Origin of the sequence: Filobacillus milosensis (genome assembly GCF_004402015.1) — a bacterium.
GTDB lineage: Bacteria > Bacillota > Bacilli > Bacillales > Alkalibacillaceae > Filobacillus > Filobacillus milosensis.
In genome coordinates this window covers 57,672-114,059 of the sequence record NZ_SOPW01000011.1, presented here as the reverse complement: position 1 = coordinate 114,059, position 56,388 = coordinate 57,672, and the positions used below count along the sequence as shown (strand labels likewise).

Sequence of the window (56,388 nt, the reverse complement as noted above, 5' to 3'; positions counted from 1 at the left end):
GCATCACCCTTGTATTCATCAATGGCAATCACTTCAGGCAATTCCTTTGTTTCCTCTAACATAGAAGAACTAATATCATCAAAACGACGCATAACAGTTGTTGACGAGGTATTAAAGCGATTAGCGACATCTTTAAAATTCTTCCCATGTATTAATTCAATGGCTAGAGCTTGGTTAAACTCCGTGGACTGCCTTTGGTAACGTTCAACAACCTTATTATTTTCATAGAAACGTTTACCACACGTTGCATTCACGCAAGAATAACGTCGTTTTTTATAAAATAAAGCCGTATTTCTACCAAAAGCTTGAACGTGTTGAATTTTTTGTACTCTATAATCATGTACTCGATTTGTGACTGTGTAACACTCTGGGCAGCAATGAGGTTGTCTCTCCAACTCCATATGGAGTTGGTAAAGTCCATCCGCTTCAACTGTTTTTGTAATAATAAACTCTTCTAATCCAGGCAATGAAATGTTAAAATTCATAATACACGCATCTCCTTTTTGTACTTGTTTATTGGTCTAAACAAAGTTTAACAAAATTAGGAGATTGCGTGTTTTTTATTTGTCAGAAAATTATCTGTACCCCAACATATATTTTAGAGCCATTAAAAAAGACCTTGCCATAAATCTGACAAGGTCTTCCAAATAAAGCTATTCTACTGATGAATTCTTCCAATAAGCTCTTATAAATACAATGAACACACTTACCATCAACCCTAATACAAAACCTATCGCTATATTTAATAGCTTATTAGGACTTACTGGATCGATTCCTGCATACGCACTCGATAATGTACCAATTCTCTCTTCTACTATATTTAATGTATTAGCTGTTTTTGCATCTTCGTATTTTATAGAGTAATTCTTGTAATTTTCGTTGGCATGGTCAATCTTAGCATTAATCTGCTCGTATTCTACTTGAGTGATTTTCTCTAAGTCTCTTAACTCTTGTAATAATTCTTCATTGGCTTCTAAAACGTATTGCGTGCCACTTGCGTTTTGTTGAAAGAGTACAAGTAAAGGTAACCCATTTGCTTCTTCTAATGCATTATATTCTTCTAAGTATTGAGTTAACGCTTCTTCTTCTTCTTGCATTTTTTCTTGATAAAGTTTCTCATAGGATGTGAAATAATCCTTTAGGTCTTCTTTAATGACGGATTCCGTATTTGCTATAACCTCTTTAATGATTGTCGATATTAATTCCCTGTCAGCACCTTCTTGAGAAATGTGTATCAGAGTTTCATTCTCTTTTGGCACACTCACATTGATATTATTCTGTAAAGAGGCAACTGTTTTCTCTTCTAAGTTTAAATTCTTCTTAGTACGCTGCATAACCTCAGGAGACTGCATAACTTGTACAACTACATCACGTGAAGTCGCATTATCTGTGTATTCCGTTAAAGATCCTGTAGGTAAATCTGTTTTATTTATGACGACTGTTGCTTTTGATTCATATGTAGGAGTTGCAATAACGAAACTATAAATAGCTGCTAGTGCCACTATAATAGCTGTCACTCCAGCTATAATCCATTTCCCTTCCCATAATGTTTCAATAATTTCTCTAAGGCTTATTTCTTCTTCCATATGATCGTTCATCGAATTACCCCTATCTAAAACTTACTTATTAGCAAATTTTCTCAAACTCTACTGAATTATATCATAAATATTACAGGATTTTAACAGAATATTAGACGTAATTCGACATATTTATTTATAAATTGCACGCTTATATGCTTTAATATACTGATCAAATTGCTTTTGATTCTCTTGACCGTTATATAGTTCTTCTTGTTGTTTAGTTTTGTTAAGCCTGCCCAAACTTAGATATTTCAAAGCTTTCGCTCGTAAGTCAATATCTTCTTTCCCTTTAAATCTATTAGTAACTTGTATAACATCTTCGTCTTGTTCATTTATAGCAAATGCTTGAGCTGTTAAAAATAATGAACTTTTGCTTAACTTCGTGTCTCTTAAGTTACTTTTTGGTTCGATCGAATTTTTCATTTCTTGATGTTGATTATAGTATTGAACTGTTTTCTCGGCCATATCCTGGGCTTTTTTCAAAACCCCTAATTGCATCCAGTTAACAGCTTCACTAGATGTTAAGCGGATTGCTCTACTGTACACATCTATATTATACTCATCTAATTTTAGTGACTTATTATAGTATTTAAGAGCATTTTCAATCTCACCATATGATGCATATGCATTCCCAACTTGCATGACTGCTCTTGGGTTTTTAGGTTCAGTTTCATAAATAGAGTTTGCTATTTCATATACTTTTTCTTCTTTATCTTGCTCTACGTATATTGCAGCTAATTGAATCATTGTATCAATATCGTAGGGGTTATAATTATGTGCTTTTTCATAAACTTCCATAGTTTTCTCAACGTTTAGATCTTGACCTCTAACATCATTGATTGCTTTTTCTGCGAGTAAGAATCTAGTTGAGTAGAGCGTACTGAAAGCTACAACTGCTAGTATTGGTATTGTGATAAGCAACTTTTTCTTCGTATTAGTTATAATAAATTTGTTAGAAGACACACCTGAATTATTTAGACCCAGTACGAATAGCAAGATTAAAATAAACCAAGCCGTACCAAATGATAAATCAAAATCCACTGATGCGTGTGCAATTAACATTACTGCCCCCATTAAACTGCCAAAGACCGCCTTATTATTTACATTCTTGAGCAACTTAATAAATATAAATACCAATGTAGCTAGAAGTACTAATATTCCAATTCCACCTACATTTAATAACTGTTCAAATAAATAACTATGAACATCATTCCCTATATAAGGAAAGCTTTGATAGACATAATAGAGTGTTGGCCAACTATCTCCACCCCAACCTATTAAAGGAGAATCACTGAACATTTTAAGTGCATCAGAATAGAAGTCGAACCTTCGATCTGAAGTTAAGTCTTGTTTTTCTAGACGGCTAATACGAGAGAAACTAGATTGTAGATTCTCAGGTAATGAGCTATATATTTTACCTTTAAATAATATATCGATTAGGAACGCTGCACCTAATGCTGTAATTCCGGTTGGTATTATGAAATTATATATTTTTTTATCAGATTTTATATGAATGAATTTGTTAATCAAGGTGACTAACGTAATTACTATGATTAGGCTAATTAATGAATATACAATTAACTGATCCCAAAAACCAGTCATTATTTCATTTCTAGGAATTGGTGACATTTTAATATAAAGTAATCCAGCAAAACCAAAACTCGTCAAACTGACCAGTATATATTTGAACTGATCATGCAGCTTAATTAAAAACAATCCTAGCATCCATATCATTGGAAATAGTAAAAAGGCTGCTCTTGATTGAGATAAAAATAGAGACGATGCGAATAGAACCAATGGTAAAGAGTAAATAACTATATTGATCCATGAAGTTCTTTTAAGTATTAAACTTGTACTAAACAAGAAGAAAGACATTCCAACCGCACCATACACATTTGGGTACTGAAAGAAACCAGAGAACCTATTTCCTAATACAGCATCTCTAAATTCAAGATTTCCGGAAAGACTTAAGAATGGAACTATCATTAAATAAATACCAAACAATATAAATAAGTACGGTAATGATAATTTTATAGATTTATTACTTGTCTGTAAATCTAATAATAATGCAAACAACGCTGCGTAAGTAATGTATCGGAAAAACTCAGTAAAGTTCCCTTCCGGTGAAGCAGCAGTTATAAAAGATAATAGATATATTAATGATATTGAAAACATTAAAATAGTAATCACATTAAATTCAGTTGATACTATTATTCTATAAGATAAATAAGCTATAAAAATAACACCAAAATATATATGCCATTTATAGAACTCTGAATCAGAGAATAGCCCATAATCAGTAGCCGAAATAAATATTGCACCGATTACTACAATATATGTTAACCATGTAATAGACTTATGTAACATTCTTATTCCAACCTTCATTATGTATTTACACTATTTACAATTTTAGTCTATCAAACAAAAAAAGTGAACCATATTAGTTCACTTTTTTACTACTCTTCATATATAAATTCACCTTTTACTACAGTTCCATCAATATTGACTTCTAATTGATAGGCTCCGGCACCAAGTTGTTCAAATAAACTTGCTGGTAAACCGTTCATTATTTGATCAGCTTCAGGATTTGTTGGCATAGAATTACTTGTAACCTCTTCATAATCACCCTTGGGATTAAGAATATTCAATGTAACATTTACTTCTTCTACACCAATCTTTTGATTTGTTTCTATTAGAAAATTCATTTTTTCACCAATAGTAAAAACGTTAATTGCTTGTATTTCATTGTTACCTTTTAATTTACCGAATACAATATCGCCTTCTAATTCATTATTATCTGAACAAGCACTGATGAATAAAATTATGATTAATAATATTATAGATTTTTTCACTTCTATTAACACCCTTATGTATTAAAAAGAGTGAGCCTGAGGCTCACTCTTTTAATGGTTAATATTAGTTGCCGTATACTTCAACTGTTACAGAGAAGTCTTCAACTTCATTAGCTGGAGTAGCTTCATCTGTGAAGTAGTTAGCATCTGAGAAATCAATGTAAAGCTCTTTAGTCTTCACATCTTTACCGTAAACATAAACTGTAACTGTGTTAGAACTGTCACTAGTTGATGGAATATGAACAGTAAATGTGTTCTCTTCAGATGGAGTACCAGTCGTACCTGCAAATGTGTACTCTTGACCATCTTCGTCAGTTACTACAAAGTTGTCACCAGTAGCACCAGCAATAGATGATTCTACATTTTCAGTGAAGTTTAGTGTAACGTTTGAATGGTTAGCATCTGTATCAACACGAGTTTCAGCGTCAGTAACTACAGTTGGTGAGATACCATCTGTTACTAGTGCTGAGTTAATATCTAAGTGATCACCAAATTGGTTAACTGCAACTACATCTTGAGTACTAGTTTCAGTAGTATTAACATTTATTTGCTCTAATGAACCATTATTATTATAAAGAGCATCTGTAGTTAATGCTGAATCTGGATGTAGTGTAAATGTTAATACTTTGCCACCAGATGATAGTTCAACGTTTAAAATTTCTGAGTCTTTTAATGTGTAACCACCAGTAGTAACTAAAGCAAAGTCATCGCGATCATAGTCTACTAATGCTTCTTCTAAAGTAACATCTAATGTTGTTTTAGAAGTAGCAACTTGCTTAACAGCACCAAAGTCAGACTGTAGTGTGATGTCAAATGTTGTTGTTAAGTTATCTGTAGTGTTTCCGCTATTATCAGCTACTCTAGCAACTTTAATGTTGTTTGTACCAGTAGCAAATAGGTTTGCATTTGCTGAGCTTGAATCGTCCTCATTGTGAGAAGCGTAATCATAAACGATTTCTACTTTGCTATCACCATCAATAGCATTTAGACTCACGTAACCGCTGTAATCTACTAGGTCTTCACTGTTCACAAGATATTTTTCAATATCCAATACAGAGTATCCGCCTTCAGTCATCATAGCTTCACCGTAATCTACGATTAAGCTATGAACTCCTGCACCATTTTTGTCTGGATAGTAAGTAGCGCTAAATCCAGATGGAGCTGTAACATCTTCAGCGTAGAAATCTGTTTCAAATTCATCTAGTGAATTTCCAACTAAGTCTTCAATGCCATCAGCTTTTAATGTAGCATCTCCACTTAAGTTACTAGCTAATGTAAGTGTAACTTTGTTACCGTCAGGGTTGATACCTGTTCCAGCAATTACAACTTCATCACCATCTGCATTTAAAACTGCATAGTTATCTTTGTCTAAAGCTGTTGTTTGATCTACAACTTCATCATAAGTAACAACTAATTCATTTTGTGCATCACCAAGTTTAACTTCTGATACTTGTGGTGCTTCTTCATCAGTATCAACTTCTACTACTATGTCAAGTTGATTTTCGTTTTCATTACCCCATAAGTCTGTAACTGCTTCTCCATCAACATATACATAAGCAGTACCAGCAGGTAAGTGGTTGTTATCAAACTCTACAACTAATTCATTATCTTTTTCACCAGCTTTTACTAATGAAGCAGAGTTCTTTGAGTTAGTGTGATAGAAAGCTGATTCATCCCAGTCTTCAACAGCAATTGGCTCATCGAAAACTAAAGTAACTGTACGTTGGTTTGCATCTTTGTAGTCAACTAAAGCTGGAGCTTCAGTGTCTGCTTCTACAGTGACATCAAGACTTGTCTCAGTTACTGTATAACCAGCATAATCAACTAAGATTCCGCCGTTAACCTTAAGCTCATAATCTCCATCTTCTAAATCTGAGAAGAATGAAACTACCGCTTCTTTATTATTGTTTGAGAATGTCACATCGTCAACGTAAATATTTTCACCAACTAATTCAAAAATATCACGTTGATCTGAAGTTGATAATTGACTAAATGCACTAGCATCAATTGGTTCACTGAAGTGAACTTTAACTTGTTTAGCACCAACGTTTTCTGCTGAATCAGCAGTTGGTACAGTTGTATCAAAGAATGATACATCAAAAGTTCCTTCTTCAGCTAAAATATCTTCAGAAACAGTTAGAGTTTCTTCAGTTTGTTGAGATACTGCACTATCTAATGCGATTGTTACCATATTTCCATCTACAGAAACACTAGCAATTGCAGTGTTCTCAAATGAATAGTTAGCTTTGTCAGCTACATCTTCGTTACCTTCAACGTTTGTGTTGAATTCAACTGTAACCTCTTTAAGGTTTGTAGCACTTACTTCTTCAACCATAGCCATTTCTGGTGCAGGTTTTTCTAGTTTGCTACCTAAAGCAAAGTCAGTTTGTGCAGTTAGATACGCGAAGTCACCGCGTTTCATGTCTGCATCTGGACCGAAAGTAGTTTCAGTTTGACCTGAAATTAGTCCATTAGCATAAAGAGCTTTAAGAGCTTCTTCGTACCAAACACCTTCTTCAACATCAGTGAAAGGTAACTCAGTTTCTGGAGATGCATCTAGCTCATATGCAGCATAAATCATTTGTGCTAACTCTTTACGAGTCATTTGTGCATCTGGTGCAAATTCGTCGTCTTCTTGACCAACCATTACACCTGCTTCGTATACTGCTTTAACAGCGTTTGTATACCAAGCATCTGCTTCCACATCTGTGAATGGAAGCTCAGTGTCGGCGCTAGCTTCTAAATCTAGCATTCCTGCCATTACTACAGCAGCTTCTTTACGAGCTACTTGTTCACCTAATTTAAATGTACCATCAGGATAACCTGTTACTACACCAGCTTCTACCATTGCCTTAATCTCATCATGATAAGGGTGGTCTGATGAAACATCAGTGAACTGGTGATCTGCTGATACCACTGCAGGTGCTACTGCAGATGCTACCATAGCAGCTGATACAGACGTCGCAAATACTTTACGACCGTTCTTTCGTAGATTAGCCATTAATCATTTCCTCCTTGAAACTAAAATATTTAATATATTGAAAACTATAATTCCTAACACAATTATGATTATGTAAAATTATAGCCTTCATTATTAACTCGGGTGATGCTTATGAGCCTCTCACATATGTAAATTTCTTGCTGCCTATGAAACTCATATTAAAAATATAACACTATGATTACTGAAAATCAACGTGTTTTTACAAGTAGATTATAAATATATTACATTTTTCCTACTTGTAACTCTAATTTTTTAGAAAATTTATTTTTCTTTAATCATTATTAACAATCATCTATTAAATGTCAATAGTTTTATCAGAATTTTACAGATATAATAGAATATTTTCATTAATTATGTTTTATTTCGGGTTAGTTAAGCTTTATTTAAACTATTATTATAAAATCCTACTATTTTATCTGTCCTTCTTCGACAATTTTTGATAGATTATAACTATCAGAAAATTCTACAAGGAGGAATACATAATTAATATGAAGCGTTCTATCATACTTACTGTTGCTTTTGCTTTATTGTTTTCATCGGCAACGACTGTTTTTGCCGATAGTCATGATGACATTTCCGGTCATTATTTTGAATCTAGTATGCGTGATTTAATCGATCAAGGCATACTTGGTGGTTACGGTGATGGTGAATATCTACCAGACCGTGATGTTACTCGTGCAGAGTTTACTAGTTTTCTAGTACGCTCTTTGAATCTTTCATTAAATACAAGTAATGTTAAATCGTTTACTGATGTGAAAGAAGGACAATGGTATTACCATTCCGCGCGTGTCGCAAGCAGCCACGATTTAGTTGGTGGTTACCCAAGTGGTGAATTTAAACCAAATAATCGAATTTCAAGAGAAGAAATGGCTGTCATGATTAAGCGTGCATTAGAGAATAAAGACATTCACGCTGAACAGGCTGAACTTAATTTTGTAGACGAGGATCAGATTCAATCTTGGTTTATTCCAGCTGTTCAAGAATTAGTTACACTTGAAATTATTAGTGGTAAAGCTGATAGTAAAGGAAATCTTTACTTTGCTCCTAAAGACAATACCACTCGTGGAGAAACGTCAGCGATTTTGTCTCGAATGTTGACTGTCATAGAACAATCCAATGTTCCAGATCCAGATACTGATACAAAATACACAACTTCATCTTATGATTACACATTTTCAAATATGATAAATGTTCAAATGAATAAGACACCTAAATTGGATGGAGCGGGTCAATTTATTGCTAGTCAGGGTGTTGTTGAGTATTATGCTAACCCTGCTAACTTTGAAAATGATTCAAGCGATATCTATCAATTCCTAGTTCTTTCCGGTCAATCTGGATTAACAGCACAACAGATTAATTCTAATATATTAAAAGGAAAAGGAATTTTAGATGGAGAGGCTGCTGCTTTTATTGAAGCAAGCAAGACCTATAATGTAAATGAAGTCTATCTAATTGCACACGCCTTCCATGAAACAGGAAATGGAACATCTACCTTAGCTAAAGGGGTCGGTGTTGACTCCAATGGACAAGTTCCTACTGAGAAAAATAGTGAAGGTAAAGAGGAACCTATCATTATTAGAGATACGGATGACCCACGTGTTGACCATATCGTGTACAACATGTATGGGTACGGCGCTGTAGACAACTCTCCTACAAAAGGTGGCGCTAAGTACGCCTTTGATCAAGGTTGGTTCACTCCAGCTGATGCGATCATTGGTGGCGCTAAAAAGATTAGCGGTAACTATATTAGCCAGGGCCAGGATACGCTATATAAAATGCGTTGGAATCCAGACTCATTAGGCTACCATCAATATGCAACTCATACTGCTTGGGCTACGATTCAAGCTGAGAAGATTAAAGAAATGTTTGAAAGTGCGAATCTTGATGATTCATTCAGCATGAAGTTTGATATTCCAGAATATCTAGACATGCCTGGCGAAACGTCACTACCAGCTATTGAAGATCGTTATCATGTTTCAGAGAAGTATCAAGGAGTGATGATGAATTCAATTGCTGAACCGCATTTGAATTTACGTTCTTACCCTAATACTTGGGCAAATAACATCGTTGGTGAAATTGTTACTGGCGCATCTGTTGAAGTTATCGGTTATAACGGTGGTTGGTATAAAGTTGACTACGATGGCACAATTGGGTGGGCTCATGGTGACTTCTTAGAATTTGCTGCACCACTTCGAGTGAATACTCCTGGTTCTACATTAAATGTACGTAGTGCACCAGCTATGAATGCCAGCAAAGTCGGTTCACTAAGTCATGATGAAATAGTTCCTGGTATTCCAGGTAAAGGTGATGTACCTGCTACAGATGGTGACTGGTACTTAATCACTTATAATGGTGATACTGCTTATATCCATAAAGACTATGTGGTGGATGTGAAAGCTGAAGAAGCAAAACAAACTACTGAAGATGAACAAACTAAATAATCATATATAGGCTCGCTGCTAATTGCGGCGAGCTTTTTTAATTGGGTTTGTTTTCGGGTATCATGTAATAGAAATGTTATTTTTCCTACATATTAAATATGGTATTATTTAGAATATGCATTACTATAGAAGGAGTTTGGATATGAAGCGAGTTAACATTATGGGAGTTCCATTTACTCATATAGATCAAGATGGTTTTGTGAACCTATTAGATAAACGAATTCAAGAACGAAAGAAAACGTTTGTAGTGACTGCGAATCCTGAGATTGTGATGAATGCTCAGGAAAGTGATGAATTTATGCAACTGGTTCATGAGGCTGATTATGTAACAGCTGATGGCATTGGTGTTGTGAAGGGTGCGCAGATTTTAGGAGAACCATTGCCGGGGCGTGTGACAGGGTTTGATACGATGATGGCGATGCTTGAGCGTTCGGCTAGGCATGGTTATCGTGTGTATTTGCTTGGGGCGTCGATTGAGACGATTGAGTTGGCACATTCGAAGATTAAGGAACAGTTTCCTAACATTCAGATTGTCGGGTATCGAGATGGGTTTTTCGATTGGGATGACCCGGCGATTTTACAGGAGATTAAAGATGCGAATCCTGATTTAGTATTTGTTGGACTCGGAGCACCGCGTCAGGAAAAGTGGATCAGTCAGCATTTGGATGAATTTGACCATGGCGTGTTTATGGGAATCGGTGGCAGCTTTGATGCGGTTGCTGGCACGATGCCTCGTGCGCCTGAGTTTTTCGTGAAAATGAATTTAGAGTGGTTTTATCGCTTATTAAAGCAACCGAGTCGTTGGCGCCGGATGCTTGCTCTCCCCCACTTTGGACTTAAGGTCATTGGAAAACGGTTGAAGGGTAAGCGATGAGTGCCTCAATTTTTATAAAAAGTACGGTTATATTATCTGTTGCGACATTGGTATCGAAAGTATTGGGGAGTATCTTCCGTATACCGCTTCAGAATATCGCCGGGGATGAAGTGCTCGGGATTTTCAGTTTAGTTTATCCTGTTTATATGGTCGCGATGATTTTATCTGTGGCTGGGATTCCGATTGCGATATCGAAGTTAATTGCGGAGGCCCGGACGCGTGATGATCAAGGTGCAATTCGAGAGGTTTATATTACGGCAAGTATTTTGGGTGTTTTATTTGGGTTAACGAGTTTTCTTCTTATATATACGTTCTCAGATCAGCTCGCTTATATGCTCGGTGGTCCTGAGACGGAGTTGGCGTTAGTTGTTGTGGCTTCGACGTTAATCGTTGTACCATATATGGCGGTTTATCGAGGTTATTTTCAAGGGTTTGAGGATATGACGCCGACTGCTTTATCGCAGGTGTTGGAACAATTCGTGCGTGTCGGGATTATTTTAGTTGCGGCCTATTGGTTTGTTCAGCAAGGTGCTTCGGATGAAGTGGTTGCTGGTGGCGTGATGTCCGGTTCGATTATTGGGGCATTTATGTCGCTTGTGTTTTTACGCGTGAAATATATGCGTTCTGATGTGAAGATTGATTCGAGCGTGGCGAGTTATTCGTTTGCTACGTTTAAGCATTGGGCGAAGAAGATTTTGAAAGTATCGATTCCGATTGCGGTTGGTACGATTACGATGGCCTTAGTGAATGTGGTCGATTCGTTTACCGTGCCGCTTGGCTTGCGTACGGCTGGAACAGAAACTGAAGACATTAATTACTTATACGGGATTTATGGACGTGGATTGGCACTTGTTCAAATTGCAACGGTGTTTGCGACGTCGGTCATCCTCCCTCTTGTTCCGCTCATTACGAAGAAGTTAGCTGAGCGAAAGTTTGATGAGACACGTTCAGTGGTTGAACGGACATTTTATATGACGCACTTAGTGTCTTGGCCAGCTGCGACAGGGTTGTTTGCATTGACGTTGCCGTTGAATCTAGCGTTGTTTACCGATTTACAAGGTAACTCGGTATTGGCGATTTTAGGATTAAGTTCAGCTTTTACATCGTTTACGGTAGTAGCGATTGGAATTATGCAGGGTATTAACTGGGCTGGACGTGGCGCGTTAATCGTGCTCGGTGCGATTGTTGTAAAAACGGTATTGAATGTTGTTTTAATTCAGCTTTATGGACTCGACGGTGCGGCCATTTCAACGTTAATCGTTTATATCCTATTAATTGGCGCGACTGTTGCCTTTATCTATCGCGCGGTGCCGTTTAAAGTGATGGATGTTCGAGGGATCAAAATCATTTTTTCTTCTATTATAATGGGAGCTGTGATTGGTGTTCCTACTTTATACATGAATATTGTTTCTTGGACAAGACTAGAAGCGATGGGCTATGTGGCAGGTGCAGTCGTTGTTGGAGGCGTTGTGTTTGTCGCTCAACTTTTCTTATATAAAGCAATGGATCGAGATGTGTTAGCGAAGTTGCCTGTGGTTGGGAAGTTTTTTAGAGATTAAGGTCATTTATTATTAACTTAATATCATACATAAAGGAGAGAAATGCATTGTCAAAACGATTGGTATTATGGGGGATTGTTGTTTTATTATTACTGGCGTCTCTGCCAGGTATTTATACACGTTGGCAGGTTGAGGAGTCAAATACGACTTATGAGACGGTATTGCCTTATTTTGAGCTTGCTGAATTGACTGAAGAAAGTGGCCTCACAATGGAGGATGCGTTGCAGGAATTGAAGGATGCCGGGCTGACAACCATTAGTGTTGAACCACTTTCGTTAGAGTCTATGGATGAGAAGGATAAGATTGATATATATTCACCGACGGATCTAAAAGAGTCATTGCGTTTTAGTCCTTATGATTACCCTTTTAGTGATGATTTAGAAGGGATATTTATTTCCGTTCCGAACGAAGAGTATTATGCGAATATTATTGAAGAGCATTTTGTGACGGATAGAGTGATGATTGGTGATGAGCGATTACTTTACCTTTCAATGGATAAGGAATTGGCGCTTGATACCGTGCTGGGTTATGACCGTGAAGTGATTGAGGAAATTCAATCTTATGGTTTCGAATATATTGTACGTGCTGAAAATACCAATCAGTATGGGAATGAAACTACGGTAGAAGCATTGTTAGATATGAAAAATGAAAACCTAAATGGCATCCTTTTCTCCGGGCAAGAGGCCATTGGTTACCCAGAACTAGCAGCCGTTCGTTCATATTCGAAGGCACTAAATGATGCCGGTTATCATTTTTATTCGATTGAGTTTACCGGTCAAAAAGGAAATACGTTGATTGCACGTGAGACGAATTATGATCATGTTCGTTTGCATAGTTTGAGTCTTGAGGTTATGGAGCTTCAGGAAAATGTCGATCGAGCAGTCCGTGCTGTGAAAGAGCGTAATATGCGTTCGTTATTTTTACATGTGCCTGAGACAGAACCGAATGAGAGCTTAGATGCGACAGTCTTGTTCTTGGAGCAGCTAGAGCAACAGATGCCAGCGAAGTTTGAAACTGGACCTGCAAAGCCTTTTCAGGATTATCAGGTGCCTGTATGGAGTATGATTGCTGCTTTAGCGGAGGGGATTATGTTTATTTATATCGCCTCTGAGATTGTGCCTGTGCGCTTGGCTCGGTTAGGTGTCACGGCTGTGATGGCATTGTTGGCGTTAGCTTATTTAGCGACTGATAAGTTGTTGTTTGCGCAGGTGTTTGCGCTTGGTATCGCAGTTGCCGCACCGAGTTATGCGGTGGTGAAGACGTCTGAGCATGGTATGGCGTCGGTTGCGCAGGTGATTAAACAGTACTTATTAGCTGCATTATATACGTTTGTGGGAATTATTATTGTTGTGGCGGTGCTGAATGGTAAAGGATTCATTACCGGATTTGAAATGTTCCGTGGCGTGAAGCTGGTTTATGTATTGCCTATAGCGTTTGTGGCTGGTTATTTCTTCTGGCAGATTGCCCTACGTATGTTAAACATGGACATCAAATATTGGCACGCACTTGTGATGGTGTTTATTGGCGGTGCTGGTGTGTATTACGTGTTGCGTACGGGTAATACAAGTAGCGTGAGCTCGATTGAGATGACTGCGCGTCATTTATTAGAAGAGTATTTATATGTACGACCACGAACGAAGGAATTTTTACTGGGCTTCCCTGCTTTTGTGTTCGGATTGTATGTGATGGGAATCAGCAAGCTGTGGGGCCGACTATTTATGATTCCTGGTGTGATTGGATTTTTATCAATTGTGAATACATTTACGCACTATCATATACCGCTTGAGATTTCGATGTTGCGTACTGCATATGGATTATTGTTCGGTTTAATTATTGGGTTAATTGCGGTTGTGGTCTTCGGGTTCATTTTCAAGAGAGCATACAAGTATATCCCTGAGAGGTGGATCCGATGAGAGTCGTCATTTCTGGTTATTATGGTTTTGACAATGTAGGCGATGAAGCGATTTTGTTTTCGATTGTGAACACATTACGTGGGTTGCGTGATGATATCGAGTTTGTTGTGCTGTCGAATAATCCTCAGCAGACAGCTGAATTGTATGAGGTTGAGTCGGTTAATCGTTTTGATTTGAAGGCAGTACGTGCGGCGCTTCACGAAAGTGATGGCTTGATTAGTGGTGGCGGTAGCTTGATGCAAGATGCGACTGGGATGAAGTCGATCCCTTATTATTCTGGCGTCATCCGCATGGCCAAGTGGATGGACAAGCCTGTGTTTGTTTATGCGCAAGGTGTTGGGCCTGTTAATCGCGCGTTGTCTAAGTGGGTATTGAAATCTACGTTTAATAGAGTCGATAGCATTACGGTGCGAGATGAGGAATCGAAGGCTTTAGTTGAGAGTATGCGCGTGCGGCCTGAGGTCACGCTAGTGCCAGACCCGGTGTTAGGGCTTGATGGGACGAAGTTTTCGAGTGACTGGTTGGATGGTGCCGATGTAGACAAGCCGGTGGTGACTGTCAGCGTGCGCGATTGGCAGACGCAGGTGCCTTATTTGATAAGAATTGCGGATAGCCTGGACCAATTAGCTCGTGACGGGTACAGAATAGTCTTTGTGCCGATGCACGGTGAGCATGACCTGAAAACGTCTAAGGACACCGCTAAAATGATGCGAGAAGATAGTTTGGTGGCACCGCATGATTTATCAATGGAAGAAAAAATTGCGTTGATTGGCGAGTCGAAGTTGCTTGTAGGCATGCGCCTTCATGCGTTAATTTTTGCGGCGATTAGTGAAACGCCTTTTGTTGCGTTATCGTATGATCCAAAAATTGATTCGTTTGCATCGATGGTCGAGCAACCTGTTGCCGGGCATGTTCGGGAGGATAACTGGGAAGCTGAAGATATCATGACACACTCGAAGGAAATTTTTGACCGTTATGAATCTGTTGTGCAGCGTCTTAATGAGCAAGTGACTGTTAAGAGGCAGCAAGCTGTTGATACAGCAAGGCAAGCCATTAAAATATTTAGTTAGATAAAAAATAAGCAGCTAATGTCAGCTGCTTATTTTTTGTCTCTAATATATTTAGTTAATGGTTTAAATTGTTGTGGATCTAACTTACCGAAAATGATCCAGTAGCTTGGTATAAAGTAGTACACGAACCGTACTGCCAACCAGCTGAGAAGCGTAATCATGACAAATGTGAAGACTTGCCATCCATTATAAACGAGCGGGCTTCCTGTATCTAAAAAACGTCTAAAGTAAATCAATATTAACGGGTGGATGAGATAGACCCCAAATGAAGTCGCACCAATTTCCATAAATAGCATTTTCGTACGAGCTTTAAACTTTTTCTCTGCAACGTGTGCGAAATAGAAAATCACAAGGCCTGCAAATAACGCGTGCGTCGCCCAAGTGAACTCAGCCAGATAAGAGATCACTATATTGGGGAGAGTTTCATAGATGATACCTAGCCCATTTGTTCTTGCTAGATACATATATCCAGTATATAAAATTACAAGAATTCCATACCCCATGAAAATAGGAATCAGCCTCTTGAAGCGATAATTTGGCTCGCGCATCTTTTCCCTAATTTCATTATAATAAATGCCAAGAAACGCCCCAACAAAGTAGAATGAAAAATAGGATAAAGAGATTGACCCTTTTATTTCAATTCCAAAATAGTTTTTGTTCAGATATACCCATACCCATTGGACCAGTAACCCGATCCAAATAGCGTTTTTTCTAAGGAACCCCAACTTTTTAAACATTTTAAGTAAAAGTGGGAACAGCAAGTAGAATTGAACACTAATAAACACAAAGTATAGATGTGGATGTGCTTTACCAATTGATAACTGCGTTAGAAATTTATCTGCTACAAATCCCCAGCTTGGATAATCATAATATAGATACCATTTCACGACGAAGTAAATCGCAGAAAATAGAATATATGGGACTAGGATATATTTAATCCGCTTCACATAGAACCTTTTCATTAAAGACCAGTTCGTTTCGCGTGGATAATAATTATAAAAAAGGACAAACGCACTCAACATAATAAATGTCGGTGTCCCTAATTTTCCAGCTATATTTAAAAAGTTATATATCGGAAACAGAATTGAATCTGTTGGTATTGTCGTTATCCCACTCGATGTTGAGTGGACAATCAGAACTGTGAAAATCGCAAATGCTCTTGCTAATTGGATTTCATCTAAGTTTCTACGTTTGTTTGCCTTGTTCATGTTTATCACCTTTCTTGTATTTACCCCATTCATACTAACATTAATCTGCAAAATAATTACAGATGTTTACAAAATGTTATAATCTTTTAATTTATTGTAATTTTTATAGAATGAGATTTTTGATAATAGGATAGACTGGGGATATTTGGGCATAACTAAGGCGGAATTTGTCGTCTTAGGGGGTTTGTTATTGAAACATATTTATGTCTTGGTGTTGTCAGTCATTGTTATTGGTTCTATTGTTTTTCTTATGGCCTCGACAAGCGAGGGAAAGTTACATACCGATTATCAGGCACCCACAAATGAAGAGTTGGCAGGACAAACATATGGTGTGGTAGTCATTGGTGGTGAACCTGAAGGAGTAGCTGCTGCGGTTGCCGCAGCTCGTAATGGGGCCAACACTCTTTTAATTGAAAAACGTGATGGTCTTGGTGGGCTTATGACTTATGGGATGTTGAATTATATCGATTTAGTTAATGGCATTGGCGGGGATTCAGCTGTTGCCGGTATTTTTAAAGAATGGCATGACTTAGTTGGTGGGGATGTAGCGTTTGATATTGAACGGGGTAAGGATGCTTTTATGCACTTGGTGTTGAGTGAGCCTAACTTAACTTTAACTTTGGACACGACTGTTGAGGATGCTGTTATGGAGGGTAGCACGGTAGTAGGTGCAAAAGTAGAGCGACATGGTGATGTACTAGAGTTGAAAGGCAAGCGCTTTATTGACGCTACGCAGGATGGCGACTTAGCTGTGATGGCTGGTGCCCCCTATTATCAAGGCGGTGCCGATCATAACCTTGGTGATCGACAAATGGCAGTAACGTTAATGATGCATTTTAAAAATGTCAATTGGAGCGGGATTAAACAAGCAGCACGTGATGGGCTGTTTAGAGGTGGTGAAACAACGCCTACTGTTGCCTGGGGGTTTAACGATTTAGCTTATGAGTATAATGCGGTTGAGGAGAATACTCGATTGCGTGGGTTAAACATCGTTCGAACGACTGAGGATGATGGCACTGAAGGCGTTATTATTAATGCATTACAAATTTTTGGGGTTGATGGGACAAATCCTGCAGATCTAAAAGCTGCAATAGAAAAAGGAAAGCGTGAAACGGAGCATGTTTTAACCTTTTTACGAAAGGAATTTCCAGGTTTTGAAGAAGCGGAAATTGCCAGTTACCCTGATGAGCTCTACGTCCGTGAGACTCGCCACATAGAATCTGAGTATATGCTGAAAATGAAAGATATTTGGACGCACACTGATTTTTGGGACGGCATTGCTTTTGGTGGGTATCCTGTCGATGTTCAAGCAACCGACTTATCAAATTATGGCTACATCATTTCAGCACCTACACAGTATGCGATTCCATTTAGATCGACCGTGCCACTTAAGGTTGAAAACTTGTTAGTTGTAAGTCGGTCTGCAGGGTATACTTCGCTTGCGGCGGGTAGTGCGCGCATTATTCCAACGGGTATGGCTGTCGGGGAAGCTGGAGGCACAGCTGCTCCGTTGTCGATAGAACGAGGCATGACGTTCAGGGAGATGTCGAAGTCTGAAGTTGTGATTGAGAGCTTGCGTGAGACATTGGCTAAGCAAGGTGCGAAGGTTGAGCATTTTGATATCGGTTATCCTTACGAAGGTGAATGGTTCGATGAGGCCGTTCAGTATTTGATTAATTTTGGTGTAGTTACTGGCGGTTATAAGAATGATTTGGAGATCGAATCGGACTTAAATCGACTGCATATGGCTAATATTTTATCGAATGGGTTAGAGCGTAGTAATAAAGAGGCTTATAATAAGTACGCGAGTGAGATTCAGGTTGCAAACATGGAAGATCCTACGTTTAAAGAAGGGTCGTTTACACGTGATGAGTTCGCTTCGTACTTGGTTGAGGTTTTTGGTGACGGTGCTAATGTGAGTGCCACGCCATGGGATCAAGCGCTTGAATTAGGCTTGATTGATGAAGAGATTTATGAGCGTTTGGGTGAGAATGTGACGCTTAAGCGTAAGCATGGGTATTATATTGCTGCGCAGTTGCTGCAGAAGTATAGTGAGTAGGGTGTGTTTGGTGTCGCTCCTAGCCTTTTGGGTTGGGAGCATTTTTATTTCGAACTTTGGTTTGAATTAAGCGAATTTTTTTGAGGTTATTGCGAACAATTTTTAGGGTTAAGAGAATTTTTATTGGTTTTCCCTTAAAAATTAGCACTGTTATTCTAAGTTTAGATAGGTTTTTTCTAATTTGATGGTTTTCGGCTTCAGCCGAAAACCTTCTTCTTTTAAATATTTGAAGTTGAAGATGAGATTAATGGAGTTGGTTGAGTTTTTAATGGAGTTCGTGTTTCGAATAATGGAGTTTGGCTTCAGATTAACGTAGTTCTTTTCGATTTTAATGTAGTTTAGAACTGGTTTATTGAAATTTTGTTGGTTTTCGACCAATGTCGAAAACCTTCTTTCTCTTTTTAGTGGATGCGTATCCGGTCTAGACCGGATACTTTTTAATATAGTTGAAGATGAGATTAATGGAGTTGGTGGAGTTTTTAATGGAGTTCGTGTTTCGAATAATGGAGTTTGGCTTCAGATTAACGTAGTTCTTTTCGGTTTTAATGTAGTTTAGAACTGGTTTATTGAAATTTGTTGGTTTTCGACCAATGTCGAAAACCTCCCACATATAAAAAAGGCACAGGAATTATTCCTGTGCCTTAAATTTTTCTATTAAGTTATGGTTGAGGACGGCGTCAGACATGCGGAGGATTTCTCTTGTTCGTTTTGCTTCTTCCACGCACTCTTCTACTCCTATTTCTGTTTTCTCTGAGACATCATAACATGAGCCGTTCTCGATTTCACCATCGAGCGAGGCATCATAATAGATGTCGCCTTTTTTATAACCACCATACCTAAATGGTACTAAGTGGTCTTCCATATCAAACATGTTGTTACCGAAATGATAGGCGTTTTTCTCTTTGCCTAGTACATGCAATAGAGTCGGAGCCACATCAATCATGCCGACACTTTGGTCGAATGTTCGGCCCTGGTCTTCCATGCCCGGAATTCGGATAATGAATGGTACTTTATCCTGAACATTTTTCAATGATACGGGATCAGTATCCATGCCTAGTGCTTTAGCGTGTTTTTCTGTAAACTCGATGCCACTGTCATGGTCGCCGTACACGACTAACACAGTGTTCTCCCATAGTCCTTCTTTTTTCATCTTATCAACCAGTTGTCCGACGGCGTAATCCACATAGTGAGCCGAGTGGAGGTAATGGGCAAAGATTGTACCATCAAATGGTTTTGTATCTAAGTCATAATATTTTGATGGGATATTATAATACGGATGGTGACTCGTTAGCGCGACCACAAATGAATAAAATGGTTGCTGGGCCACATTGTCGTTCACCATGCGTCTAAAGACACCTTCATCCCCTAACGTTTCAAAAGGTCCTGCTATCTCGCCGGGTTCAAAGTCACCTTTCCCTACGAATTCATCAAAGCCGTAGTTCGGATAAATGACTGAGCGGTTCCAGAAGTTTTCCTCATACGAATGATAGACAGTTGTGGAATAGTCATAATCCTTGAAATAGCTTGGCAGACTATCATAAGTGTTTGTCGGGTAACGCACATAAACCGAACCCGTCGGTAATGGATATAGCGATGTTTGAGTTAAGAACTCTGCATCTGATGTACGTCCCTGAGCCACTTGGTGATAGAAATTCGTGAATCGGTAGGCATTATCTGCTAAGTCATTAAGGTTAGGCGTGATTTCTTTACCGTTAATTGATTGTCCAAGCAAATAATCTTGATACGACTCTAGCTGAATCATCATTACGTTTTTTCCTTCACCCGTGCCGAAGTACTCTGTTTTTTCATCGAGTTTTTCATGATGTTCATCAAACCACTCACGAATCTTTTCTGCCTCCCCTTCTGCCAATGTTGGAGAGTTAATGATGTTGTCTCTTACATACTTTTGCGTTTCAAAAACGTGGAAGCCTAAGTGGCCAATAACATTGTAAACTGATACGTTCGACCATGTGTTTACAAATAGGTTTGTACCATATTCTTCTGTGTAGTTGTTAATAGGTGTGATCGTCATATACAGCCCTGCGATTAACCCAACCGCTAATAAAGCTAAGCGTTCTTTCCACATTAAATACTGCTTCACTTTTTTTATCTTAAGAATGATGTATGCGACCAGAACTAAGATGATATCAATAAAGAACCTGAAATCTCTAATATACATTAGCTCTGTAATACTGCTTGAGATATCTCCCATCTGACTCGAATGACTCAAGACTGGTGTGGTAATTAAGTCACCAAAATAACGGAAGTATACGAGATCCGCGTAAATGATAAAAGATCCTATAAATCCAATAAAAAATAAGACAAGCAGTCGACTTACCCTGGAAAATAAAAGAACAATAGAGAATAGCAAGATGACTTCTCCTATATTAACCATGATTCGGTCTTTTGTTAAAAAGTAAATCCCGGTCTCTTGGGCAAACCATACCATTTTAATGAATAATAGTGATGATAAGATTGGGATTTCTATATGTCTAAATATAAATTTTGCAATTTGTTTTAATGCATTCAAGGCTCACATCCCCCCTGTTTTAATTGTGGGCATCTTTTAATAAATACATACTTTAGATCTTACTGGAAAGTTAATATTAAGCGCGAGATATTGTCTAGTTGTGAGTTTTGTCGTATTATGAGAATGGTATTCTATTACAATTTTAGGGGAATCACCATGTTATTTAACTCGTTCGAATTTATATTTGTATTTCTACCAGTCATGTTTATTGGTTACTATATTTTAAATAGATTCAATTTCTCGATTGCTAAAGTGTGGCTCTTATGCGGGTCGCTTTTTTTCTATAGTTGGTGGAATCCAATCTATCTGCCGCTTCTTTTGGCTTCTATTTTTGTGAACTTTTTTATTGGAATCTGGTTAACGAAAATTCAGGTTGGGATTCAGAAAAAAGCATTCTTGACTTTAGGGATTTTGTTCAATGTTTCGCTATTAGGATTTTTTAAATACTATGATTTTTTAGTAGAAAACTTAAACTATGCGTTTGGGGCGAATTTTAACGTATTACATTTGATCCTGCCTTTAGCGATTAGCTTTTTCACCTTTCAACAAATTGCATATTTAGTAGATTCTTATCGTGGTGTTGCTAAGGAGCGTAATTTCTTAAACTATGCGTTGTTCGTTTCTTTTTTCCCACAGTTAATTGCGGGTCCAATTGTGCACCACAGCATTGTGATGCCGCAATATATGGATTCTAATAATCGAAAAATACATGCGGAGAACATTGCTAAGGGGTTGTTTATTTTTTCTATAGGTTTGTTTAAAAAGGTGGCCATCGCAGATACGTTCGCGATTTGGGCGACTACTGGATTTGGCTCAGCTGAGACCCTTACTTTCTTTGATGGTTGGGTGACGTCTCTGTCGTATACCTTCCAGTTGTATTTCGACTTCAGTGGTTATACGGATATGGCGATTGGTGCGGCATTGCTATTTAATATAAAATTGCCAACTAATTTTTATTCTCCTTATAAAGCAGTAAGTATACAGGATTTTTGGCGTCGCTGGCATATTACGTTGACGAATTTTTTGACGCATTATATTTATATCCCGCTTGGCGGAAGTCGCGTCCATGCTGCTCGTATTTATGGAAATATATTAATCGTATTTTTTATCAGCGGTTTGTGGCACGGTGCAGGGTGGACATTCGTGGTTTGGGGTATGTTACACGGCATTGCGAGTGTGATTCACCGTTTTTGGAGTAAGGCTGGATTTAGATTACCTACTCTACTTGCCTGGTTCGTGACGTTTCAGTTCATTAACGCGACTTGGGTATTGTTCCGCGCACCAGATTTTACAACTGCGATGCAGGTTTTATCTGCGATGGTTGGTTTAAATGGTGTACAGATTCCAAGTATTATGAATGCTCGGTTGGGGTTAGGTTTATCTGATGAATGGCTTTACACATTTACATTAATGGATGATTTAATAAAGTTAGGACTATTTTTAATCGGCGCGTTTATCATTACAGTTTTCTTAAGGAACTCAAATCAGTTGACGGAAAAATTGAAACCCACACCTCTTCACGCATTATTCGCGGTCGGATTATTTATATACGCTGCCTTACAACTTCAGAAAATCTCTGAGTTTTTATACTTTAATTTCTAAGGAGTATCCTTATGGTCTCTTATAAAAGTTTTATCGTGACATTTTTATTAGTAGCTGGCCTTGGCCTTGGGTCTTTTGCTGGATTTAATTATTGGATCGACCCCATGTGGACGTTCGGTCATGCGCACGAATACAATGATGTTCAGGCTGAGATTGATGAACGCCAGCAGAAAGTGAATCACATCTACTATTCAGATTTTGATTATGACACTCTTCTAATTGGAAGTAGTCGATCGACGTACATTAATCAACATAGTTTTACAGGGATGGATGTCTACAACTTCTCGGTTAGTGATTTGTCTTTTAAAGAATATAAAAGTTTAATCGATTATGCGGTGCGTGAAAAAGGTAGCGAATTTGAGCGGATTATAATCGGCGTCGACTTTTTTAAAAGCAGTTTGTCGCAGAGTAAAGAAGATCTAAATATTGATGAGTATATCGAGACGGTTGAAGAACCTTTTTACAGGTGGAAAATTTTATTGTCTCAAGATATTTATGAGTATGCAAAGCGAAACTATGAACTATCAAAGGCGGATGAAATTGTTGATTTAAGAAATTACAATCGTGAGAATGTCGCGCTAGCTAAAGAATTTCCTCGGGAAGTTAAGATTAAGCAAACTGAGGCAAAAATCGCTAAATTTAAAAGGATGTTCTATGGGGACAAGTATGAATATAACCCGGAATTTAAAAAGGTTTTACAGGACATAGAGGCGGCGTATCCTGAGACTGAGATCTTAGTTTATACAACACCGACTTATGAAGGACTGTTTAATGCTCTAGTCGAAGAAGGTAACTTCGGAGACTATGAAAAATGGTTAGAAGATATTGTTGAATCGACTGATACTGTTTATAACTTTATGTACCCAAATTCAGTAACGGAGAACATTTCAAATTATTTTGATGGGCATCATTTCTACCCTCATGTTGGGGATGATATTGCGAAAAAGATTAGTGGTGCAGGTGGTGTGCCAGAAGATTTTGGGCGGAAAGTCACTGAAGATAATTTCAAAGAGCATATAGATTGGGTGAGGTCTAAGATTGATTTGAAAACAGAAGGTGTTACTCAATAAAAAAGTAAGCAAGGATGAGTCGCGCACTCACCCTTGCCTCTTTTGTGTAGGGGGAAGTTTTCCGAATATTACCCAGTTACCTGGGGTGTTTCTGTATGCAAACCGGACGGCTGCCCAGCTTAACAAAGTGATCATGAATTTTTATGCTTGATAGGTCAGCGGATCACCAAAGATTAGCAGGCGTCGAGTTTTCAATCAGTACGGCAAAAATCGCATTTTATCTAGCTTCCATGTGCTGCGTTAACTTATCTCGAAGACGGATGATTTCTGAGTCAGGTACGACATAATACCATACACCACCCATCATTTTTCCGCTTCCTTCGATGAATTCTTTTTCCTGGTTGTTGCGTGTGCTTCGGTAGTCTTTGAATAGTGCTCTGATTGTCGCCATATCGACGTTGGACTCTGCGTTCTCACCTGCTGCATCAAGAATCGGGTCAACTTTTGTGACAGAGCTGACTGATGATGCTTTTTCGATAAAGGCATTAATCACTTTTTGCTGACGATCATTACGGCCAAGGTCACCGCGGGGGTCTTCTTTACGAATGCGTGTATAGATCAGTGCCTCTTGCCCACTTAGCGTCAGCTCACCTTTCGGAAAGTCATACTCTTTACGCGTTAGGTGTATATCGTTTTGCACGGTAATTCCACCCATCGCATCGACCACATCAACAAGACCTTCCATGTTAATTTTCGCGTAATAGTGCACCGTCGTGTCGAGGAAGTTTTCTACCGTGCGAACGGAAAGATCTGAGCCGCCAAAGGCGTACGCATGGTTGATTTTATCCATACCTACTCCCGGGATTTCGACATACGTGTCACGCGGGATGTTAAACTTCAGCATCTCGTTCGTGTGCGGGTTGAGTGACAAGAGCATCATGGTATCTGAGCGTCCCTTGTCCCCTTCGCGCTTATCGACTCCGAGTAATAATATATTAATAGATTCCTCATTCTCTAGGGCTGAAGCGACATCACGGTTCTTGTCTGATTCAAGCGGCGTGTACATCGCTTCCACTGTGTCGCCAACCTTCAAGTAGAGGTAGGCTCCGAATGCTAAAAGTGCGACTAGGAGTACGCCTGCTGTTGTCATTATGATTTTCTTTTTGTTGGATTTATTTTGTTTTTCAGTGCGACGTTCTTTTCTTGTCGTCATTTTCATTATCCTTTCAATTGAAAGCTTACAAGGTTATTATACCCTCTTGAAAATGAATTTAACTTTAAAAGAAAATTAGAATTTAGTGAGAAAGGTGTGGATTGGTTGGGGAGGATGGGGTAAAGCAAGAAAAACCAGCAATGTTGCAATCGCCCGAAGCAACAAATACTGGTTTTCCCCCACCCAATAATATAGACGTTAATATAGTTAATTGGTTTCAATTTATTTAAAAGTTTTTTAGTGCGTCAAGATTAGAGAAGTGTGAAAGGACATGATAAATGATTATTTGATAGAAAAAATCACGAAATTCCCTTATGACTACTCTTCGTTGACCTTCCCCATTTTAGCCAACAGCTCGTTTCATCCACCTACTAATTAATTTTATATTTTGTTACCTATAATCAATTAAATTGTAATGTTACCTCGCTCGACCGGTCGAAGTGTGATGCAACTTCTACTAATCTTGACACTTATAGTTATACCAAGGATTTGCGATGTTGTAAAAGGCATGAAAATGCTTGTTTGGAGGGTGGGAAATGAGGTTTTCTTGATGGTTTGCTTAGATTTTTGATTGGATTGATTGAGAAAATGGAAATAGGATAGAATTTTAGTTTTTTAATGGAGTTAGGTTTGCGATTAATTGAGTTTGGATCTCGATTAATTGAGTTGAGTTTGATATTAATGGAGTTACTCCAGTGATTAATGGAGTTCATATTTGGATTAATGGATTTCTGCCAAAAAAAGCTTCCGTGCTAATCACGGAAGCTTTCATCTAATTTTCTTTTATACAATTGATCACTGTAATCTAGCAGAAATTGAAAAGCTGTTGAGTGGTCAAATTCCATATTGTATTTTGTTCCTTTTTTCTTTCCGACTTTTGTAAAACCATAGTTTCTCAGCATAAATCCAGCAGTCGGAACAGGCACTTGAAGCCATTCACTTGCTTGTCTGGCTGTTATTTCAGGTCCAAATAGTAAATAACGTTCTTTTAACCGGTTGAGCGGTGCTTGTCTATCAATAAAATTACAAGGCGAACACTTCCAAGCGTAGCCCATGCGATGTATCGTTTTCTGCCCACATTTTTCACATAGATAACCTGGCAGAAAATCTTCTTCCTTTAAATTATACTTTTCTAAAAAATCAGGATTGTGTCGTTCATGTGAGTTGATTAGCATTTGGGAAAGTTCTTGCGTTGGGATAGAAGGCAGGTATTGAAGTTTTTCTTTAAACTCATAGTATTTATGGCTTAAGCGAAATGGATAAATCACGCGTTCGTGGTGATTATCTTTAAGGTGAACATTTTTATTAACAAAAACTACGAGGGTTTCTATGGGAATGGTATAACCTCTCTGGGTTAGCCAATAATCGAGCTGGCGTGCTTGCTTCTCCACTTGGAGTATAGGATCTTGATAAGTCCTTATTTCACCGTTTGTGTGCTGAGTCATGATCCCTTTTTCATGATCAATCATGATGATATCTTTTAAATTTTTTATTTCTAGGATTAAGAAAAAGTTCTTCAAGATTAAAAGGGTATCGATTTCAAAATGCCAATCATTAATGGGGAGCCTTAAATTATGGAGACGGAAATGATCATCTAATATGTAATTCAAGTCATGGTCGATGGATAGTTCTCCTTTGTATCCTGAGCTGAAACTCGCTATGTCATCGTTAAAATCAGGAATTTTTGTCAGGTCTGCAATATTTCTATTGAGGGTTAACATTTTAAGCAGTTTAGTTGGAGGCTCGTGTGGTTTATTCATACTGAAGCCTTCTTTCATAAAGGGAGTAGTCAAGATTAGAAGTTGGTGTGAGCACGTTCAGGTTTTGGTAGTGGGAGAATATTTAATGGGAAAAACAGCTAATCTTGACAATATATTTATACCAAGTTAGATCATAGCTGTAAATTTCACGAACTTTTGATTTTTAAATGAGCTGTGAGTTTTTTGGATGGATTTTGATGAAAAAAAGTTGCTATTTGGCGAAAAATTGTAAGTTAGGTATTAATGTAGTTTTTATTTGGATTAATAGAGTTGGTTGAGTGATTAATGGAGTTGGAGTGCTTTTTAATGGAGTTGATTCACTTATTAATGAAGTTCCCACCTTGATTAATGGAGTTCATTCTAGTTTTTCTAAAATATGAGCTTGTTTCTATGAGGGAAATTATGTAGACGACTGATTAATGGAGTTCAACTTGGGATTAGTGAAGTTTGTTTTCTGATTAATGGAGTTGATCCTTCGATTAATGGAGTTCTCCTCTCGATTAACGCAGTATCTAATCTTTTAACCAAAAAAAGCTCCCGCACCAGGCGGGAGCCTCCATATTTCAATTAAGATTTTCTTAAGATTTTTCGTGATAGGTCGTCGAATAGTGTGTAGACGACTGGGATTAGCACGAGTGTGATCAGCATCGAGAATAAGAGTCCGAAGATGATCACGACGGCTAATGGTTGCTGGGCTTCTCCACCTTGACCTAGTCCTATTGACAGTGGGATCATCCCTAAGATGGTCGTAAGTGATGTCATTAGAATCGGGCGGAGACGGTTCGCTCCAGCCTCGAGTATTGCTTCAAATCTTTCAACGCCTTTTCGTCTCAGGATGTTAATGTAGTCGACCAGCACGATGGCGTTGTTCACGACAATTCCAGCGAGCATGATGACCCCGATAAAAGCCGGAATCGATAACGGCAAGCCTGTGACAAACAGGCCGAGTATGACCCCGATGATCATGGTCGGTAGTGAGAACATGATGATGAACGGGTGTAAGAAGTTTTCGAATTGCACGGCCATCACGGCGTACACTAGGAAAATTGAGAACACGAGCGCGAGTGCTAAGTCTTCAAATGCGTTCTGCATGTCTTCTGCCTGCCCACCGATGGAGTAGCTGTAGCCATCTGGGAAAGTCATGCCGCTTAAGCGCTCGTCAATTTCAGATGTCACGCTTCCTAAGTCACTTCCGACTAAACCACTCGTTACGTTGACACGGCGCTGCTGGTTTTGGCGCGTTAACGATGTCGGGCCTTGGACTTGTTCTAAGGAAGCGATTGTCGACAGTCGAATTTGTTCACCAGCTGGTGTGGTGATTTTCAAGTCTTCAACCTCTTCAATCGTGTCGCGTTCTTCTTTTGGTGTCATTACGCGAACACTTAGTTCTTCGCCTTCAGATCTAAATTGAGACGCGACTTGGCCGTTCAACTGCGAGCTAACTTGCCTCATCACTTGCTGGTAGGTCATGCCGTATTCTTGAGCTGCTTCACGGTCCACCTGAATCTGCATTTCAGGTCGCCCTTCATCCGCAGAAGTTCCAGGGTTGTGCACACCCTCAATGTCTTCAATGACGGTCACGACTTGCTCAGCTAATTCTGTTAAAACGTCATGGTCTGGGCCAGACAGTTGAATTTGGATTGGGTCTCCACTACTGATTCCCGCTCCGAGCACGCCAACTGAAATGTCAGCACCTGCGATTTGTTGGATTTGCTCATCCCATTTTTGCATGACTTCTTCTGTTGATAAGTCTCGCTCATCTTTTGGCACGAGCTGTATCATGTAAGATGCGTTGTTCGATTGCTGACCCATCGCCATTTGGCCACCGCCACCAACAGTCACAAAGCTCGACTCTACCAATTCTTCATCTTTTTCCATGATTTCATTAACTTGATCAACAACATCAGATGTTTCCTCCAGGTTCGTGCCTGATGGTGTCTGAACATCAATTTGAATCTGGCCTTGGTCCGCTTCAGGAATAAAAGCTAACCCTAATCGCGGAACGAGGATTAAGCTCGCTGCGATGACGACGGTCGTAATAATCACTGACGTTTTTCTAAATTTCAACGCACGGCGTAGCATTCCTTGGTATCCGCCTGCTAAACGATCTAAGAATCGGTCGAACCAATAGCGACGCCCCTGGCCACTGCTTAATTTTTTCAACATCTTAGATGAGAGCATCGGGATTAATGTGAGTGATGCTGCAAGTGATGCGATAAGTGAAAAGGCCACGGTTAGCGCGAGCGGCGTAAAGATCTCAGATGCGATTCCGTCAACGAACACGATCGGTAAGAATACGACGAGCGTTGTTGTTGTTGAAGCGATCACGGCTGGTGCGATTTCTGATGCACCAAGTTTCGCCGCTTCTTTCATTGAATAACCACTCTCTCGGTAGGTCACGATATGCTCGAGTATAACAATCGCACTGTCGACCATCATCCCGATTCCGAGCGCGAGTCCACCCATCGTCAGAATGTTGACGGTCTCACCTGTGAAGTACATCAGCGTGAATGTCGTGATGACCGCAATTGGTATTGAAAAACTGATAACAAGCGTTGCGCGGAAGCTCTTTAAGAATAAGAGTAAAATTAATATCGCAAACGCTGCCCCGAGTAATAAGTTTTGAACAACTGAGTCGATCGACATTCGAATAAAGTCAGCTGTATCAAATACGATATCGAGCTTGACGCCTTCAGGAAGTTTTTCTCTTGCGTCATCCATCGCATCTTGAATTTCATCGGATACGGCAACCGTGTTCCCGTCCGTTTTCTTTAGCACATTCATGACGACGGCTTCGCTACCGTTGACGAGTGATTTACTGTTTTGTTCAGTTAAGCCGCGTTCAACTTTCGCCACATCACTTAATTGTAAAAACTCACCTTGTGGCGTTTGGATCGCGGTCTCACGAATGTCTTCTAAAGAGTCGTATTCTCCAACAATTCGAATCTGTAATTCCTGGGTGCCTCGCGAAATGACGCCAGCAGATACCGATTGGTTGGCGCTTCGAATGGCGTTAAGCACTTGTTGCGATGATAAGCCGTATTGGCTTAAGCTCTGCTGGTTCAGCTCTACGCGAACTTCCTCGCTCACTCCACCTTCGATTTGTACAGAACCTATACCTTTTTGGCGTTCGAATAATGGCTGAATTTCATTTTCCGCCAGGCTTTGTAATGTTGCTTTGTCTGACCCGGTTAAACCAACCCACATGACCGGCATTTGCTGCGGGTCAAAGCGCAGCACATTTGGCTCGCCAGCACTATCTGGTAAAAAGCCTTTGACCCGATCGACGCTTTCCCGGACATTGAGTAGTGCGCTATCGAGGTCGGTATCGGTTGAAAACATTAAAATCACGAGTGAATTTCCAGGCTGCGATTGTGCCTGAATTGTCTCGACACCTTCTATGGTCGCGACTGATGATTCAATCGGTTTGGTGACGAGTTCTTCAACTTCTTGCGGCGCTGCGCCTTCATAATTCGTCGCAACCACCGCAATCGGTAAATCAATTTCAGGATACAAGTCGACTGATAGGTTTCTGAATGATACGAACCCGAGCGCTAAAATCGCAAGGATGATCATCGTTACGCCGACGGGACGTTTAATGGACGATTCTACGAGGCGCATTATTGACCCTCCTCAACGACGCGGATCTCCTGTCCGTCAGATAAAGTTAGCTGCCCGCGGACGACAATTGAATTGCCTTGTTCTAGCGCTCTGTCTTCTGTAGTGCGAATTGCTGTTCGTTCAGATTGCATCGCAACCACTTCGATTGGTACGCGCACCGCTTTGTTATCTTCTACTTTATAAAGTACAGTCTCGCCTTCACGTTCTACCACCGCTTCAGTCGGTACAGTCAAAACATTTTCAGCGATTATTTTTTCTAATAAAACTTGAGCGGTTACCCCAGCGCTAATTTTCTGACCTGGGTTCTCCACCTCAGCTTCAATGTTAAATGTTCCTGTCTCACCTGCTGTATCAGCAATATATGTGATTTTTGCCGTACCTTTTTCATCGAGCTGTGATACTGTGAAATCTAGTTCCTCATCTACACTAAAATTCTTTAACTCATTCGATGGCACATTGAACGATAGCTTTAACGGATCAATCGCCACAATCATGGCTGCCGGGTTTTCGTTCGTAATTGCACGACCCTGAACCATGTTTAATTGTTGGATTTGTCCGTCCATAGGTGCTTCCAATTCTGTGCGGCCGTATCGAGGGTTCACAATTTCAGCTAAAACATCTCCTTCTTCAACGGTATCTCCGCGCTTGACCATTAGTTCATCTACTTCACCTGCGAATTGTGGAATCGCTGGCATTTGATCACTTGGCATCATGCGCCCTATTAATGTACGCGTTTCTGTAAAGTCAGTTAGCGCAACATCCGCAACCTCAACTGGTGTTGCGACCGTTTCAGTTTCTTCCTCTTCCGGTTCCTCATTACAAGCTACTAATGTAACCATTGCGATTAATAATACCCAAATTATTTTTTTCATCTATTTTCACCCCGTTGTTGTTTTAGTTGTTTCTCTAACGCCTCAACATCCTCGTGGAGGTCGCTTAACTTTTTTAAATGATTAAGCATGGATTCGATTATGATTGATTGCGGTTCTTCCTTTTGTACTTCCACCTCAATCACATCAAGTGCTTCCAGTGCTTTTTCTTGATCATCATGAATCACACTTTGGATCTTTTGTCTGATTTTATTAAACGTTAATGCCTGATCTTGGAAAAAGTGAGGCAGCTGCTGAATCGGCGGTTGGGCCTTCTCCTCAATCATGCCGTAACACATATTATCCAGTCGTTTGACTAAAAACTCAGGCAAGTGATCCAGCTCGATTGCGTGCTCATCCATCACTAGCCAGCTCGAATAACTATGTAACAAGCCTTCCAGAAGTACCGCAGCATCATTTTGATACGGCTCGATGTCCTGGCCATATATCTCTAGAACATTCGCTTTCGACCATTCGAAGTTCTGCTGTCGCATTTTTAAAATAAACGATTCAGCATCATCACCAAGCGGTACTTGATCGCGCAACATCATAATAATCATTGGTTTATTTTCTAAAATAAAATCAAAATTAATTTTTAACTGTTTGATAAGCGTTTCTCTGGGTGTGGACGCTTCTTCCTTCGCTTTATTCATTTTCTCCAAAATCGTCCCGTAATAGTAGTCATATATCGAGACAATTAACTCTTCTTTTGATTGAAAGTAGTTATAGAATGAACCTTTAGCGACGTTTGCTTTATTCACGATTTCTTGAACCGATGTCGCGTGAAACCCTTTTTCCGCAAAAAGCTCAATACTGCTTTCGATTAAAAGTTTCTTCTTTTCATGCATATTTTTAGCCCCTCTTTTTAGAATGACCAGTCAGTCACTTTCTACTATACGTAAAAAAAATAGTCCTTACAACCTAAGAGGCTTGTTTAAATGTGAAAGATGTTTGAACGGACTAGTTAATTGAAGTTTTGTGAGCTATTAATGGAGTTGGAGTTGTAATTAATAGAGTTTATGTGCAGATTAATGCATTAACTTTACTTATTATTTGAATTTAATATGTTGGCTCCTGCAGGCAGGAGCCTTCCTTCTTGATATGTTTTTTTAAGTTCTTAGCGTTATTAATTGAGTTTAACTTACGATTAATGGAGTTGACTTCTCGTTTAATGAAGTTAATACTCTTTTTAATGGAGTTCTTCTTTGGATTAACGGAGTAGATTGTAGTTTAACTGAAATTTAATTTTTTAAACCAAAAATAAAACACCTCCCCTCTCTTTTACTGGTAAAAGTTTGGGGTGAGGTGCTTTATGAGATGTATTGATCTTTTATGAAATAGCCAAACACATGGCTTGCGATCAAAATTTGGTTGCGCATTTTATTGTAAGGTATATCAACTTGGTAAGTGTCTTCATTATAGAACGTAATTTTGGTTTCTTTTTTATTACCATATGCCGCTTCGTATTCTTTGACATGGCAGTAGGCAATCCATTCACAGCCTGGATCTTTGATTTTTCGTGTTGGCATTAAAATAATACCTTTGCTTGGTTCGACAGGTATGGGAATCATAACTTTCTTCTTCGTCACATACTCGACTGCTCGTTTTCGCCCATCCATCGTTGCGCCGCCTAATTGTATGCAGGAAGAGTCAATGATGTTGATAGGCGTTTGTTTCGCAAGTATAATTCTGTCCTTTTCGTAAATTTTGCTTTGATAAATGGGATCATAATTAGGTGAAATGAGCATCGTCTGGTTCTTAATACAGTACTTATCTGTTTTTTCAACTGGTACCATATCTTTTACTCCTCCTATTAATTACTTCCATTTTTGTTACATACATATTTTACAATATTTTTAAATAATGTGAATATATTTACTCAAAATTTTTTAAAAAATTTTGATATTTTGTCATTATCAATAAAAATGCTAGTGGATTTGTCGATATAACAAGAAAGGTCTGAGTGAGGTGATTTTATGGATGTCGCAGCAGCTTCTGTTGTGATGAATCAAGCACAGTTAAAGCAACAAGTGGGTATGAGTTTGATGGGCAAAGCTAAGGACCAGGCTAATATCCAAGCGGAAGGTTTAATGAAAATGTTAGAGTCTTCAAATGTCCAACACCCTAATTTAGGCAATCACCTTGATGTGAAGGCCTAGTGAGTTGGAAGCTCCTGCTTAGGCAGGAGCTTTTTTTAATGGAGTGATTGGGGTGATTAATGGAGTTGGGAGCTCGATTAATGGAGTTGCTAATCCGAATAATGGAGTGTCTCCTCCGATTAATGGAGTTGAAGCAAATTTTAATGTAGTTGCATCCTCGTTTAATGGAATTTTTAACATAAAAAAGCTTTCGCCTTAAAGCGAAAGCTTCGATTATTACTCTTCTTCTTTTTCTTTCTCAGGGTCATCCATGTCGTCTTGCATTTGGTCGTCTTCATTTCCACCGTTACCGCCATTGTCGCCATTCATGCCACCATCGCCATTACCGCCATTTTCACCGTTACCACCGTTTTCGCCGCCATCTTCAGGCTGCTCTTGGTTTTGGTCTGGCTCTTGCTCATCTGTGGCACATGCGCCTAATGTTCCTACAACTAGAATTGAAGCCAACAGTAATTTGATTAATTTCATATTTGTACCTCCTAATGTTGTATTCCTCGAGCATAGTGTTACCATTATTTGAGTTTTTATCAATATTAATGCAATTTATTTTTCTTCTTCTGTGCTCGTAGATATCCCATGGAGGCAGCAAATGTTGAGGCACGCTTTGGAATGCCTTCTTTCATTAATTCGCGTGAGACTTTTTCGATTTTTTCGCCGGGATTTTCTTGTTTTGTCATCATGAAACCTCCTTGGTTTTATTATGACAAAAAATCCTGCCGCTACTCACGACAGGATTAAAATTATTTATCTTCATTTGGATCAACAACAGCAAACATGATTTCCGCTTCACATGCTGTCTCGCCATCAACTGTGGCAATGGCTTTACCTTTACCAATTGGTCCTTTTAATCGTATAATTTCGACTTCAAGCTTTAAGCGATCACCTGGTTTGACTTGACGTTTGAAACGACATTTATCAATTCCAGTAAACATGCCTAGCTTGCCTTTATTTTCTTCCTTTTTCAAAATAGCGACAGCTCCGACTTGCGCTAATGCTTCAACAATTAAGACACCCGGCATAACCATGTACTCAGGAAAATGTCCTTGGAAAAACGGTTCATTTGCCGTTACGTTTTTGTACCCAACAGCACGCTTTCCTTCTTCTAGTTCGTCGACTTGATCAATTAATAAAAATGGATAACGATGAGGGATAATCGATTTAATTTGTTCGATATCTAACATGGTGTACCTCCTTGGATAAAGTTACTTACCTTGAATATAGTCCCAAATATTTTCCCAGAACTCTAAATCACGTACAACAGATGGATCTTCACCTTCGCCTAATGTTGCATAACCAAAAGATAGACCAAAAATGAATGCTCCTACACAGAGCGCAGCGACTAATATGACACGCAACCAGACTGGTATAAAACGAATGCGTCTTTTGAAAAAGCCAGGTTTTTTTTCTGTTTCTTTTTTCTTCGCCTCTTTAGCTTCTCTGCGTTTCTTTCGATTATTCGTATCTTGACCTTCTTTGGGTTCATTTTCACTTTTATTAAAAACTTTTGTCTCGTTTTTTTGTTCTTCTGAAGTCATGTGTAAACCTCTATTCTATGAAAGCATTATGTACATAAGGGAAAATACATCCCTTAACTATTTTAATGAGTAAAACTTAACTATGCAACATTACAGCGAGTTATTAAGATCTCATATTTCCGATTAGCCCCATCATTTGATCGCCGAGACGGATTGACTGGGCATTAAATGAGTATGCGCGTTGTGATTCCAGAAGTGTTGTGAATTCCTTTGCCATATCAACATTTGATGATTCTAATGCACCTGGAAGAAGGTTGCCTTCTTCTGGAACGACATCATTAACAATATTAGCAACTGGAACACCTAAGTCCTCTTCATCTAATCTAAACGTGTTTGCACCAACTGCCTCTAAGGCGTTCGGGCGTGCAATATCAACAAGTTGTAGAGTTGCTTCAACTTCTTTGTTTTGACCACGTGTCACTCGAACTGATCCATCTTTTAGAATTTCAATATCATTAAAATTATTATCCAATACAATAGGACCATTCTGACCTTGGACAGGTGTGCCATTGCTTGTTGTCAGCATCACTTCTTCATTATTGTTTACGGGTTGGATATAAAAATTCCCCGCGCGCGTAAATCGCTCTTCAGTTCCACCGTTTTCTAATGGTGCGTTAACCACAAAGAATCGATTGGCATCTTGAATGGCAACATCCAATGCACGTCCAGTTCTTTGAGGTGCGCCCACACTGAAGTTCATGCTCGTATGCCCTAATTTGGCACCTGAGCCAACACGAATCCCTTCAGGTGTAAAACGTGGAGATTCTTCATCTCCTTCACCAATATTATTCACTTGTTGGAACAATAATGATGAGAATTGAGCCTGCTTTGATTTATACCCGTATGTATTCATGTTGGAAAGGTTATTTGATGTTAAGTCCATGCGTTGTTGCAATTGTCCCATTGTTGACGCTGCATTTAACATACTACGCATTCCCTAATCCCCCTATCTCAGACGGCCAATTTGGTTGGCTGCCATATCCATACTTTTATCGTAAGTCTTGACGACTTGTTGGTTAATTTCGAATAAACGATATGATCTCATCATTTCAGTCATGGTTTGTTGTGGGTCGACGTTTGAGCTTTCAAGTTGGCCTTGTGAAACACTAAAGTCAACTCCTGCAGTCGCTCTTGCATCAACCGCTTCAACCTCTCCTTCATTTCTAAAAAGGTTTGCGCCTTCTTTAACGAGATCGTTCGCATTCGGGTGATAAGCAATTCCAAGCATGGTGTTATCAAAAGGAGAAATCACTTGTCCATTTTCTGTTACTTGAAACTGTTCTGTTCCAGTTTGAATACGGTTATTATTTTCGTCTAATACATAATTCCCGTTTGAAGTCGTTAAAAAACCTTCAGCATCAACTGTGAAGTTCCCGTTACGTGTGTAACGAATGTCACCGTCACCGTTTTGGATTGTATAAAATAAAAATCCTGTATCGTCTGGCATATCACCGTTAATGAGTGCTAAGTCAGTTGATAAACCAGTATCACGTGTTGAACCTTGTTCAAAAAGTGGAATACCTTCCTGCATATAAACGCCGGTATTGATTGCGCCGACATTTGTGTTATGTGGAAGTTGAAGGTTGCTTTGTGTCGGTATTTTCTGACTGTCATAAGCACGGATGAGCATTTCTGGAAATGCACGCATGGTTGAGCGATCTGCTTTGTAACCTGGTGTGAGTATGTTGGACATATTGTTGGAAAGTGATTCTTGGTATCGTTGTTGCGCAATCATGCCAGCTCCTGCAGTGTTATAGCCTCTAAGCATAACAAGCGCCTCCTTTAATGGGTGAATCGTTTTTATGTATAGCCAAGGCTTGCGGTCCCTTCGTTGTTCAAAAAGGAAAAGCCGCATCTGCCTTGGCTGGTGTTGTACTTCTATGAATGGTCTTGCAAAATTTTTTAAAAAATATGAATCGTTTCTTGCGGACGATGTTACCCAATCTTCGCGATTTTGTCGATGTTTTCTAGCATGATGCCTGTACCTCTGGCTACGCAGTGCATTGGTTCTTCTGCGATGAAGACTGGAACTTTAAGTTCTTCTGCCATTAATTGATCTAGCCCGTCAAGTAGTGCACCGCCACCTGTTAGGATGACACCACGGTCGATAATATCTGCAGATAGTTCTGGTGGTGTGTTTTCAAGTACGGTTTTAGCTGCCTGAACGATTAGTGAAACAGATTCTTTAAGTGCGCCTTCGATTTCTTCTGAACCAATTGTAATGGTGCGTGGTAGACCTGATACAAGGTCACGGCCACGAATGTCGATCGTTTCGTTGCGTGATCCTGGGAAGACAGTTGCTACGTTGATCTTGATGTCTTCTGCAGTACGGTCACCGATAAGTAATTTATATTTACGTTTGATGTATTGTAAAATCTCTTGATCCAGTTTGTCACCGGCCATTTTAATAGATTCAGAGGTTACGATATCGCCCATTGATAATACTGCAATGTCTGTCGTTCCTCCACCGATGTCAATAACCATGTTACCGCTTGGCTGGAAGATATCCATTCCTGCGCCAACTGCTGCTACTTTTGGTTCTTCTTCTAAGTAAACTCTCTTACCGCCGCTCTTTTCAGCCGCTTCTTTAATCGCTTTTTGCTCAACTTTTGTTATGTTTGTTGGGCAGCATACTAAAATACGTGGTTTTGAGAACATACCTTTAACGTTAATTTTACCGATGAAATAGCGTAGCATCGCTTCAGTCACGTCAAAGTCTGCGATGACTCCATCTTTAAGTGGACGAATCGCCTCAATGTTCCCAGGCGTACGTCCGACCATACGACGTGCGGCATGTCCTACTTCTAGGACCCTACCTGAATTTTTATCCATTGCAACCACTGATGGTTCGTTTAATACAATTCCTTTTCCTTTTACATGAATCAGCACATTAGCTGTACCTAAGTCAATTCCAATATCTCTAGCAAACATGAATTAATGATCCCCCTGACACGTGCGAAAATATAGTATTCTATTGTAATATTTTATCACTTTTTGGGTGGAGTGTCACATTGTTTTTAACTTGTTTGTAAAACTTTAGGACGGATGGACTACTTAGTATGACAATTTGTTTTCAAAAGGGTGAATGTTGTGGTGGTTTTTGTGATTAATGGAGTTCAAGAACGTTTTAATGGAGTTTAGATTGTGATTAATGAAGTTGTTGAACTGAATAATGGAGTTTTGTGTTGGATTAATTGAGTTTGTTTGCTGATTAATGGAGTTCATTTTTATTTAAATGAAGTTTTCATAAATTAGGGCAAAAAAAAGAGCATTTTCCTTTTTGGAAAAAGCTCATTCAGATTTATTTGTGCCACCTGAGATTAATTCGGAAAGTATTTCTTTCAACCCAATGACTGCGAAGGTTAATAATCCGTTTGCAAATGCTACAGGTATTCCTAAACCCATAAGTCCTTCTAGGGTGAGATAGACAAGACCGATCAGCATATTAAATCCTATAAGAATAAGATAGTGAGTCTTATTAAGTTTAAACAGACATGCCAGGGCGCTGATTAATAATATAAACCATCCCATTTCCTGCATTATATTGACTCATTTATGTCCTCCTAATGGTGGGCTGAGTTTCTTTTACTATTCTGCCAGTTCGTTAAATATATTTCAATTTACAATAAAACAGTTCAATTAGGGATGTGGATTTCACTCCTTAATTGAGCTGCTTACTTTTTTAATTTAATTGATACTATTTTAATGAACCTGTTTTGAGTGCTCATGATTTACGATGAGATCAAAGTATTTCAGCTGTAATGGTTCTGCGACAATTCTGCCTTCGTAGAACGTGTTTTCTATAAAAATTTCTGCGATGGCCAGGGTGCGTTCGTCGCCTTCTGTTAATGCAAAATCAAGGATTGCAACGGCTTCTAGAATATCGGTCATCATTTGTGCAATTTTCTTTGGATACATGAGCTGGCTGCGCTCATCAAACGATGTTAGTTCAGCAAGTGCCTTCCCTAGTGTTTTCATAGCTCCGAAAACAGGGGTGGCGAGTTCATTCGCCTTTCCTTCTAATTTGGCCAAGCGATTTTTCATTTTTTCCAAAAAGAATTCGTGAATCTGGTACTTTTTAAGTAATCGCATGACTTCGAGACCCAGGATGTTTGCGGTGCCTTCCCAAACGGTTAGGACTTGGGCGTCGCGCAGTAATCGAGGTGTCACGAAGTCTTCGATATAACCGTTACCACCGTGCATTTCGATAGATTCGTGTGAAAACTCGATGGCTTGCTCGGCGGTTTCTTTTTTAAGTAGGGCGATGTAAAGTCTGAGTAATGCTCGCTCTTCTTCGTTCGCGTGGCCGCGCATGACTTCATCGAAAAGGTCGATCATGTCAAAGGTTGCGACCATTTCTGTTTCAAGTTTGACAGCAAGGTTGACAAGGGTTTCCTGGATCATTGGGTATTGCACAAGCGAGCCGCCAAATGCTTCCCGGTTCGTTGCGTAATCACGAGCCTCTATATATGCTCGGCGCATGATTCCAAGTGACGCGACGGTATTACAGACACGGGAAAGGTTCAGCGCCTCCATCATGTACTTAAACCCTTGTGAGGGATCACCGACAAGATAGGCTTTGGCACCTTCGAATTCAACTTCGGCTGACGGGACAGCGCGCACACCGAGCTTATCTTTTAGACGGCGGATGCTCAGGAGGTTTGTTGCTCGGTTTTCTTCCCATGGAACCAAGAAAAGGCTTAGCCCGCGTGTCCCGGATGGTGCGCCTGGAATTCTTGCCAGCACCATGGTCACTCCGCACTGTCCTGCGTTACTGGCAAAATATTTTTCACCATATAAACGGTAGTAATCACCATGGTCTTCTGCTCTAACTTCATTTGCACCCACATCTGAGCCGCCTTGGCGTTCGGTTAAAAATGTGGCGCCTTCAAATAACTCAACGTCTCCGGTTGAAATCACGTGTGGAAGGAATTTTTCGCGCAAATCCTCATCAGCGTAATAGTCGATGAGGTATGCAGTTGCCATCGTTAAGGTCACTGGGCAATAAAAGCCTGGCTCACTTTGGGATAACAGGTAGCCTTGGGCGTAGGAGTAAATGTAGTTGCCGCGCTTACCCAGTTCGGGGATATTTTTATGTATATAGCCGACGATGCCTGTATTGTAGGTGTCTTCGACGGTCTGTTGATATCCCTCATTGACCCACACGTGATTGATTTCATTACCCATTTTGTCATATTTAATTAAGCGTGGCTGGCCTTCACGATCGGTGTGTGCGGCGCGTTCGTCGATTTCGTTTGCCACTTGATCACCGAATGTCGTTAAAGCCTGATCCGCGTACCTGAAAAATTTATTAGGAAGGTGCTTCTCTAACAGTCGTTTAAGTAACGCGTCTTCCGTGTAAAAGTTCTTTCTCATTTGTACATGCTGCCCCCTTTTTTTCAAAATTTTCTATATATTTATTTTAGCATGTTAACCCTTTAATTTTGAAAATATATTCGTTTTTTTCTAGCACGTTTTATGCTAGTCTTTTTATTAGATAAAATTTGCGATAATTCAATCAAACGTTTGTTTGATTTTTGTGCGTAGGAGGATCAATAATGGATTTAAAAAGTATTGGAGCTTTTATATTAATTGGTGCCATTGTGGTAACGATGTTTTTTATAAATCAAAATGAAGATGACCAATCGAATCATTATTATGTGTTTTTAATGGATGGAGAGACTGAGCATTGGGAATTGGATCAGTATAAAGTGGAGCTGGTTCCAACTAATCAGGTCGCTGGAAATGGCATTCTAAACTATGTAGGTGAAGAAAATATTAAAGTTGAGGATTTCAACTTCCGCACATTCGCGCTTGTTGATGGACTTGATATTGCTCTTCAAGGGGTTTCAAGGTCATGGAATAAACCGGTTGAATTAGGAAATTCACCGACTGGTACGGTGGATTCATCACTTTTTAAGCCAAATGGTGACCCTGTTTTATTTAAGGATATTGAAAAAATTTATGCCGTGATACAGTGGACAGAAGCTGGTGGTGAAACGGTTAAAGAAGAAATGACCCTTTATGAACGTAGAAGTCGATAAAGGAGTGCCCGTCACAGGTAGGGTGCCTCGCTCAATTTAAGTTTGATGAATATGTATGGGTGACAGGCGATGTTTGTACTAAACAGTTGTCGTCTGATCTCTGTACTTTTTGCGCGTCGCCTCCCCGCCACGTATATGTCTGATCGACTTATGGTAATCTAAAACTTCCTTAACTTCTTTCGCTAAGGCTGGGTTAATCGCTGGAAGCCTTTCGGTTAAATCTTTGTGCACGGTGCTTTTTGAAACCCCGAAATCTTTCGCAATAACACGTACAGTTTTCTTTGTCTCTAACAGGTGCTCCGCGATTTTGATCGTTCTGTCTTTGATGTAATCGTGCAAACTCCTCGCCTCCTGATGTACCTCTAAAGATGTGATGGTACAGTTTATTCAGGAATTGACGGAAATATGTTAATGAGTTAAAGAGTTGTGATTAAACCATTTCAAAGTTCGATTTTGAATCAGACGAATCACTTCAGGCGGACGCTTTCCGCGGGCGATCCGCAAGCCTCCTCGTTCGTTCCTCACTGTGGGGTCTTGCCTGGCTCGCTATTCCCGCAGGAGTCGCCGCCTTACGTTCTCTGCAGAATTAACTTTAGTTTTTTATATATTATTTAGCATATTAATATCCAAACAAAAAAATCCTCGCTTATCTCAGCGAGGATTTTTATTATTCGTTATTGAAAATTCGGGTTGACTGGTTCGCCGTTTTCTAGAAGACGGAAGTGTACTTTTGTAGTTTCTTCGTCTCCATACACGTTTGTACCGGAAACTCCAATGACATCACCTTGATCAAGTTCGTCACCTTCAGCTACGTTCACTTCTGATAAGCTCGCGTAGAAAGTCGAGCGTGTCTCATCATGCTCAATCTCAACAACTTTACCTAGTAATTCGTCATCGAAAACAGCTGTTACTGTTCCGCTAAGGGCAGCAACCACTTCAAACGCTTTTCCATCTTTAGATGAAATATCGACGCCTTTACTTTGGTAGTAAGAGTTGTTGTAGAAAATAAGTGCACTCTCTTGTTCTTCTTCAGTTGCTTCAGCGTCATAATAGTTTGTAATGATTTCAGCTTGATCCCCTAATAGTGTCGGCATCACTAAATCCTCTTGATCGGCCATAACTGGAACTGAGTCGTCGTCATTTGTGTTGTCGACTAAGTCAGCTGGATTCTCTTCATTCACTGCATCGTTGTCAGTGACATCATTCGATGCGTTGAATTGATAAACCATAACCCCGGCTAATATTACAGCTACTAGCGTAATGTATAGCGTAGGGTAAAACCAGCGTTGGCGCGTCAAGCGTTTCCATTTAGATTGTTGCATGAGTTTCCTTTCTTTTTCATTCATTTTCATCACCTCAGCAACATTCTGAACGAAAAAAAAGGATTATATACATTGGAAATACAAATTTTTTAAAAAAATATCACGAATTTTAGATTATTATCGAATTTATGGGTAAACTAAAGCATTTGTCGAATTAATTCATCGCGCTTAAGGAGCCAATGATCTCTTGAATATCACTGATTTCGACGCCCTTGTAATAATGTTTGACAATTTCTTTATAATCGCTACCAGCTTCAGCCATTCCATTAGCACCATATTGACTCATCCCCACACCATGGCCATAACCTTTTGTTGTGAAAATGATATGATCACCTTTTACCTCTATGGTAAAGTCGTTCGAACGTAAGCCCAGTAACTCACGAACCTCTCTACCTGAGAATGTTTTTCCACTGATTGTAATTTCTTTTATTCGATGACTATCTGTTCTTACAGTATTAGAAACTTGAATCGCCTGTTGATCAATTCCAAGTTTATTTACAACTTCAGTTCTCGTTAGTATTTGTTGTTCTAAATATTCAGGTGAATTTTCATCCCATGGACTTTGAACACTTTTTAAATATGGGATCTCATTTTGCCAGTAATCTTCTGCATTTTCAGTATAACCATTACTGGTTGAGAAAAACTGCGCCGTTATCGGCTGACCACTATACGTAATGATTTGACCTCTTGTTTCTTGAACAGCCTGCTTAATTTTATTGATCTTCCAGGAATAATCAACACCCCATGCGCTTCTTAATTCATCCATATTTTTATAGACCTGGTGTTGTACAGTATCCGTAACATCATACTCCTCCGTTGCTCCACCGTTTACTAATTTTTGAACGATATACGTTCGTGCGGCGAGTGCCTGTGCCTTAATAGCTTCTAGTTCAAAACTTGCCGGAACTTCAGATGATACCACTGACACCACGTACTGTTCTAATGGAACTTCCTCAATTTGTCCGCTTGCACTTCTCATCACTTGAACTGTTGGCTGATCCGTTAAGTCCAGTTGGGTTTCTTGCGTTTCATTCAATTCAATGGATTCAGTGGATGCCTTCGAAAACGGCAGTACAATAACCGCTGGTAACACAGCAATGACTGCTATTAAAATGGCGACAAATACAAGTCCTTCTCGATTTTTAATCATAGCGACAGCTCCTCCTCTAGATCAAACTGTATCTATCATATAAGTATTACCAAAATGAATTTAATAGAACCAAAACAGTAGATTTATTTCATAGAAACTTGTCCGAATTGTGGCTCTAACTGGTTTGAGGGGCTGTCTATTATATCTTCTAAATATTGATAAATTTAAATGGAGTTCGTAGACGGAATAATGGAGTTGACGTTGCGATTAACAGAGTTAGGAATGGGATTAATGTAGTTAGTGATCAGATTAATAGAGTGCTTTAACTTTTTAATGGAGTTCATACTTCTATTAAAAGAATAATGAAGTTGATGTCCATTTTAATTGAGTTATTTTTATATTATTGAAGTTGTAATTCAGGATTAATGAAGTTCTTTGCATGATTAAAAGAGTTTGTTATTTTAATGGAATAATGGAGTGAGTTTCTTTATTAATTGAGTTGAGCGCCAAATTAATGGAGTTGATCTCAAGAATTATGGAGTACTCTGTGCTTTTAATAGAGTTCGCACTTGTATTAATGGAATTTTTATAAAAATAAACAATAAAAAAAGCGGCCATAAGCCGCTTTTTCCTATTAATATCAATTAACTAGATTGTGCTAATTCGTCTTCACCGACAACTTGGTCGATTTCTTCACTTTCTTCTGTTACACGTTCGATGTCTGCGCCCAATCCTCGAAGTTTAGATTCGAAGTTGACGTAGCCACGATCTAAGTGTTTTAGTTCAGTTACTGTTGTATGACCTTCTGCTACAAGACCAGCGATGATTAGAGCCGCTGCTGCTCTTAAGTCAGTTGCAGCAACTTCTGCACCTTGTAACTTTGATGGACCTTCTATGATTGCACTACGACCTTCAATTTTGGCTGTTGCGTTCATTCTTCTAAACTCTTCAACGTGCATGAAACGATTTTCAAATACTGTTTCAGTGATGACACTCGTTCCTTTTGCTTGCATCATTAATGCCATAAACTGAGATTGTAAATCAGTTGGGAATCCTGGGTATGGTAGAGTCTTGATGTCAGCTGGTTTTAATAGTTCAGTACCAACGACACGTACACTATCTTCATATTCCTCAATGTGAACATTCATCTCACGCATTTTGGCGATTAATGAACGTAAGTGATCAGGAATAGCACCTTCTACAACTACATCTCCGCCTGTAATTGCTGCAGCAACCATGAACGTTCCTGCTTCAATACGGTCCGGTATGATATTGTGCTCTACTCCTTTAAGTGTTGGTACACCTTCGATACGGATTGTTTCCGTACCAGCGCCAACAACTTTACCACCCATTTGGTTAATATAATTTGCTAAATCTACTATTTCAGGCTCTCTAGCACAGTTTTCAATTACTGTTGTACCTTCAGCTAGAGCTGCTGCCATCATTAAGTTTTCAGTAGCTCCTACACTAGGAAAATCTAGATAAATACGAGCTCCTACTAATTTTTCAGGAACAAAAGCTTCTACATATCCATTACCTACATGAATTTTTGCACCCATAGCTTCAAAGCCTTTTAAGTGCTGATCAATTGGACGTGAACCAATTGCACAACCACCTGGCATAGCGACTTTAGCGTGACCATAACGGCCTAATAGTGGTCCTAAAACTAATACTGATGCTCTCATTTTGCGAACATATTCAAAAGGTGTTTCAGTTTTTAGTTGATTAGAAGCATCAACAACTAATTGATTTTCAGATTGTAAAACATTTATATTCATATAACGTAAAACTTCACTAATTGTATCAACATCGGCTAAGTCAGGAACTTGCTTTAATGTACTTTTTCCTTCACTAGCCATAATACTAGCTGCAATTACTGGTAATACGGCATTTTTTGCTCCTTCAACTTTTACCGTACCACGTAATTGGTTTCCACCGGATACTATGATTTTTTCCAAGGTTTTTCCCTCCGTGTCGATATTCCGTATGTTATTTAATATTCAATTACTAGGATAGGTGTTCCAATTGTGATTGTCTTTTTACCTGATTTAGTTTCCCGAACTGAATATTGAATGTTAATCTTTTCTTTGTTCATTGGTATATATTGTTCAAATTGATCTGTTATTCCACTAACTACTGTAAAATTTCCTTCGTCCATAACGTTTGTTTCTTGCACATCGAAATACTTACTTATTTTGTTAACAATAAAATTACTACTTATTTTATCATCAATATTCGACTGAAAACAAGAGAATATTTGTCCTTTTTTAAAAAAATGACGAAATTCTGTGTTAAATATCGTATTTTGTAGATACTTTTTCACATCTTCATTCCATTGATTGCTCTCAAACTTATAAATAACTTTAACTTGATTATTTGTGACAGCAACCACATCATATGATTCGATCACACCCTCTAATTTGAGGGTGTCTTTATCATTGTTTTTTAAAAAGTTTTTCGCTTCCTGTTTGTCAGTGATCACGTAGTTAACTACTTCTACTCGGTCTATACCCCAGCCTTCTTCTTCATAAACCTCAGCTAATTGAGAAGTTGAGGAAACATCTGCTACAAGTGTATTGGTAGATTGATAGAATAAAATAATACTATAGAAAAAAACTAGAAAAATCATAATCATCCGCATGGCTAAATCCCCCTGAAAAAAACCTTTTGTAAAAGGATGGTCAAAGCCATGCCGACTTATACATCTAATATAAGATATTTAATTATAATAGGTGCTGAAGTTGTCTAGACCACTGAATGAAATCAATGACGAAGTTGCTGACAGTCGTTCCAATCACAATGGACAACATGATAAATAGAATTCTGCTTTCTGCTACTCTGTTTTTCTTAAAGATCTGTTCAATTTTTACTGCTTCTAGACACTTCCAAGCGATGATGATAAAAATAATATGCGAGAACATAAAAACAATTGAATCAATCGCGATATCAGTAAACATGTTTACACCTCTAAATCTCTTTCTACTTCGGCATTTCCCGGGTAATATCGACACGAAACCTCTTTTTGTTGAAATAAAACTTTTGACCTATTGATATTTTTATATCGATTTTTGTCGGTTCTAAGTCCTGTAAGTAATATGAGTAAAGTTTTATTTTTTTATACAATTAGCGATTTTGAGTGAATTTAAGACTATAGGTTTGTCCCAAATCAAGTTAAATTTTGTTAAATTTCTTTTTAATAGTTCTTTGCACAGTTGTTTCAAAATGATGAGTTTATTCAAAAAAGACCTGACGCTAAAGTCAGGTCTTTCATCTGATTTATCTATTCCGAAATATCAATACGGTTGATTGCGCGTTGTAATGCTAATTCCGCACGTTTATGATCAATGTCTTCTGATTTTGTCTGGTTCAGACGTTGTTCAGCGCGTTCTTTAGCTTGCTTTGCACGATCAACGTCGATTTCGGAAGGTTGTTCTGCTGCTTGTGCTAGGATTGTCACTTGTTCTGGTCTTACTTCAACGAATCCACCGCTAACAGCAATATGTTCTGTTTGGCCTTCGTTTTTCAAACGTACTGCACTGATTGTTAATGGTGCAACTAGTGGAATGTGGCCTGGTAAGATACCAAGTTCACCACTTTCCGCACGAACACTCACCATTTCATAAGTACCATCAAGTACAGGGCCGTCAGGAGTGACAACACTCACATTTAGTGTTTTCAAACTTACCCCTCCTTGGGCACGCAACAAGCGGTGAACGCTCCACCGCTTATGCTCCCCTTATTACTGTTCCATTGCCTGAGCTTTTTCAACAACTTCTTCGATTCGTCCAACTAGACGGAACGCATCCTCTGGAAGGTTGTCATATTTACCAGAAAGGATTTCTTTGAACCCTTTGATTGTTTCTTGAACTGGCACGTATGAACCTTTTTGACCTGTGAACTGCTCAGCCACGTGGAAGTTTTGTGATAGGAAGAATTGTACACGACGAGCACGAGAAACTGTTAGCTTGTCTTCGTCTGATAATTCATCCATACCTAAGATTGCGATAATATCTTGTAATTCTTTATAACGTTGTAGCGTACGCTGAACTTCACGAGCTACATCATAGTGTTCTTCGCCTACAATGTTAGGGTCAAGAGCACGAGAAGTTGATGATAGTGGATCCACCGCTGGGTAGATACCTTGCTCTGATAAGCTACGCTCTAAGTTTGTAGTCGCATCTAAGTGTGCGAACGTTGTTGCCGGTGACGGGTCAGTGTAGTCATCGGCAGGTACGTATACAGCCTGGATTGAAGTGATTGAACCTTTATCCGTTGATGTAATACGTTCCTGTAATTGACCCATTTCCGTTGCAAGTGTTGGCTGGTAACCAACGGCTGAAGGCATACGACCTAGTAGGGCTGATACCTCTGTACCTGCTTGTGTAAAACGGAAAATGTTGTCGATGAATAATAGTACGTCCTGACCTTGTTCATCACGGAAGTACTCTGCCATTGTTAGACCAGTTAATGCTACACGCATACGAGAACCTGGTGGCTCGTTCATCTGACCGAATACCATGGCAGTCTGTTTAATTACGCCAGAGTCGCTCATCTCGTGGTAAAGGTCGTTACCTTCACGAGTACGCTCACCTACACCAGCGAATACTGAGATACCGCTGTGCTCTTGGGCGATGTTATTGATAAGCTCCTGGATAAGTACGGTTTTACCAACACCCGCACCACCGAATAGACCTACTTTACCACCTTTTACGTACGGTGCTAATAAGTCTACAACTTTAATACCTGTTTCTAAGATTTCTGTTTCTGTCGCTAAGTTTTCGAACTTAGGTGGCTCACGGTGAATTGGTTCACGCTGAGAATCAGCAGGAATTTCTTCACCTAAATCAATATGCTCACCTAATACGTTAAACACACGACCTAATGTTGCTTCACCAACTGGTACTGAGATAGGTTGTTCTTTGTTCACAACCTCAGCGCCACGAATAAGTCCGTCAGTCGAACCCATCGCGATCGCACGTACCATATCATCACCAAGGTGAAGAGCAACTTCAAGTGTTAGTTCATCGCGGCTATCATTACCAGCGATAACTAGGGCGTTATAAATTTCAGGCAAGTCGCCGCTGTCGAATTTTACGTCAACAACTGGACCCATTACCTGTGTTACGCGTCCTTTACTCATCATTTTCCCTCCTCACGAATTCATGTCAAACGTTATTCTAACGCTGCTGCACCTGCACTAATTTCGGAAATTTCTTGTGTAATTGCTGCCTGACGTGCACGGTTGTAAGAAAGTGTTAAGTCATCGATAAGCTCATCAGCGTTGTCAGTTGCACTACGCATAGCTGTCATACGTGATGCGTGCTCACTTGCTTTACCATCTAACAATGCACCGTAAACAATGCTTTCCGCATATTGTGGCAATAGTGTTTTTAGAATTTGTTCTTCATCTGGTTCATACTCATATGAAGTTAACTTTTGACCTTCTGTATCGATATCCGTTAATGGCAATACTTTTTGTTCCGTTACTTTTTGAGAAATTGCACTAATGAAGTGATTGTAGAAAATATTTAGTTCATCAATTTCCTCATCACCAAATAAGTCTACTGCATAGCTTGCAATTTCTTTAATTTCAGCGAAATCTGGTTGGTCTGGTAAACCTGTCACTTCTTTAGCGATTGGCATACCATTCTTCTTACAGAAATCACGGCCGATTTTACCAATAGGAATCACTGTATATTCATCAGCTGATGAATGATTACTTTGGACCTTTTGGTAAAGGGCACGTAAAACGTTACTGTTATAAGGACCAGCTAGACCACGATCTGATGTGATGACAATGTAGCCTGTCTTTTTAACAGGTCTAGACTGTAACATCGGATGATCAGCACCAGTGTTTCCACCTGCAATACTAGACACGACGTCTTGTATTTTTTCCATATAAGGAACGAATGCTTTGGCGTTTTGTTCTGCTTTATTTAGCTTTGAAGCAGACACCATTTCCATAGCTTTCGTGATTTTTTGTGTACTTTTCGTTGAATTAATACGATTTTTAATGTCACGAAGCGATGCCACTACGTCTCACCACCTTTTTTCGAGACTTCATCATCATTACTCACTTACAGCAAATGTATTTTTAAAGTCTTCAATTGCTTTATTGAAATCTTCAGTTTCTGGCAATTTACCAGTTTCGCGAATATGGCTTAATAATTCAGATGCATGTTGATCTAAATATACGAATAGTTCAGATTCAAAACGCTGAATATCTCCGATTGGTAAATCATCTAAGTAACCATGAACAAGTGAGTAGATGATTGCCACTTGATATTCAACTGGTTGAGGTTTGTTAAGACCCTGTTTTAGTACTTCTACAGTACGTTGACCACGATTTAGCTTCGCTTGAGTCGCTTTATCAAGGTCAGAACCGAACTGTGCGAATGATTCTAGCTCACGGAATGAAGCTAGGTCTAGACGTAGCGTACCTGCTACTTTCTTCATCGCTTTGATCTGTGCGGAACCACCAACACGTGATACCGATAGACCTGGGTTAATCGCTGGACGTACACCTGAGTGGAATAGGTCAGATTGTAAGAAAATCTGTCCGTCCGTAATCGAGATTACGTTTGTCGGGATATACGCACCGATGTCACCCGCTTGCGTTTCAACGAATGGTAGTGCAGTTAGTGAACCGCCACCTAATTCGTCATTTAACTTCGCCGCACGCTCTAGTAAACGAGAGTGTAGGTAGAATACATCCCCTGGGAATGCTTCACGACCTGGTGGGCGACGTAATAGTAGTGAAAGTTCACGGTAAGCTGCTGCCTGTTTAGAAAGGTCATCGTATGCAACTAATACGTGTTCACCGTTATACATGAACTCCTCACCCATTGTTACACCTGCATATGGAGCTAGGAATAATAATGGAGCCGGGTCAGAAGCACCTGCATTAATAATGATTGAGTATTCTAACGCGCCGTTTTTACGTAGTGTCTCAACGAATCCACGTACTGTTGATTCTTTTTGACCGATTGCTACGTAAATACAGATAACGCCAGTTTCTTTTTGGTTAATGATTGTGTCCATTGCGATCGATGTTTTACCAGTCTGACGGTCACCAATGATTAACTCACGCTGACCACGACCGATTGGTACCATCGAGTCGATTACCTTAATACCAGTTTGTAATGGTTCGTGTACTGACTTACGTGCCATTACCCCTGGTGCTGGTGATTCGATTGGACGAGTTTTACTTGTTTCAATTGGGCCTAAACCGTCTACGGGTTGACCTAATGGATTTACAACACGTCCTAATAATTCTTTACCTACTGGTACTTGCATGATGCGTCCAGTACGACGAACTTCATCGCCTTCACGAATTTCTGTAAATGGTCCTAGGATGACGATACCTACGTTGTTCTCTTCAAGGTTTTGCGCCATACCCATTACACCGTTTGAAAACTCAACTAGCTCTCCAGCCATAACGTTGTCAAGACCGTGAGCACGTGCGATACCATCACCGATTTCGATTACAGTACCGACTTCGTTTGCTTCAACATCAGAATCATAGTTTTCAATTTGTTGCTTTATAAGCGCACTAATTTCTTCAGCTTTGATGCTCATCCATTTCACCCCTATCTTTACTTGTTTGCAGTTACTAACTTCTGTTCTAAACGTTTCAATTGAGTCTGAACTGTTCCGTCATAGATTTGGTTACCTATACGGATTTTTAATCCACCTATGATCGATGGGTCTACGATATTGTTAATGCGAAGGGTGTTAATCATCATTTTTTTCGCAAACACATCTTGGATTTGTTGTGTTTCGTCCTCTGTTAATTCACGAACAGAATAAACATTAGCTTCCGCAATTCCTCTGGATTCATTTTTCATAGCGATAAACTCTTGAACGGTATCTTGAACGATATCCATGCGACGTTTATCGATTAGTAAAAGTAATGTATTTAACGTGTCTTTTGAAACATCTTTAAAAACGCTACGAATGAATTCTTTTTTCTGCCCGCTTGAAACGCGAGGGTTACTTAGAAAATCATTTAACGATTCGTCGTTTTTAAAAACATCTGAGACAACTAAAAGTTCTTCTTCTAATTGATCTAAATTGGATTTTCCCTTACCAATTTCAAACAAGGCTACGGCATAACGCTTTGCTACGACTGAGTTACTCATTTCGATTCGCCTACTTCTTTTAAGTATTCTTGAATGAGTTGATCTTGTTCATTTGCTGAAAGTTCTTTTTCAATAACTTTGCTTGCAATTTGAACAGAAAGCGTAGCCACTTGTTCTTGTAATGCCTGTACCGCTTTGTCGCGTTCTTGGGCAATTTCTTCACGAGCACTTTCTTTGATGCGCTCTGCTTCTTGTCTTGCATCATCAAGAATAGATGATTCCTGTGTTTTTGCCGTTTGCTTCGCATCTTCAATGATTTGATGTGCGTTTTGACGAGCGTCTTTTAACTCAGCGTTAGCTTCGTCCATCATGCGCTCTGCTTCTTTGCGGTTGTTTTCTGCTGTATCTATTTCACTCGCAATGTGATCTTCACGTTCTTTCATGACTCCCATTAATGGTCCCCATGCGAATTTCTTCAAAAGAACCAATAGGACGATGAAGATTACTAATTGCGCTAGCATGTCACCAGTATTAATAGATGCACCTAAAACAAAGTTGGTACCTAACACAGCCTTCACTCCTTTCGGCTAACTCCTCACATTTTCTACATAAAGGAATGGCGAAGTTCATATGTCTGACTTCGCCATTTAGTTGTTTGTCGTAAAAACTATTGACCCATTGACATAAAGGCAATAACTACTGCGATGATTGGAAGCGCCTCAACTAACGCAACACCGATGAACATTGTAGTTTGTAAAGTACCACGAAGCTCTGGTTGACGAGCGATACCATTTACTGTTCCGTTTACGATTAAACCGTTACCAATACCTGCACCTAGTGCACCTAATCCTACTGCGATTGCAGCTGCTAACATAAGAAATTCCTCCTCAAGATATATTTATAATAGTGTTATTTTTATACTTTCTACGGGTATAGAAGTATAAGTTAAAAAATGATAAGTGCGACTGCGCTACTGGCTTTTTGCCAATGAACGAGTCAATTTTATTAGAATACTTGACTTGTTTGCCAAGTACTAATTCACAAAAATTAGTGGTCACTGCTCACTTTGTGAGACATGTAAACCATAGTCAACATCGTAAAGATGAATGCTTGAATTGCCCCGATAAAGATACTAAATCCTTGCCAAGCAAGCATCGGGATAAAGCCACCTAGCATACCTGCAATGGTGCCAGATGCTACTAGACCTGCTAATAGAGTTAACAGGATCTCACCTGCGAAAATGTTACCGTAAAGACGAAGACCTAACGTCAACGTATTTGCAAATTCCTCAATGATTTTCAGTGGGAATAAAAACGGTAATGGACGGAAAAACTCTTTTCCGTACTCTTTTGTACCTTTCATTTTCACACCGTAATAGTGTGATAGTACTACTACCATCGCTGCTAACGTCAATGTAATACCTGGGTCAGAGGTTGGTGATTTCCACCATAGTTCATGGTTAAAGGTCACCATTGTAATAACACCAAGCATGTTAGCTACAAAGATGTACAATAATAATGTTAATCCTAACCCCATAAAGCGGCGACCCGTTTCATAATCCATTGTGTTACCAATGATATCTTTAACGAATTCGATGACCCACTCCATGAAATTTTGGAAGCCTGTTGGTTTACGTTGTAGACTTTTACTTGCTGTAACAGCGAGTATGAATACAATCGTTGATGCAACCAACATCATCAACACGTTTGATAGGTTAAAATCCAACCAGGATATCCCTAACCAATCGTGCAACATAGGATTTTTGTGCTCCACTTCATTCACCTCTCTTCCTAGTGGTTAGTTCGGTTTGATGAAAAAAATAATCTATGATAATGACCAAGTAAGGTGTCATTAAACCTAGTATCACAGCAACCATGTCGAATATTTTTGGATATTGTAGAGCAATAACAGCTGCTAAGGCTGCTGTTCCAAAACGGGTCAGCATTCCTAATGTTCGCTTTTTCCCGTCATCGTCGACAATACCTTGTCCAATTCGATTAATTTTGAACTGCAGAAGCCATAGATTAAGTGCGCTGATTCCAGCACCTAAAATTAACCCCGCGAAAAATGTTTGATATTCTGTGAATTCCCATCCTACGACAAGAATCGCCAGAAGATACAACATCCATTTCAGTTGGCGGCGCATCATGTATGTATAGTCGTACACATCAATCGTCTCCTAGATACTTATTAACCAAAACAATCATACCATACACGCCGGTAGCCAAACCAAGTAATAAACCTATGATTAGAAAAATTGGGGAAGTGTTTAAATATCCATCCAACCATCTGCCGAATAAGACACCAACAATGGTCGAACCAGACAAATAACTTAAAATACTCGCTGTGATTGCCATTCCTTGAAGTGGACGTTTATTCAGTGTAACCACTCCATTCCGTTTGATAGATGGAAAACTGATGCTTTCCGAACTAGCAGGAATTTGTTTGTAGATGAATCTTTTTTGGGGCAAAAATTTTGTAGAAAAAACACTCTTAAAACAATTGCCCACACTAAATTAGATTACAATAGGAGTATTTCAAAGTCAATTGTTAAAACATAGAATTTGAAACAACTTTGTGACAAAAATCACATTAATTTTGAAAACGGTTGCATTTCTCTAGAATTCTGGTAAATATATGTTTTTTTCTTCAGTAATTGTCTCCCCATTTTGTTCGATTTGGAAGATGGCTTTGAATTCACCTTTTGGTAGATTTTGAACTTCAAATGTTTTTTCAAACACTCCATTTTTCACATCTGTTTCTGTAAACCATTCAGTTGTTCTTAGGTATTTAGGTTCAATTAGTATCACTTTTAATTGTTCAACATTTTCATTAACGAAGAACCTGACCGTTAACTGTTCATTTTGAAATGGTTCCATATCTAATTCAAAGCCGGTAATTCTCGGGTAGTCGGAGGTTTTGTTAATAAATAAAAATGGTAAGTGATTGATCTTTTGGTTAAGCTCAACTTCTATAAACCCTTCTTTATTGCCTTTGGTTAGTCGGTCTGGTGTGATTGAGGCACCGACTTCAAATGAACGACTCGTTTTCGGCTCGATCGTAGTGCTCATTGGAAGGTCCCACACGATCCCTGATTGTCGTTTAGGGATATTAAACCTCACGTTAAGCGGTTCACGATCGTGGTTTTTTATCGTAATGGTTTGGTTAACATACTTATGCGTCGCATCTATTTTTCCAAAGTTTAAGCGGTTATTTTCTATGCTATAGGTAGAATTGATCGCTTGCTTTGTGTCAATAAAACCTGTCCCCTGCTCGGATGGGGGTGCCTCTTGATCTCCGGTTTCAAATAATTTAGTCGATGATAGTAAACGTGATTTGATTTGAGATGGTGTGTCGTGTGGATAGGCTTCTTTTAATAAAGCGGCAACCCCAGCAACATAAGGTGAAGCCATACTGGTTCCTTGTAATGCAGCGTATCCGTTTGGAATGGTGCTGACGATATCGACACCTGGCGCTAGTATGTCCGGCTTGATGTTCCAAGATGATGCCACAGGTCCGCGTGAACTAAAAGGGGCCAGTGCATTTTTGATTGTTTTATAATTTGTTTGCAGCCACAATTCGCCTTGAATTAAAGCATTTGCTTCTTCTTCTGTTAAGTATGAAGCAGGGAAAGGCGCTTGAACCCACTCCCATTGATTAGGGTCATCTTGTGGTCCATTGTAGATTAATGCAGCTGTCGCCCCTTTTTCTTCAAGCTGTTGGATGAGTTCGTAATATGGTGTATTTCCTTTTTTAATTAAAACAATTCGGTCGTGAATCGTCGGTTCGAGTTCTTTTAGTGATTGTGGCGCTGCAATCGGGTAACCTTTTTTCAAATCCCAACTTTCGGATAATGGCAACTGACGGACTGGGATAGTTGGCGAATCAGCTGTTTTAATTTGAGCGACTTCTTGCTTCGTAATTGCCGCACCGACAGAGATTGCTTTTTCCGAAGTAGCAGGTGATCCTACCGTCCATTCCTCAGGACCGCTGTTTCCGTTCGCAACAATGACTGTAGTCCCAAGTTCGACTGCACGATTGACGGCACGAGTCATCGGGTCATCCGGACTATTCGTGTTACTACCGAGCGACATATTTATAATATCCATACCGTCTTTGATTGCTTGTTCTAAAGCTGCAATCACCTGTGCGGTTGTCCCTGAGCCACCTGGTCCGAGCGCACGATATGCGTAAATCTCGGCATCAGGAGCAACACCTTGCATCAGGCCATTACCGGCAATAATACCTGAGACATGCGTCCCATGAAGAGTCGGCATACCTTCTCCTGCTTTCGTTTCCATTGGGTCTTCATCAAAATCAACCACGTCAAACCCGCCGTGAAAACTTTTTTCCAAATCAGGGTGGGTGTAGTCAATACCTGTATCGATAACACCAACCTTCACCCCTTTTCCGGTATAAGGCAAACCAGTTGGGTGATATCGTGCTCTTTCTGGGTGGATTTGGGGTTCAGCGTGGTTAGATGGGACCGTGTACATTTGAACAGGCTGAATCGACTTCACAAACTGCTCTTCGTGAAGTGCTTTAATATGGCGAGTGTCACCTGTGACAGCTAGCGCGTCCATTAAAGTATCATACACGTGCTCTACTTTTAATAGTGGATGATAGTCCTCTATGTAATCTTTTATGTCATGTGGATTTTGATCAACTTCTATAATCCAGGTTGATTCTTCAGCGTGTAGTGTAGTTGTTGGAATTATGATTAATAGGAAACATAGGATGAATTTTTTCATGGATGGCGCTCCTCTTTTTCCCTTTAGTGTGTGGAAAATTAGAGAAGTCATGCTCTTAGGGAAACAAAAATTATCAATGCGGGCAAATTATCGGACAGTAATTTTGTGGTATTGGACACTAAATTGAGGGGATCGGCCACTAATTTTGAAGTATTGGCCACTTATCCCGCAGTATTGGACACTTAGCCAATAATAGGAAAAATCCCGCCGCGGCGGGATTTTACATTATAGAAATTCATCTGGT

General features: G+C 39.4%; 51 protein-coding genes (1 of these 51 cut by a window edge). 10 read left to right on the top strand and 41 right to left on the bottom strand.

The features are described from left to right. The 5 genes from E3U55_RS11270 to E3U55_RS11250 form a co-directional block, all read right to left on the bottom strand. Positions 1 to 485 (bottom strand): transposase family protein (locus E3U55_RS11270; RefSeq protein ID WP_134340535.1); only part of this gene is annotated, 485 nt, incomplete at its 3' end. Positions 486 to 653: 168 nt separating this feature from the next. Then, complete coding sequence (locus E3U55_RS11265; protein ID WP_134340534.1) at positions 654 to 1,598, bottom strand: Wzz/FepE/Etk N-terminal domain-containing protein; 945 nt, start codon at positions 1,596 to 1,598, stop codon at positions 654 to 656. A gap of 111 nt (positions 1,599 to 1,709) precedes the next feature. Further along, complete coding sequence (locus E3U55_RS11260) at positions 1,710 to 3,947, bottom strand: O-antigen ligase family protein (RefSeq protein WP_194840895.1); 2,238 nt, start codon at positions 3,945 to 3,947, stop codon at positions 1,710 to 1,712. Between the two features lie 89 nt (positions 3,948 to 4,036). Continuing rightward, entirely contained in the window at positions 4,037 to 4,432 is a 396-nt protein-coding gene (locus E3U55_RS11255) for a hypothetical protein (protein WP_134340532.1), read from the bottom strand. A 64-nt stretch (positions 4,433 to 4,496) separates the two neighbouring features. Next, positions 4,497 to 7,433 (bottom strand): S-layer homology domain-containing protein, encoded by a 2,937-nt coding sequence (locus E3U55_RS11250; protein ID WP_134340531.1) that lies wholly within the window; start codon positions 7,431 to 7,433, stop codon positions 4,497 to 4,499. A 488-nt stretch (positions 7,434 to 7,921) separates the two neighbouring features. Here E3U55_RS11250 and E3U55_RS11245 point away from each other — a divergent pair, with 488 nt between their 5' ends. The 5 genes from E3U55_RS11245 to csaB all read left to right on the top strand — a co-directional run bounded on the left by E3U55_RS11245 (position 7,922) and on the right by csaB (position 15,290). Then, entirely contained in the window at positions 7,922 to 9,874 is a 1,953-nt protein-coding gene (locus tag E3U55_RS11245) for an S-layer homology domain-containing protein (RefSeq protein WP_134340530.1), read from the top strand. A 142-nt stretch (positions 9,875 to 10,016) separates the two neighbouring features. After that, positions 10,017 to 10,748: a WecB/TagA/CpsF family glycosyltransferase gene (locus E3U55_RS11240; protein ID WP_134340529.1), complete on the top strand. Its 732-nt coding sequence runs from the start codon at positions 10,017 to 10,019 to the stop codon at positions 10,746 to 10,748. Then, a complete protein-coding gene (locus E3U55_RS11235; RefSeq protein ID WP_134340528.1) occupies positions 10,745 to 12,307 on the top strand; it encodes a putative polysaccharide biosynthesis protein in 1,563 nt (520 codons plus the stop codon). Before E3U55_RS11240 ends, E3U55_RS11235 begins: the two co-directional genes overlap by 4 nt. Before the next feature lie 47 nt (positions 12,308 to 12,354). Further along, complete coding sequence (locus E3U55_RS11230) at positions 12,355 to 14,220, top strand: DUF5693 family protein (RefSeq protein WP_134340527.1); 1,866 nt, start codon at positions 12,355 to 12,357, stop codon at positions 14,218 to 14,220. Further along, complete coding sequence (gene csaB / locus E3U55_RS11225; protein ID WP_134340526.1) at positions 14,217 to 15,290, top strand: polysaccharide pyruvyl transferase CsaB; 1,074 nt, start codon at positions 14,217 to 14,219, stop codon at positions 15,288 to 15,290. The genes E3U55_RS11230 and csaB overlap by 4 nt, the downstream gene beginning before the upstream one ends. A 29-nt stretch (positions 15,291 to 15,319) precedes the next feature. Here the strand turns inward: csaB and E3U55_RS11220 are convergent, their stop codons facing one another. Further along, positions 15,320 to 16,498 (bottom strand): acyltransferase, encoded by a 1,179-nt coding sequence (locus E3U55_RS11220; protein ID WP_194840894.1) that lies wholly within the window; start codon positions 16,496 to 16,498, stop codon positions 15,320 to 15,322. 190 nt (positions 16,499 to 16,688) lie between these two features. Between E3U55_RS11220 and E3U55_RS11215 the strand changes: the two genes are divergently transcribed. After that, positions 16,689 to 18,557, top strand: a complete 1,869-nt coding sequence (locus E3U55_RS11215) for an FAD-dependent oxidoreductase (RefSeq protein ID WP_134340524.1) — start codon at positions 16,689 to 16,691, stop codon at positions 18,555 to 18,557. Between the two features lie 628 nt (positions 18,558 to 19,185). Here the strand turns inward: E3U55_RS11215 and E3U55_RS11210 are convergent. After that, positions 19,186 to 21,087, bottom strand: a complete 1,902-nt coding sequence (locus E3U55_RS11210; protein WP_134340523.1) for an LTA synthase family protein — start codon at positions 21,085 to 21,087, stop codon at positions 19,186 to 19,188. 156 nt (positions 21,088 to 21,243) lie between these two features. Between E3U55_RS11210 and E3U55_RS11205 the strand changes: the two genes are divergently transcribed. Then, positions 21,244 to 22,689 (top strand): MBOAT family O-acyltransferase, encoded by a 1,446-nt coding sequence (locus E3U55_RS11205; RefSeq protein WP_134340522.1) that lies wholly within the window; start codon positions 21,244 to 21,246, stop codon positions 22,687 to 22,689. Positions 22,690 to 22,700: 11 nt separating this feature from the next. Beyond that, positions 22,701 to 23,759: a hypothetical protein gene (locus tag E3U55_RS11200; RefSeq protein ID WP_134340521.1), complete on the top strand. Its 1,059-nt coding sequence runs from the start codon at positions 22,701 to 22,703 to the stop codon at positions 23,757 to 23,759. A gap of 217 nt (positions 23,760 to 23,976) precedes the next feature. Here the strand turns inward: E3U55_RS11200 and E3U55_RS11195 are convergent, their stop codons facing one another. The 6 genes from E3U55_RS11195 to E3U55_RS11170 all read right to left on the bottom strand — a co-directional run bounded on the left by E3U55_RS11195 (position 23,977) and on the right by E3U55_RS11170 (position 32,958). Continuing rightward, positions 23,977 to 24,912, bottom strand: coding sequence for an LCP family glycopolymer transferase (locus E3U55_RS11195; RefSeq protein WP_194840893.1), 936 nt, complete (start codon positions 24,910 to 24,912; stop codon positions 23,977 to 23,979). A 752-nt stretch (positions 24,913 to 25,664) separates the two neighbouring features. Then, positions 25,665 to 26,672, bottom strand: a complete 1,008-nt coding sequence (locus tag E3U55_RS11190) for a nuclease-related domain-containing protein (protein ID WP_194840892.1) — start codon at positions 26,670 to 26,672, stop codon at positions 25,665 to 25,667. A 567-nt stretch (positions 26,673 to 27,239) separates the two neighbouring features. Further along, positions 27,240 to 30,293 carry an efflux RND transporter permease subunit gene (locus E3U55_RS11185; protein ID WP_134340519.1) on the bottom strand — a complete coding sequence of 1,018 codons (3,054 nt, stop codon included), beginning with the start codon at positions 30,291 to 30,293 and terminating at the stop codon, positions 27,240 to 27,242. Continuing rightward, positions 30,293 to 31,165, bottom strand: coding sequence for an efflux RND transporter periplasmic adaptor subunit (locus tag E3U55_RS11180; RefSeq protein ID WP_134340518.1), 873 nt, complete (start codon positions 31,163 to 31,165; stop codon positions 30,293 to 30,295). Before E3U55_RS11180 ends, E3U55_RS11185 begins: the two co-directional genes overlap by 1 nt. Next, positions 31,162 to 32,010, bottom strand: coding sequence for a TetR/AcrR family transcriptional regulator (locus tag E3U55_RS11175; protein ID WP_134340517.1), 849 nt, complete (start codon positions 32,008 to 32,010; stop codon positions 31,162 to 31,164). Before E3U55_RS11175 ends, E3U55_RS11180 begins: the two co-directional genes overlap by 4 nt. A 462-nt stretch (positions 32,011 to 32,472) precedes the next feature. Next, the gene (locus tag E3U55_RS11170) at positions 32,473 to 32,958 is read right to left on the bottom strand and encodes a competence protein ComK (RefSeq protein WP_134340516.1); all 486 of its coding nucleotides are present in this window, start codon (positions 32,956 to 32,958) and stop codon (positions 32,473 to 32,475) included. A 180-nt stretch (positions 32,959 to 33,138) separates the two neighbouring features. Here E3U55_RS11170 and E3U55_RS11165 point away from each other — a divergent pair, with 180 nt between their 5' ends. Next, the gene (locus tag E3U55_RS11165; RefSeq protein ID WP_134340515.1) at positions 33,139 to 33,321 is read left to right on the top strand and encodes a YjfB family protein; all 183 of its coding nucleotides are present in this window, start codon (positions 33,139 to 33,141) and stop codon (positions 33,319 to 33,321) included. An 18-nt stretch (positions 33,322 to 33,339) separates the two neighbouring features. Here the strand turns inward: E3U55_RS11165 and E3U55_RS17380 are convergent, their stop codons facing one another. The 10 genes from E3U55_RS17380 to E3U55_RS11125 all read right to left on the bottom strand — a co-directional run bounded on the left by E3U55_RS17380 (position 33,340) and on the right by E3U55_RS11125 (position 40,232). After that, a complete protein-coding gene (locus tag E3U55_RS17380) occupies positions 33,340 to 33,501 on the bottom strand; it encodes a hypothetical protein (protein ID WP_153801937.1) in 162 nt (53 codons plus the stop codon). A gap of 36 nt (positions 33,502 to 33,537) precedes the next feature. After that, positions 33,538 to 33,789 carry a hypothetical protein gene (locus tag E3U55_RS11160; RefSeq protein ID WP_134340514.1) on the bottom strand — a complete coding sequence of 84 codons (252 nt, stop codon included), beginning with the start codon at positions 33,787 to 33,789 and terminating at the stop codon, positions 33,538 to 33,540. A 65-nt stretch (positions 33,790 to 33,854) separates the two neighbouring features. Continuing rightward, entirely contained in the window at positions 33,855 to 33,998 is a 144-nt protein-coding gene (locus E3U55_RS17565) for a hypothetical protein (protein WP_194840897.1), read from the bottom strand. A 63-nt stretch (positions 33,999 to 34,061) separates the two neighbouring features. After that, on the bottom strand, positions 34,062 to 34,502 hold the full coding sequence (fabZ, locus tag E3U55_RS11155; RefSeq protein WP_134340513.1) for a 3-hydroxyacyl-ACP dehydratase FabZ: 441 nt from the start codon (positions 34,500 to 34,502) through the stop codon (positions 34,062 to 34,064). 21 nt (positions 34,503 to 34,523) lie between these two features. Further along, positions 34,524 to 34,856, bottom strand: coding sequence for a DNA-directed RNA polymerase subunit beta (locus E3U55_RS11150; protein ID WP_134340512.1), 333 nt, complete (start codon positions 34,854 to 34,856; stop codon positions 34,524 to 34,526). Between the two features lie 103 nt (positions 34,857 to 34,959). Next, a complete protein-coding gene (locus E3U55_RS11145; RefSeq protein ID WP_134340511.1) occupies positions 34,960 to 35,790 on the bottom strand; it encodes a flagellar hook-basal body protein in 831 nt (276 codons plus the stop codon). A 12-nt stretch (positions 35,791 to 35,802) separates the two neighbouring features. After that, positions 35,803 to 36,624 carry a flagellar hook-basal body protein gene (locus E3U55_RS11140; RefSeq protein ID WP_134340510.1) on the bottom strand — a complete coding sequence of 274 codons (822 nt, stop codon included), beginning with the start codon at positions 36,622 to 36,624 and terminating at the stop codon, positions 35,803 to 35,805. 167 nt (positions 36,625 to 36,791) lie between these two features. Then, positions 36,792 to 37,787, bottom strand: coding sequence for a rod shape-determining protein (mreB, locus tag E3U55_RS11135; RefSeq protein ID WP_134340509.1), 996 nt, complete (start codon positions 37,785 to 37,787; stop codon positions 36,792 to 36,794). A gap of 360 nt (positions 37,788 to 38,147) precedes the next feature. After that, positions 38,148 to 38,396: a hypothetical protein gene (locus E3U55_RS11130; protein WP_134340508.1), complete on the bottom strand. Its 249-nt coding sequence runs from the start codon at positions 38,394 to 38,396 to the stop codon at positions 38,148 to 38,150. Positions 38,397 to 38,558: 162 nt separating this feature from the next. Beyond that, complete coding sequence (locus E3U55_RS11125; RefSeq protein ID WP_134340507.1) at positions 38,559 to 40,232, bottom strand: acyl-CoA dehydrogenase family protein; 1,674 nt, start codon at positions 40,230 to 40,232, stop codon at positions 38,559 to 38,561. Between the two features lie 182 nt (positions 40,233 to 40,414). Between E3U55_RS11125 and E3U55_RS11120 the strand changes: the two genes are divergently transcribed. Next, complete coding sequence (locus E3U55_RS11120) at positions 40,415 to 40,900, top strand: hypothetical protein (RefSeq protein WP_134340506.1); 486 nt, start codon at positions 40,415 to 40,417, stop codon at positions 40,898 to 40,900. A gap of 78 nt (positions 40,901 to 40,978) precedes the next feature. On the opposite strand, the gene spoIIID is transcribed toward E3U55_RS11120, so the two are convergent. From spoIIID to wecB, 18 genes are all read right to left on the bottom strand, one after another. Beyond that, positions 40,979 to 41,239 carry a sporulation transcriptional regulator SpoIIID gene (spoIIID, locus tag E3U55_RS11115; protein ID WP_134340505.1) on the bottom strand — a complete coding sequence of 87 codons (261 nt, stop codon included), beginning with the start codon at positions 41,237 to 41,239 and terminating at the stop codon, positions 40,979 to 40,981. Between the two features lie 335 nt (positions 41,240 to 41,574). Then, positions 41,575 to 42,246: a M23 family metallopeptidase gene (locus E3U55_RS11110; protein WP_194840891.1), complete on the bottom strand. Its 672-nt coding sequence runs from the start codon at positions 42,244 to 42,246 to the stop codon at positions 41,575 to 41,577. 130 nt (positions 42,247 to 42,376) lie between these two features. Continuing rightward, on the bottom strand, positions 42,377 to 43,372 hold the full coding sequence (gene spoIID / locus E3U55_RS11105) for a stage II sporulation protein D (RefSeq protein ID WP_134340503.1): 996 nt from the start codon (positions 43,370 to 43,372) through the stop codon (positions 42,377 to 42,379). A 584-nt stretch (positions 43,373 to 43,956) separates the two neighbouring features. After that, a complete protein-coding gene (murA, locus tag E3U55_RS11100; protein ID WP_134340502.1) occupies positions 43,957 to 45,270 on the bottom strand; it encodes a UDP-N-acetylglucosamine 1-carboxyvinyltransferase in 1,314 nt (437 codons plus the stop codon). Positions 45,271 to 45,305: 35 nt separating this feature from the next. After that, the gene (locus E3U55_RS11095) at positions 45,306 to 45,953 is read right to left on the bottom strand and encodes a YwmB family TATA-box binding protein (protein WP_134340501.1); all 648 of its coding nucleotides are present in this window, start codon (positions 45,951 to 45,953) and stop codon (positions 45,306 to 45,308) included. An 82-nt stretch (positions 45,954 to 46,035) separates the two neighbouring features. Continuing rightward, complete coding sequence (locus E3U55_RS11090) at positions 46,036 to 46,269, bottom strand: DUF1146 family protein (RefSeq protein ID WP_134340500.1); 234 nt, start codon at positions 46,267 to 46,269, stop codon at positions 46,036 to 46,038. 323 nt (positions 46,270 to 46,592) lie between these two features. Beyond that, the gene (locus E3U55_RS11085; RefSeq protein WP_134340499.1) at positions 46,593 to 46,991 is read right to left on the bottom strand and encodes a F0F1 ATP synthase subunit epsilon; all 399 of its coding nucleotides are present in this window, start codon (positions 46,989 to 46,991) and stop codon (positions 46,593 to 46,595) included. A 60-nt stretch (positions 46,992 to 47,051) separates the two neighbouring features. After that, positions 47,052 to 48,452: a F0F1 ATP synthase subunit beta gene (gene atpD / locus E3U55_RS11080; protein WP_134340498.1), complete on the bottom strand. Its 1,401-nt coding sequence runs from the start codon at positions 48,450 to 48,452 to the stop codon at positions 47,052 to 47,054. A 32-nt stretch (positions 48,453 to 48,484) separates the two neighbouring features. Next, entirely contained in the window at positions 48,485 to 49,345 is an 861-nt protein-coding gene (gene atpG, locus E3U55_RS11075; RefSeq protein ID WP_134340497.1) for an ATP synthase F1 subunit gamma, read from the bottom strand. A gap of 36 nt (positions 49,346 to 49,381) precedes the next feature. Then, positions 49,382 to 50,890 (bottom strand): F0F1 ATP synthase subunit alpha, encoded by a 1,509-nt coding sequence (gene atpA / locus E3U55_RS11070; RefSeq protein ID WP_134340496.1) that lies wholly within the window; start codon positions 50,888 to 50,890, stop codon positions 49,382 to 49,384. A 17-nt stretch (positions 50,891 to 50,907) separates the two neighbouring features. After that, positions 50,908 to 51,453, bottom strand: coding sequence for a F0F1 ATP synthase subunit delta (locus E3U55_RS11065; RefSeq protein ID WP_134340495.1), 546 nt, complete (start codon positions 51,451 to 51,453; stop codon positions 50,908 to 50,910). Further along, positions 51,450 to 51,962, bottom strand: a complete 513-nt coding sequence (atpF, locus tag E3U55_RS11060) for a F0F1 ATP synthase subunit B (RefSeq protein ID WP_228547543.1) — start codon at positions 51,960 to 51,962, stop codon at positions 51,450 to 51,452. Before atpF ends, E3U55_RS11065 begins: the two co-directional genes overlap by 4 nt. A 98-nt stretch (positions 51,963 to 52,060) precedes the next feature. Beyond that, positions 52,061 to 52,267, bottom strand: a complete 207-nt coding sequence (gene atpE, locus E3U55_RS11055) for a F0F1 ATP synthase subunit C (protein WP_134340494.1) — start codon at positions 52,265 to 52,267, stop codon at positions 52,061 to 52,063. Positions 52,268 to 52,440: 173 nt separating this feature from the next. Then, positions 52,441 to 53,166: a F0F1 ATP synthase subunit A gene (gene atpB / locus E3U55_RS11050; RefSeq protein WP_134340493.1), complete on the bottom strand. Its 726-nt coding sequence runs from the start codon at positions 53,164 to 53,166 to the stop codon at positions 52,441 to 52,443. A gap of 1 nt (position 53,167) precedes the next feature. Next, the gene (locus E3U55_RS11045; RefSeq protein ID WP_407644116.1) at positions 53,168 to 53,560 is read right to left on the bottom strand and encodes an ATP synthase subunit I; all 393 of its coding nucleotides are present in this window, start codon (positions 53,558 to 53,560) and stop codon (positions 53,168 to 53,170) included. 1 nt (position 53,561) lies between these two features. Then, positions 53,562 to 53,750, bottom strand: coding sequence for an AtpZ/AtpI family protein (locus tag E3U55_RS11040; protein WP_134340541.1), 189 nt, complete (start codon positions 53,748 to 53,750; stop codon positions 53,562 to 53,564). A 261-nt stretch (positions 53,751 to 54,011) separates the two neighbouring features. Then, on the bottom strand, positions 54,012 to 56,144 hold the full coding sequence (locus tag E3U55_RS11035) for a S8 family serine peptidase (RefSeq protein WP_194840890.1): 2,133 nt from the start codon (positions 56,142 to 56,144) through the stop codon (positions 54,012 to 54,014). A 225-nt stretch (positions 56,145 to 56,369) separates the two neighbouring features. Then, on the bottom strand, positions 56,370 to 56,388 hold the end of the coding sequence (gene wecB, locus E3U55_RS11030; protein WP_134340540.1) for a non-hydrolyzing UDP-N-acetylglucosamine 2-epimerase. It continues 1,103 nt past the right edge of the window; only the last 19 of its 1,122 coding nucleotides appear in the window; the start codon falls outside the window, past its right edge; its stop codon occupies positions 56,370 to 56,372.

Excerpts from the sequence above, each read along its gene's own strand:
- E3U55_RS11265 (WP_134340534.1), bottom strand. The coding sequence starts at position 1,598 with ATGAACGATCATATGGAAGAAGAAATAAGCCTTAGAGAAATTATTGAA.
- E3U55_RS11200 (WP_134340521.1), top strand. The coding sequence starts at position 22,701 with ATGGTCTCTTATAAAAGTTTTATCGTGACATTTTTATTAGTAGCTGGC.
- csaB (WP_134340526.1), top strand. The coding sequence starts at position 14,217 with ATGAGAGTCGTCATTTCTGGTTATTATGGTTTTGACAATGTAGGCGAT.
- E3U55_RS11195 (WP_194840893.1), bottom strand. The coding sequence starts at position 24,912 with ATGACGACAAGAAAAGAACGTCGCACTGAAAAACAAAATAAATCCAAC.
- spoIID (WP_134340503.1), bottom strand. The coding sequence starts at position 43,372 with ATGATTAAAAATCGAGAAGGACTTGTATTTGTCGCCATTTTAATAGCA.
- E3U55_RS11065 (WP_134340495.1), bottom strand. The coding sequence starts at position 51,453 with ATGAGTAACTCAGTCGTAGCAAAGCGTTATGCCGTAGCCTTGTTTGAA.
- E3U55_RS11260 (WP_194840895.1), bottom strand. The coding sequence starts at position 3,947 with ATGTTACATAAGTCTATTACATGGTTAACATATATTGTAGTAATCGGT.
- E3U55_RS11035 (WP_194840890.1), bottom strand. The coding sequence starts at position 56,144 with ATGAAAAAATTCATCCTATGTTTCCTATTAATCATAATTCCAACAACT.
- E3U55_RS11040 (WP_134340541.1), bottom strand. The coding sequence starts at position 53,750 with ATGGCAATCACAGCGAGTATTTTAAGTTATTTGTCTGGTTCGACCATT.
- E3U55_RS11185 (WP_134340519.1), bottom strand. The coding sequence starts at position 30,293 with ATGCGCCTCGTAGAATCGTCCATTAAACGTCCCGTCGGCGTAACGATG.
- E3U55_RS11110 (WP_194840891.1), bottom strand. The coding sequence starts at position 42,246 with ATGAATGAAAAAGAAAGGAAACTCATGCAACAATCTAAATGGAAACGC.
- E3U55_RS11190 (WP_194840892.1), bottom strand. The coding sequence starts at position 26,672 with ATGAATAAACCACACGAGCCTCCAACTAAACTGCTTAAAATGTTAACC.
- E3U55_RS11140 (WP_134340510.1), bottom strand. The coding sequence starts at position 36,624 with ATGCTTAGAGGCTATAACACTGCAGGAGCTGGCATGATTGCGCAACAA.
- E3U55_RS11205 (WP_134340522.1), top strand. The coding sequence starts at position 21,244 with ATGTTATTTAACTCGTTCGAATTTATATTTGTATTTCTACCAGTCATG.
- E3U55_RS11220 (WP_194840894.1), bottom strand. The coding sequence starts at position 16,498 with ATGAACAAGGCAAACAAACGTAGAAACTTAGATGAAATCCAATTAGCA.
- E3U55_RS11165 (WP_134340515.1), top strand. The coding sequence starts at position 33,139 with ATGGATGTCGCAGCAGCTTCTGTTGTGATGAATCAAGCACAGTTAAAG.
- E3U55_RS11120 (WP_134340506.1), top strand. The coding sequence starts at position 40,415 with ATGGATTTAAAAAGTATTGGAGCTTTTATATTAATTGGTGCCATTGTG.
- atpE (WP_134340494.1), bottom strand. The coding sequence starts at position 52,267 with ATGTTAGCAGCTGCAATCGCAGTAGGATTAGGTGCACTAGGTGCAGGT.
- E3U55_RS11145 (WP_134340511.1), bottom strand. The coding sequence starts at position 35,790 with ATGCGTAGTATGTTAAATGCAGCGTCAACAATGGGACAATTGCAACAA.
- fabZ (WP_134340513.1), bottom strand. The coding sequence starts at position 34,502 with ATGTTAGATATCGAACAAATTAAATCGATTATCCCTCATCGTTATCCA.
- E3U55_RS11095 (WP_134340501.1), bottom strand. The coding sequence starts at position 45,953 with ATGCGGATGATTATGATTTTTCTAGTTTTTTTCTATAGTATTATTTTA.
- E3U55_RS11130 (WP_134340508.1), bottom strand. The coding sequence starts at position 38,396 with ATGCAGGAAATGGGATGGTTTATATTATTAATCAGCGCCCTGGCATGT.
- E3U55_RS11250 (WP_134340531.1), bottom strand. The coding sequence starts at position 7,433 with ATGGCTAATCTACGAAAGAACGGTCGTAAAGTATTTGCGACGTCTGTA.
- atpA (WP_134340496.1), bottom strand. The coding sequence starts at position 50,890 with ATGAGCATCAAAGCTGAAGAAATTAGTGCGCTTATAAAGCAACAAATT.
- E3U55_RS11125 (WP_134340507.1), bottom strand. The coding sequence starts at position 40,232 with ATGAGAAAGAACTTTTACACGGAAGACGCGTTACTTAAACGACTGTTA.
- E3U55_RS17565 (WP_194840897.1), bottom strand. The coding sequence starts at position 33,998 with ATGACAAAACAAGAAAATCCCGGCGAAAAAATCGAAAAAGTCTCACGC.
- E3U55_RS11170 (WP_134340516.1), bottom strand. The coding sequence starts at position 32,958 with ATGGTACCAGTTGAAAAAACAGATAAGTACTGTATTAAGAACCAGACG.
- E3U55_RS11090 (WP_134340500.1), bottom strand. The coding sequence starts at position 46,269 with ATGTTTACTGATATCGCGATTGATTCAATTGTTTTTATGTTCTCGCAT.
- E3U55_RS11245 (WP_134340530.1), top strand. The coding sequence starts at position 7,922 with ATGAAGCGTTCTATCATACTTACTGTTGCTTTTGCTTTATTGTTTTCA.
- E3U55_RS11235 (WP_134340528.1), top strand. The coding sequence starts at position 10,745 with ATGAGTGCCTCAATTTTTATAAAAAGTACGGTTATATTATCTGTTGCG.
- E3U55_RS11180 (WP_134340518.1), bottom strand. The coding sequence starts at position 31,165 with ATGAAAAAAATAATTTGGGTATTATTAATCGCAATGGTTACATTAGTA.
- mreB (WP_134340509.1), bottom strand. The coding sequence starts at position 37,787 with ATGTTTGCTAGAGATATTGGAATTGACTTAGGTACAGCTAATGTGCTG.
- E3U55_RS17380 (WP_153801937.1), bottom strand. The coding sequence starts at position 33,501 with ATGTTAAAAATTCCATTAAACGAGGATGCAACTACATTAAAATTTGCT.
- E3U55_RS11240 (WP_134340529.1), top strand. The coding sequence starts at position 10,017 with ATGAAGCGAGTTAACATTATGGGAGTTCCATTTACTCATATAGATCAA.
- E3U55_RS11150 (WP_134340512.1), bottom strand. The coding sequence starts at position 34,856 with ATGACTTCAGAAGAACAAAAAAACGAGACAAAAGTTTTTAATAAAAGT.
- atpD (WP_134340498.1), bottom strand. The coding sequence starts at position 48,452 with ATGAGTAAAGGACGCGTAACACAGGTAATGGGTCCAGTTGTTGACGTA.
- E3U55_RS11175 (WP_134340517.1), bottom strand. The coding sequence starts at position 32,010 with ATGCATGAAAAGAAGAAACTTTTAATCGAAAGCAGTATTGAGCTTTTT.
- E3U55_RS11160 (WP_134340514.1), bottom strand. The coding sequence starts at position 33,789 with ATGAAATTAATCAAATTACTGTTGGCTTCAATTCTAGTTGTAGGAACA.